General features: G+C 46.7%; 47 protein-coding genes, 6 tRNA genes and 1 pseudogene (2 of these 54 running past the window's edge). 20 read left to right on the top strand and 34 right to left on the bottom strand.

What is annotated here, in order from left to right:
* A protein-coding gene (locus A8140_RS05060) for an efflux RND transporter periplasmic adaptor subunit (protein WP_005529880.1) crosses the window boundary here: on the bottom strand, positions 1-48 show its beginning. Its footprint begins 1,059 nt before the window's first position; the window shows 48 of its 1,107 coding nt (coding positions 1-48); it begins with the start codon at positions 46-48; its stop codon lies off the left edge, out of view.
* Positions 49-331: 283 nt separating this feature from the next.
* On the opposite strand from A8140_RS05060, the gene A8140_RS05050 reads away from it, so the two are divergent.
* The 6 genes from A8140_RS05050 (at position 332) to A8140_RS05025 (ending at position 1,295) form a co-directional block, all read left to right on the top strand.
* Positions 332-416, top strand: a tRNA-Tyr gene (locus A8140_RS05050).
* A gap of 100 nt (positions 417-516) precedes the next feature.
* Positions 517-601 (top strand) — tRNA-Tyr (locus tag A8140_RS05045).
* A gap of 100 nt (positions 602-701) precedes the next feature.
* Positions 702-786 (top strand) — tRNA-Tyr (locus A8140_RS05040).
* A gap of 85 nt (positions 787-871) precedes the next feature.
* Positions 872-956, top strand: a tRNA-Tyr gene (locus A8140_RS05035).
* Between the two features lie 85 nt (positions 957-1,041).
* Positions 1,042-1,126 (top strand) — tRNA-Tyr (locus A8140_RS05030).
* Positions 1,127-1,210: 84 nt separating this feature from the next.
* Positions 1,211-1,295, top strand: a tRNA-Tyr gene (locus tag A8140_RS05025).
* Between the two features lie 412 nt (positions 1,296-1,707).
* Here A8140_RS05025 and A8140_RS05020 read toward each other — a convergent pair.
* Entirely contained in the window at positions 1,708-2,580 is an 873-nt protein-coding gene (locus tag A8140_RS05020; protein ID WP_005529882.1) for a Tim44 domain-containing protein, read from the bottom strand.
* 256 nt (positions 2,581-2,836) lie between these two features.
* On the opposite strand from A8140_RS05020, the gene A8140_RS05015 reads away from it, so the two are divergent.
* From A8140_RS05015 to A8140_RS05005, 3 genes are all read left to right on the top strand, one after another.
* Positions 2,837-3,427 (top strand): TetR/AcrR family transcriptional regulator, encoded by a 591-nt coding sequence (locus A8140_RS05015; RefSeq protein ID WP_005529884.1) that lies wholly within the window; start codon positions 2,837-2,839, stop codon positions 3,425-3,427.
* 13 nt (positions 3,428-3,440) lie between these two features.
* Positions 3,441-5,315 (top strand): MFS transporter, encoded by a 1,875-nt coding sequence (locus tag A8140_RS05010; RefSeq protein ID WP_005529887.1) that lies wholly within the window; start codon positions 3,441-3,443, stop codon positions 5,313-5,315.
* A gap of 162 nt (positions 5,316-5,477) precedes the next feature.
* Positions 5,478-6,383 carry a YeiH family protein gene (locus A8140_RS05005; RefSeq protein WP_005529889.1) on the top strand — a complete coding sequence of 302 codons (906 nt, stop codon included), beginning with the start codon at positions 5,478-5,480 and terminating at the stop codon, positions 6,381-6,383.
* Here A8140_RS05005 and A8140_RS05000 read toward each other — a convergent pair.
* Together A8140_RS05000 and A8140_RS04995 are read right to left on the bottom strand one after the other, a co-directional pair.
* Entirely contained in the window at positions 6,369-6,569 is a 201-nt protein-coding gene (locus A8140_RS05000) for a hypothetical protein (protein WP_005529891.1), read from the bottom strand. The genes A8140_RS05005 and A8140_RS05000 overlap by 15 nt on opposite strands.
* A gap of 96 nt (positions 6,570-6,665) precedes the next feature.
* On the bottom strand, positions 6,666-7,547 hold the full coding sequence (locus A8140_RS04995) for a LysR substrate-binding domain-containing protein (RefSeq protein ID WP_005529893.1): 882 nt from the start codon (positions 7,545-7,547) through the stop codon (positions 6,666-6,668).
* 156 nt (positions 7,548-7,703) lie between these two features.
* On the opposite strand from A8140_RS04995, the gene nagE reads away from it, so the two are divergent.
* Positions 7,704-9,158, top strand: a complete 1,455-nt coding sequence (gene nagE / locus A8140_RS04990) for an N-acetylglucosamine-specific PTS transporter subunit IIBC (RefSeq protein ID WP_005529896.1) — start codon at positions 7,704-7,706, stop codon at positions 9,156-9,158.
* 50 nt (positions 9,159-9,208) lie between these two features.
* Here the strand turns inward: nagE and menE are convergent, their stop codons facing one another.
* From menE to A8140_RS04960, 6 genes are all read right to left on the bottom strand, one after another.
* Positions 9,209-10,651, bottom strand: a complete 1,443-nt coding sequence (gene menE, locus A8140_RS04985) for an o-succinylbenzoate--CoA ligase (RefSeq protein WP_005529898.1) — start codon at positions 10,649-10,651, stop codon at positions 9,209-9,211.
* Positions 10,636-11,625 carry an o-succinylbenzoate synthase gene (gene menC, locus A8140_RS04980; protein WP_005529900.1) on the bottom strand — a complete coding sequence of 330 codons (990 nt, stop codon included), beginning with the start codon at positions 11,623-11,625 and terminating at the stop codon, positions 10,636-10,638. Before menC ends, menE begins: the two co-directional genes overlap by 16 nt.
* A 130-nt stretch (positions 11,626-11,755) precedes the next feature.
* Positions 11,756-12,622 carry a 1,4-dihydroxy-2-naphthoyl-CoA synthase gene (menB, locus tag A8140_RS04975; RefSeq protein WP_005529901.1) on the bottom strand — a complete coding sequence of 289 codons (867 nt, stop codon included), beginning with the start codon at positions 12,620-12,622 and terminating at the stop codon, positions 11,756-11,758.
* A gap of 26 nt (positions 12,623-12,648) precedes the next feature.
* Positions 12,649-13,443 (bottom strand): 2-succinyl-6-hydroxy-2,4-cyclohexadiene-1-carboxylate synthase, encoded by a 795-nt coding sequence (gene menH / locus A8140_RS04970; RefSeq protein ID WP_005529903.1) that lies wholly within the window; start codon positions 13,441-13,443, stop codon positions 12,649-12,651.
* A complete protein-coding gene (gene menD, locus A8140_RS04965; protein WP_005529904.1) occupies positions 13,430-15,148 on the bottom strand; it encodes a 2-succinyl-5-enolpyruvyl-6-hydroxy-3-cyclohexene-1-carboxylic-acid synthase in 1,719 nt (572 codons plus the stop codon). Before menD ends, menH begins: the two co-directional genes overlap by 14 nt.
* Positions 15,145-16,452 (bottom strand): isochorismate synthase, encoded by a 1,308-nt coding sequence (locus A8140_RS04960; protein ID WP_005529905.1) that lies wholly within the window; start codon positions 16,450-16,452, stop codon positions 15,145-15,147. The genes menD and A8140_RS04960 overlap by 4 nt, the downstream gene beginning before the upstream one ends.
* A 216-nt stretch (positions 16,453-16,668) precedes the next feature.
* Here A8140_RS04960 and A8140_RS04955 point away from each other — a divergent pair, with 216 nt between their 5' ends.
* The 3 genes from A8140_RS04955 to A8140_RS04945 all read left to right on the top strand — a co-directional run bounded on the left by A8140_RS04955 (position 16,669) and on the right by A8140_RS04945 (position 19,889).
* Positions 16,669-17,883, top strand: coding sequence for a pyridoxal phosphate-dependent aminotransferase (locus A8140_RS04955; RefSeq protein WP_005529906.1), 1,215 nt, complete (start codon positions 16,669-16,671; stop codon positions 17,881-17,883).
* Positions 17,884-17,966: 83 nt separating this feature from the next.
* Complete coding sequence (gene yfbR / locus A8140_RS04950; protein ID WP_005425568.1) at positions 17,967-18,551, top strand: 5'-deoxynucleotidase; 585 nt, start codon at positions 17,967-17,969, stop codon at positions 18,549-18,551.
* A 3-nt stretch (positions 18,552-18,554) separates the two neighbouring features.
* On the top strand, positions 18,555-19,889 hold the full coding sequence (locus A8140_RS04945; RefSeq protein ID WP_032999978.1) for an anti-phage deoxyguanosine triphosphatase: 1,335 nt from the start codon (positions 18,555-18,557) through the stop codon (positions 19,887-19,889).
* 20 nt (positions 19,890-19,909) lie between these two features.
* Here the strand turns inward: A8140_RS04945 and A8140_RS04940 are convergent, their stop codons facing one another.
* The gene (locus A8140_RS04940) at positions 19,910-20,527 is read right to left on the bottom strand and encodes a tRNA-uridine aminocarboxypropyltransferase (protein ID WP_005529908.1); all 618 of its coding nucleotides are present in this window, start codon (positions 20,525-20,527) and stop codon (positions 19,910-19,912) included.
* A gap of 3 nt (positions 20,528-20,530) precedes the next feature.
* Here A8140_RS04940 and rrtA point away from each other — a divergent pair, with 3 nt between their 5' ends.
* Complete coding sequence (gene rrtA / locus A8140_RS04935) at positions 20,531-21,082, top strand: rhombosortase (protein ID WP_005529909.1); 552 nt, start codon at positions 20,531-20,533, stop codon at positions 21,080-21,082.
* Between the two features lie 150 nt (positions 21,083-21,232).
* Here rrtA and A8140_RS04930 read toward each other — a convergent pair whose 3' ends face one another.
* The 7 genes from A8140_RS04930 to tig all read right to left on the bottom strand — a co-directional run bounded on the left by A8140_RS04930 (position 21,233) and on the right by tig (position 30,078).
* Positions 21,233-21,520, bottom strand: coding sequence for a ComEA family DNA-binding protein (locus A8140_RS04930; protein ID WP_005425566.1), 288 nt, complete (start codon positions 21,518-21,520; stop codon positions 21,233-21,235).
* A 145-nt stretch (positions 21,521-21,665) separates the two neighbouring features.
* The gene (ppiD, locus tag A8140_RS04925; RefSeq protein WP_005529910.1) at positions 21,666-23,525 is read right to left on the bottom strand and encodes a peptidylprolyl isomerase; all 1,860 of its coding nucleotides are present in this window, start codon (positions 23,523-23,525) and stop codon (positions 21,666-21,668) included.
* Between the two features lie 214 nt (positions 23,526-23,739).
* A complete protein-coding gene (locus tag A8140_RS04920) occupies positions 23,740-24,012 on the bottom strand; it encodes an HU family DNA-binding protein (RefSeq protein ID WP_005430934.1) in 273 nt (90 codons plus the stop codon).
* Positions 24,013-24,203: 191 nt separating this feature from the next.
* Complete coding sequence (lon, locus tag A8140_RS04915; RefSeq protein ID WP_005529911.1) at positions 24,204-26,555, bottom strand: endopeptidase La; 2,352 nt, start codon at positions 26,553-26,555, stop codon at positions 24,204-24,206.
* Between the two features lie 130 nt (positions 26,556-26,685).
* Positions 26,686-27,966: an ATP-dependent protease ATP-binding subunit ClpX gene (gene clpX / locus A8140_RS04910; RefSeq protein WP_005529912.1), complete on the bottom strand. Its 1,281-nt coding sequence runs from the start codon at positions 27,964-27,966 to the stop codon at positions 26,686-26,688.
* A 71-nt stretch (positions 27,967-28,037) separates the two neighbouring features.
* Positions 28,038-28,664, bottom strand: coding sequence for an ATP-dependent Clp endopeptidase proteolytic subunit ClpP (gene clpP, locus A8140_RS04905; protein ID WP_005430931.1), 627 nt, complete (start codon positions 28,662-28,664; stop codon positions 28,038-28,040).
* 106 nt (positions 28,665-28,770) lie between these two features.
* Positions 28,771-30,078 carry a trigger factor gene (tig, locus tag A8140_RS04900; RefSeq protein WP_005529913.1) on the bottom strand — a complete coding sequence of 436 codons (1,308 nt, stop codon included), beginning with the start codon at positions 30,076-30,078 and terminating at the stop codon, positions 28,771-28,773.
* A 524-nt stretch (positions 30,079-30,602) separates the two neighbouring features.
* Here tig and A8140_RS04895 point away from each other — a divergent pair.
* The 3 genes from A8140_RS04895 to A8140_RS25505 all read left to right on the top strand — a co-directional run bounded on the left by A8140_RS04895 (position 30,603) and on the right by A8140_RS25505 (position 34,004).
* Complete coding sequence (locus A8140_RS04895) at positions 30,603-32,408, top strand: sensor histidine kinase (protein WP_005529915.1); 1,806 nt, start codon at positions 30,603-30,605, stop codon at positions 32,406-32,408.
* A 4-nt stretch (positions 32,409-32,412) separates the two neighbouring features.
* Complete coding sequence (locus A8140_RS04890; protein WP_005529916.1) at positions 32,413-33,744, top strand: sigma-54-dependent transcriptional regulator; 1,332 nt, start codon at positions 32,413-32,415, stop codon at positions 33,742-33,744.
* Between the two features lie 77 nt (positions 33,745-33,821).
* Positions 33,822-34,004, top strand: coding sequence for a hypothetical protein (locus A8140_RS25505; protein ID WP_005529917.1), 183 nt, complete (start codon positions 33,822-33,824; stop codon positions 34,002-34,004).
* Between the two features lie 36 nt (positions 34,005-34,040).
* Here A8140_RS25505 and A8140_RS04880 read toward each other — a convergent pair whose 3' ends face one another.
* From A8140_RS04880 to A8140_RS04840, 9 genes are all read right to left on the bottom strand, one after another.
* A complete protein-coding gene (locus A8140_RS04880) occupies positions 34,041-35,402 on the bottom strand; it encodes a TRAP transporter large permease (protein WP_005529918.1) in 1,362 nt (453 codons plus the stop codon).
* A 3-nt stretch (positions 35,403-35,405) separates the two neighbouring features.
* Positions 35,406-36,077 (bottom strand): TRAP transporter small permease, encoded by a 672-nt coding sequence (locus tag A8140_RS04875; RefSeq protein ID WP_005529919.1) that lies wholly within the window; start codon positions 36,075-36,077, stop codon positions 35,406-35,408.
* A gap of 118 nt (positions 36,078-36,195) precedes the next feature.
* Positions 36,196-37,191, bottom strand: coding sequence for a TRAP transporter substrate-binding protein (locus tag A8140_RS04870; protein WP_005529920.1), 996 nt, complete (start codon positions 37,189-37,191; stop codon positions 36,196-36,198).
* Between the two features lie 215 nt (positions 37,192-37,406).
* Positions 37,407-38,876 (bottom strand): protein adenylyltransferase SelO, encoded by a 1,470-nt coding sequence (locus A8140_RS04865; protein WP_005529921.1) that lies wholly within the window; start codon positions 38,874-38,876, stop codon positions 37,407-37,409.
* 183 nt (positions 38,877-39,059) lie between these two features.
* Entirely contained in the window at positions 39,060-39,875 is an 816-nt protein-coding gene (locus tag A8140_RS04860; protein ID WP_005529922.1) for a hypothetical protein, read from the bottom strand.
* Positions 39,876-40,043: 168 nt separating this feature from the next.
* A complete protein-coding gene (locus A8140_RS04855; protein WP_005529924.1) occupies positions 40,044-40,169 on the bottom strand; it encodes a GlyGly-CTERM sorting domain-containing protein in 126 nt (41 codons plus the stop codon).
* A 248-nt stretch (positions 40,170-40,417) separates the two neighbouring features.
* Positions 40,418-41,785 (bottom strand): TrkH family potassium uptake protein, encoded by a 1,368-nt coding sequence (locus A8140_RS04850; RefSeq protein ID WP_005529926.1) that lies wholly within the window; start codon positions 41,783-41,785, stop codon positions 40,418-40,420.
* Positions 41,782-42,444, bottom strand: a complete 663-nt coding sequence (locus A8140_RS04845; protein ID WP_005529928.1) for a potassium channel family protein — start codon at positions 42,442-42,444, stop codon at positions 41,782-41,784. The genes A8140_RS04850 and A8140_RS04845 overlap by 4 nt, the downstream gene beginning before the upstream one ends.
* A 389-nt stretch (positions 42,445-42,833) precedes the next feature.
* Positions 42,834-44,069: a DEAD/DEAH box helicase gene (locus A8140_RS04840; protein ID WP_005529930.1), complete on the bottom strand. Its 1,236-nt coding sequence runs from the start codon at positions 44,067-44,069 to the stop codon at positions 42,834-42,836.
* A 141-nt stretch (positions 44,070-44,210) separates the two neighbouring features.
* On the opposite strand from A8140_RS04840, the pseudogene A8140_RS04835 reads away from it, so the two are divergent.
* Positions 44,211-44,473, top strand: a pseudogene (locus A8140_RS04835) (transporter associated domain-containing protein); the annotation flags it as partial.
* A 93-nt stretch (positions 44,474-44,566) separates the two neighbouring features.
* Here the strand turns inward: A8140_RS04835 and A8140_RS04830 are convergent.
* Positions 44,567-46,528 (bottom strand): TonB-dependent receptor domain-containing protein, encoded by a 1,962-nt coding sequence (locus tag A8140_RS04830; RefSeq protein WP_005529932.1) that lies wholly within the window; start codon positions 46,526-46,528, stop codon positions 44,567-44,569.
* 119 nt (positions 46,529-46,647) lie between these two features.
* Here A8140_RS04830 and A8140_RS04825 point away from each other — a divergent pair, with 119 nt between their 5' ends.
* Positions 46,648-47,388 carry a 4'-phosphopantetheinyl transferase family protein gene (locus A8140_RS04825; protein ID WP_005529935.1) on the top strand — a complete coding sequence of 247 codons (741 nt, stop codon included), beginning with the start codon at positions 46,648-46,650 and terminating at the stop codon, positions 47,386-47,388.
* A gap of 17 nt (positions 47,389-47,405) precedes the next feature.
* Here the strand turns inward: A8140_RS04825 and A8140_RS04820 are convergent, their stop codons facing one another.
* The 6 genes from A8140_RS04820 to A8140_RS04795 form a co-directional block, all read right to left on the bottom strand.
* A complete protein-coding gene (locus tag A8140_RS04820) occupies positions 47,406-48,347 on the bottom strand; it encodes a hypothetical protein (protein WP_005529937.1) in 942 nt (313 codons plus the stop codon).
* Positions 48,340-52,287, bottom strand: a complete 3,948-nt coding sequence (locus A8140_RS04815; protein ID WP_005529939.1) for an enterobactin synthase subunit F — start codon at positions 52,285-52,287, stop codon at positions 48,340-48,342. Before A8140_RS04815 ends, A8140_RS04820 begins: the two co-directional genes overlap by 8 nt.
* A 33-nt stretch (positions 52,288-52,320) precedes the next feature.
* Positions 52,321-53,211 carry an isochorismatase gene (locus A8140_RS04810; protein WP_005529942.1) on the bottom strand — a complete coding sequence of 297 codons (891 nt, stop codon included), beginning with the start codon at positions 53,209-53,211 and terminating at the stop codon, positions 52,321-52,323.
* 64 nt (positions 53,212-53,275) lie between these two features.
* Positions 53,276-54,895 carry a (2,3-dihydroxybenzoyl)adenylate synthase gene (locus A8140_RS04805; protein ID WP_005529944.1) on the bottom strand — a complete coding sequence of 540 codons (1,620 nt, stop codon included), beginning with the start codon at positions 54,893-54,895 and terminating at the stop codon, positions 53,276-53,278.
* Positions 54,892-56,112 carry an isochorismate synthase gene (locus tag A8140_RS04800; protein WP_050557396.1) on the bottom strand — a complete coding sequence of 407 codons (1,221 nt, stop codon included), beginning with the start codon at positions 56,110-56,112 and terminating at the stop codon, positions 54,892-54,894. Before A8140_RS04800 ends, A8140_RS04805 begins: the two co-directional genes overlap by 4 nt.
* A gap of 291 nt (positions 56,113-56,403) precedes the next feature.
* Complete coding sequence (locus A8140_RS04795) at positions 56,404-57,501, bottom strand: hypothetical protein (RefSeq protein ID WP_005529948.1); 1,098 nt, start codon at positions 57,499-57,501, stop codon at positions 56,404-56,406.
* Positions 57,502-57,602: 101 nt separating this feature from the next.
* Here A8140_RS04795 and A8140_RS04790 point away from each other — a divergent pair, with 101 nt between their 5' ends.
* Positions 57,603-57,671, top strand: partial view of a 2,3-dihydro-2,3-dihydroxybenzoate dehydrogenase gene (locus A8140_RS04790; RefSeq protein WP_005529950.1) — the start only. The gene runs 723 nt beyond the window's last position; only the first 69 of its 792 coding nucleotides appear in the window; its start codon is at positions 57,603-57,605; its stop codon lies beyond the right edge, outside the window.

Below are 57,671 nucleotides of genomic sequence, written 5' to 3'. Positions count from 1 at the left end.
CATTAAAATAGAAAGCGTTAAAATGGATAAAGTGGCTCTCATACTCATAATTTTGGCTACTAATTAGATAAACTTATGTCATTAAACTGAATACAGTTTATCAGTTGATACGACGCCTAACGTCAAGTAGTGTAAATTCAAGTAAAAAGTCAGTTTCTCTTTTGTATAAACGACATACAAAACGCTGACTTTCTGCCATCTTTGCCCAAAAAGGCAGCATTCAACGTAAAAACGTAAGAAAAACGCTTTACAGCCGGAGCGAGTTTGCTATGATGCGCTCCGCACTTGAGAGATGTGTTGGGAAAACAAACCTTAAGTATAAAAATACCCTGGAGGGGTTCCCGAGTGGCCAAAGGGAGCAGACTGTAAATCTGCCGGCACTGCCTTCGATGGTTCGAATCCGTCCCCCTCCACCATATTCTTTCTTATGTTTTTCCTTTGAACATAAGAACAACTTGGAAGCTAGGTTGGGAAACTGACTTTTAAGTATACTCTTTGTAGTATGAAAATTACTCTGGAGGGGTTCCCGAGTGGCCAAAGGGAGCAGACTGTAAATCTGCCGGCACTGCCTTCGATGGTTCGAATCCGTCCCCCTCCACCATATTCTTTCTTGTGTTTATCCTTTGAACATGAGAACAACTTGAAAGCTAGGTTGGGAAACTAACTTTTAAGTATACTCTTTGTAGTATGAAAATTACCCCGGAGGGGTTCCCGAGTGGCCAAAGGGAGCAGACTGTAAATCTGCCGGCACTGCCTTCGATGGTTCGAATCCGTCCCCCTCCACCATATTCTTTCTTATGTTTTTCCTTTGAACATAAGAACAACTTGGAAGCTAGGTTGGGAAACTAACATCTAAGTATAAAAATACCCTGGAGGGGTTCCCGAGTGGCCAAAGGGAGCAGACTGTAAATCTGCCGGCACTGCCTTCGATGGTTCGAATCCGTCCCCCTCCACCATATTCTTTCTTATGTTTTTCCTTTGAACATAAGAACAACTTGGAAGCTAGATTGGGAAACTAACATCTAAGTATAAAAATACCCTGGAGGGGTTCCCGAGTGGCCAAAGGGAGCAGACTGTAAATCTGCCGGCACTGCCTTCGATGGTTCGAATCCGTCCCCCTCCACCATATTCTTTCTTGTGTTTTTCCTTTGAACATAAGAACAACTTGGAAACTAGGTTGGGAAACTAATTTTCAAGTATAAAACACCCTGGAGGGGTTCCCGAGTGGCCAAAGGGAGCAGACTGTAAATCTGCCGGCACTGCCTTCGATGGTTCGAATCCGTCCCCCTCCACCATATTGAAGAAGCCAGCTCATTGAGCTGGCTTTTTTCGTTCTATACCTATCATTTTTCAATGACTTCTTACCTCACTATCTGGCTAAATCTAGCCTAATTCAAGGCGCGACTTACAATGCCTTTTCATTAAGTAGTAAAGCTCCTAAGCTCTTTGAACTGCCTCGACTTGAGAGAGAATCAAAGTGTTAGTTGGTTGGTTTAGGTCAATGAAATCAAGCAACTGTTCACCCCATTCGCTCTATCTTCACTATTCCCTACTGTGTGACTCCTCGTTTCCCTTTTAAGAACCCTATTCGCTCGACTTTAACCACTCGAAATTATATCGATAGGTTTCGATTCTCTGATCTACAGACATAAAAAATCCCGCTCAAAAACGGGATTTTACTAAGACTAAATTGAACGCTGTTGGTGATTAACCTTGAATACCAACAATCAACCAAGGTGCGTTTGGTACCGTTAGATCACGTTCTAAGTGCCAGATATCTTCGATGTCTTCTTCGATACCTTCTTCTGCATCACGGTAACGACCGCTAAATTGCAGGCTAAGCTGTGCTTTGTTCGCATCGTAGTCAGCACGAACAATTTCCGCATCTACGTACATCACATCAGTATGTTGCTCGCCATCTAACTTCGCACGTTCTGCTTTCAAATCTTCGAATAGGCTTGGTGAAACGTACTCTTCAATCGTATGAAGTTGGTTGTGGTTCCACGCGCCTTGCAGGATTCGGTAGTGCTCACGAGAGCCATTAATGAATGCAGCTTGGTCAAAACCCGGTGGGTAGTTATGCGGGGTGTCAGTTTGTGCACCGAAACCGCCAAAACCACCTGCGTTTGTGTTTGGTTGTTGCTCAAAGTTCTGCATGTTTGGTTGCTCGAACTTAGAAGCGTTGCCACCAAATGCTGGCTGCTGACGATGCTGATTCATACTACCCTGCTTAGCACCAAGCATGCCGCGCATCAGTTTGAAGATAACAAACGCAATCAAACCAATGATCAGGATATCCATAAACTGGATACCTTCGAACGCACCACCAAAGAATGCTGCCAATAGACCACCAGCAAGAAGACCACCAAGTAAGCCGCCCATCAAGCCTTTCTTGCTTGAAGATTTAGCACCTTGTTCTTTACCAATGGTGTTTGTGTTTTGTTGCTGCTGTTTAGGAGCAGGAGCCGTTTTATAGCTCTTACCGAATGACTTACCACCACCAAACTTCTTCGCTTCCGCGATAGGCGTTACAGCAACGGTAAAGATCAGTAGGGCGACAATCGAAAATAAACGTTTCATCGTTATCCTTAAAATTGACGATAAGTACTTAATCATGCTGCCAGATAACAAGATGAACAAGCATCCAATATCAGTAGCACGCTAAATATGAGATATGACCATCATACTCCGTCAGATACAACAATGAAACATTCCATAATAGAAGACATGTATCAGAATATTGCCAACCCATAGGTTTATGACTTGTTTGCGTTATTGACGCTCAATCAGTAGCTGACTATCATATTGAACGATGTTCAATAAGTAGTTTTAAATTATGGCGCGCAGAAACGATCACACCAGAGAAGAGCTAGTCAACTTGACGCTTTCCACAGTCAAAGACTTTTTAGACGAGAATTCTTACCACGAGCTTAGTCTTCGTAAGATTGCGAACATGATTGGTTACGTACCAAGCACGCTCGTTAATATCTTTGGTAACTACAACCTGCTGCTTTTACATGCCGTGGCCCAAACTCTGGATGAGTTGCAACAAGAAGCCGTAGCCGCGACAAAAAATAGTAAGGATACTCATCAGGCACTTTTTGAACTGGCCTACTGTTACCACGACTTCGCACAAAAACATCCTCATCGCTGGCAACTGGTCTTTGAGCACAACATGAATGGTGCGGAGCTTCCAGAGTGGCATGCAAAACGCATCGACGGCATGACTGGCATGTTGGAATCTCTGCTTGCGCAAATTGCGCCGCACCGTACTGAATCTGAAGTACTTCAAGCGAGTCGCGTCTTGTGGTCGGGTGTACATGGAATCACGCTTCTTAGCGTTGATGATAAGTTTTTCTCTAGTGAACCAGTTGATGGTAAAGAGCTTATTGATAACCTGATTTCAAACTATCTGATCAGCTGGTAATAAAGGATTATTCATGTCATCAGACAGCCAGTCATCTTTGCTTAGGCAGCGAAAGTTCCTCCCCTATTTTGTCACCCAGTTTTTCGGAGCTTTCAACGACAACATATTCAAAAACGTACTGCTGCTGTTTGTGGCCTTTGCTGGCTCTAGTGCACTACCGATCTCTAGCAACCTGTTTATTAACTTAGCGGCAGGCTTATTTATACTGCCTTTCTTCTTATTTTCCGCATCCGCAGGGGTGCTAGCTGATAAATACGAGAAGTCTTGGTTTATTCGAAAGGTTAAGCTGTTTGAAATCGGCATCATGCTACTGGGCGCGATTGGTTTCATCACTGAAAGCTACGGCATGCTGCTCTTGCTGCTTTTCTTGATGGGCACGCAATCCGCATTCTTTGGGCCGGTCAAATACGCACTGCTTCCTCAGCAGCTCAACGAGAAAGAACTAGTCCCAGGTAACGCCTTAGTCGAAGCGGGTACGTTTATCGCGATTTTGGTCGGTACGCTGGGCGCAGGTCTTATCGCATCCGCAGACAATGCCAAATATCTCGCGGCATTCTGCGTTGTCATTTTTGCAGTGCTAGGCTACCTCTCCAGCCGCTTTATCCCTTTTGCTTCAGCAGGCGCACCAGATATTCAATTCAAGTGGCAACCTTACAAGCAAACCAAACTGACGCTTTCCATCGCGAAGTCTGATCGAATTGTCTTTCAATGCATCATGGCAATCAGCTGGTTCTGGTTCTTAGGTGCGGCTTATCTGACTCAGTTCCCTAACTTCACTAAGGTCTACTTGAACGGCACCGAAAGCGCGGTTTCTTTTCTTTTAGCACTTTTCTCAGTGGGTATTGCTGTCGGCTCTATGGCGTGTAACTGGCTGTCGAATCACCGCATCGAAGTGGGTATCGTACCGTTCGGTGCTTTGGGGATCACCATTTTCGGTTTCTTGATGGCAACATCGATTCCAACGGACTTACCTCGATTCCACACTTTCGCAGAGTTCGTTAGCTATGACGCTTTCTGGCCTCTATTCTTCTACCTACTGATGATCGGTATTTCGGGTGGTTTGTTTATCGTCCCACTTTATGCCCTGATGCAACACCGAGCGAAAGAGACAGAACGAGCACAAGTGATTGCTGGCTTGAACATCTTTAACTCTCTGTTCATGGTCGGCAGCGCTGTATTGGGCATTGTTTGCCTGAGCGTGCTTGAGATGAGCATTCCTCAACTGTTCGCGCTTCTGGCAATCCTGAATTTTTTGGTCGCTGCATACATCTTCCTGCAGATCCCTATCTTTGTCGTGCGCTTTGCGATGTGGGTAGTTACTCACACCATATACCGAGTAAAGCATAAGAACTTACATCACCTTCCAGGACACGGCGGGGCGTTGATCGCCTGTAACCATGTCAGCTACATGGACTCACTGCTATTAAGTGCAGTTTGCCCTCGCCTGATTCGATTTGTGATGGAAGAAGACTACGCAAATCTTCCTCCTCTACGAGGTTTCCTTCGTCGAGCTGGAGTGATCCCTATTTCTGCAAGTAACCGAACGTCTATCCGCCGTGCATTCAATGATGTCGAGAAAGCACTGAGTGAAGGTCATATTGTGTGTATCTTCCCTGAAGGGCGGCTAACCTCTGATGGTGAGATGAACGAGTTCATGCGCGGTATCGATATTATACTTCGTCGCAGTCCAGTCCCCGTCATTCCAATGGCGCTAAAAGGCTTGTGGGGCAGCTATTTCAGCCGTGCAAAAGGCCGCGCGTGCAAAGGGCTACCAACGCGTTTCTGGTCTAAGTTAGAAATCGAAGCAGGCACGCCTGTTGATCCTAAGCAAGCCAGTGCACAAGCTATGTTTGAAAAGGTGCAAGCGCTTCGCGGCGACTGGCGCTAGATTCACCACAAGATAATTTTGGAATGTTGAACATGTGTTTAGTTTTACTGAACATATGTTCAATTCATTAAGACTTTCTGACCCAAAGCGTTACTGTATACTTCACGCTTTAACTCATAACAACGAACGACACCCTTGAATACAAAGAATATCCCCTTTGGATTGGCACTGCTGTTTTGTTTGACCCCTTTTGTGTCCTCTCCTATTGCGCTTGTGATCGGTTTTCTACTGGCGAGTTTTAGCCTAGTACCGACTGAACTTCCTATTGCCTCTTTTACTAAGAAGCTGCTTTCCTATTCGATCATTGGTTTAGGCTTCGGTATTCACTTTGAGCAGGCTCTCGCCGTCACCTCTGATGGCATAGGTCTTATTATCGCAACCATTCTCGGTACACTGGTGATTGGCATGATGATTGCCAAAATGATTAAGCTAGAGCGTACCACAGCCTACTTAATCGCTTCTGGTACCGCAATTTGTGGCGGTAGCGCAATTGCTGCTGTCGCGCCTGCGATCAAAGCCAAAGATGAACAAATTGGTTTAGCTCTAGCGACCGTTTTTGTACTCAACTCTCTGGCGCTGTTCATTTTCCCTGTTATTGGTCACGCGATCGGCTTGGATCAGCATACGTTCGGAACCTGGGCTGCGATTGCGATTCACGATACGTCTTCCGTTGTGGGCGCAGCATCTGCATACGGTGAAGAAGCACTAACCACGGCAACAACATTGAAGCTTGCTCGCGCACTGTGGATCATTCCTGTCGCGCTGATCAGTGCCGTGATCTTTTCTCGTGGAAACGGAGAGGAAGGTAAAAGTAAGTTAGTCATTCCTTACTTCATTTTCTGGTACTGCGCTGCGATTGCATTCAGCGACTTCTTCCCACAATTTGAAGTGGTGTACCAAGGCATTTTTGCCATTGCTAAGCAAGCCCTTGTGGTGTGTCTGTTCTTGATTGGTTGTAGTATTTCAGTATCGAAACTGAAGTCAGCAGGCGCAAAACCGCTAATGTTTGGTGTAACGCTATGGGTTCTGATTTCAACAACCTCGCTTGGCTGGCTACTTTTCAGCTAAACCTTGATTGATTTTATCTGGCTGAGTTGATTCCGCTTTTTGTGCGCTTTGACTTTTGTGTACCAACACTGAAGCAATCGCAACCAGAAAAGCGGTTAACTCAGCCAACGAGCGCGTTAAGCCCTCAGTGCTGACAGCGACGCCGATTTGCAATAACACCGCTGCCGCTAACGCTAATTTTATCATCCTGAACCTTATGCTTTATTCCTTAATCTTTGAGCATGATTATGATTCAGAGTTATAAGGATACGAAATTCCCTTTTCGACTAATTCATTGCGAAATCAACTAAGTTGGCTTTCTATCCAAGATATAAAGGTTTTCACTTTAGGTCGATGCTCGTAGCCTGAAGGGCAAACTAAGTCATACCCCAGCTGGGTATCCATCATCGGATAAGGGCTGACCAGTTCACCTTTATCTAAAAAGTCTTTGATGAATCGATAACGCCCCATCGCGACCCCGACGTGATTCCTTGCTGCTAGCACTGCCATATCACGATGACTCACACTGTAAAAGTGCTGGAAAATATCGATATCCAGCTCCATATAAGTCACCCATCGCTGCCATACATCCGAACCGAGAGCATGAATAAAGTTAATCCGTCGGAGTGACTTCATACCATCTTCCAGAATATTCAGTTCCTTCATGTACTGAGGCGTACAGACCGGAATGTACTTTTCGCCAAATAGTCGCTGGCGATACACATCAACCAAATGATCCGTATCGTAAAAAATGGCCACATCAATCTGATTGGTCACCAAATCGAGTTGGTTTTCTTGGGCGAAAAGGTTGAGGTTAAACCCCGGGAAATGACGTTGGAAATCCGCAATACGAGGCATCAGCCACCCATTCAAAAACCCAGGTGACGCAGCAATGTTTAATTCCCCCACCAAGTCCGTCGACTTAATCTCTTCAATCTCATTAAAAATGGTACTGAGTGACGTAGATAACGTTTTTTGAAATCGATGCCCTTCTGATGTCAGTTCGAGTTTGCGAGTGCCTCGAACAAACAGAGAGAAACCAAGCTCCTGTTCTAACACTTTGATGCGATGGCTCACGGCGCCTTGAGTTAAGTGCAGCTCTTTTGCTGCCTGCGTAAAGCTAAGATGCTTCGCTGCGATGCTAAAGGTATGAAGGTTTCGAAGCAGTAACTGTTGGTTTGCCATGATCGACCATGCATTAAAAATATTAATTTATGATAGTAGTGAATTCGTTTGTTTGCGTCGATAATTAAGCTTCAAATAGCCCTTAGAAACTAAATAAAAACGTCACTTTCAAACATAGATCATGTTTTAGGTGGCATTAAAATTATAGGGGCAAATATGAATATACTCGGCTACATGCAAAAAGTCGGTAAGGCATTAATGGTACCCGTAGCGACCTTACCCGCTGCGGCAATCTTAATGGGGATTGGCTACTGGATAGATCCGGTCGGCTGGGGATCTGAAAGTGTCTTAGCGGCATTCCTCATTAAATCAGGCGGAGCCATCATCGACAACATGGCGGTACTGTTCGCCGTTGGTGTCGCTTTCGGATTGAGCAAAGATAAAAACGGCTCAGCAGCACTGTCTGGCTTCATTTGCTTTATGGTACTGACGACGCTACTCGCACCGGGTGCCGTCACACAGCTAATGGATATTAGTGCTGACGAAGTGCCTGATGCGTTCAACAAAATCAACAACCAGTTTATCGGTATTTTGGTGGGTATTATCTCCGCTGAAATCTACAACCGTTACTCAGGTGTCGAACTACCAAAAGCGCTGGCGTTCTTTAGTGGCAAACGCCTAGTACCTATTCTCACCTCTATCGCAGGTATGGTGTTGGCTTTTGTTCTGCTTTACGTATGGCCTGTGATTTACGATGCATTAATTATTTTCGGAACCAAACTTGAATCCATGGGTGCGGTTGGCGCCGGTTTATTTGGCTTCTTTAACCGTCTAATGCTAACAATCGGCATGCACCACGCGCTTTATCCCGTCTTCTGGTTTGATGTGGTTGGTATCAACGACATTCCAAACTTCTTAGGCGGCGCACAGTCTATTGCTAACGGGACAGCTGTAGTTGGCCAAACAGGTATGTACCAAGCAGGTTTCTTCCCAATCATGATGTTTGGTCTGCCAGGCGCTGCTCTTGCGATTTATCACTGTGCTGATAAGCAAAACAAAAACAAAGTGTTCTCTATCATGCTAGCTGCGGCAATGGCGTCCTTCTTCACTGGTATTACAGAGCCTCTAGAGTTCAGCTTTATGTTCCTAGCGCCAGTACTGTACCTAATTCACGCGGTTCTGACTGGTATCTCAATGTACATTGCAGCAAGCATGCAGTGGATGGCGGGCTTTGGTTTCTCAGCAGGTTTTGTTGACTTCGTACTGTCAAGCCAAAACCCACTGGCGACCAAATGGTACATGCTGATCCCACAAGGTTTAGTCTTCTTTGCGATTTACTACAGCGTGTTCCGCTTCGCGATCATCAAGTTCAACCTGCGTACACCGGGTCGTGGTGAAGACATGGAAAAGGAAGTCACCGAGAATATTGGCGAACTTGCAAAAGATTACATCGCCGCAATTGGCGGTGCAGACAACATCCTAGAAGTGGACAACTGTATTACTCGACTTCGTTTGACTGTAAAAGATTCATCCCTAGCTGACGAAGCTAAGCTCAAACAATTGGGTGCTGCTGGTGTAGTCATGATTGGTAAAGGCGGCTTACAAGTGATCATCGGTCTAGGAAAAGTAGACAAGGTAGCTGAGCAGATGAAACTCGCGCTCGCTAACTAAAGAATTGTGGTGACTCACCATCACCACATCCCCCTGAAGTGCAATAACGCTTAGTCACCGTTTTGCACTTCATTTTTTAACCAGTCTTTCACCGCTTTGCGCGAAATTTTGATTCCCTCATTCAACAGAGTTTGAGGCATTGCGTAATACGCCACTGGCCATTTGAATTTTTCTAGCTTAGTTTGCAGATGTTGTTCGTATTGAGCTTTGTCCAGTAACAACTCTGTTTGAATCACAGCCACTGGTCGGTGTCCAAACTCAACATCCTCTACTGGCACAACAATGCTTTGTGAAATACTCTCGATTTGGTTCAGTACCGCTTCAATTTCTTCACAGTGAATATTCTCACCGCCAGAGATAAATTGGTTATCTGCTCGACCAATGACCTTAAGTTCATCGCCTTGCCACTCTCCGAGATCCTTACTGTCGAACCAACCATCTTCATTCAAGAGTGAAGTCACAGACCCTTGCTTGAAATAGCCTGCTGCTAGCGTTTGCCCACCGATATAAATACGCTGTTCCACCAGCTTAATATCGCGATTTTGCAATAGGTGGCCCGCGTTACTGACGCTATCGATTTGCTTTACCGTTACGGTAGAGGCCGCTTCTGTCATGCCATAGCCTAGCCAAGTTTCAATGCCCTGCTGTGTTGCTCGCAGTGCCAACTCATGGGCAACATGACTGCCGCCGAGTAAGACGTGCGTGAGAGAAAATTTGACTTCATCATCCAGTAAACGCTTAAGCTGGGTCGCGACTAAAGAAGCGTGAGAGACACCAACAATATCATCAGCAAGATTTCCGTTTCCCACTTTGAGTGTTGCACCAGCAAATAGCCAGCGATAGACAATCGCCAAGCCTGAAACGTGGTAAAGCGGCAAGGAAAGCAGCCAAATATCTTGATGGTTGAATTGGAATTCACTTAACAGACCTCGAGCAGAAGCCAGGTGCTGACGATGAGTATGCACCACGGCTTTAGGAGTGCCCGTCGAGCCAGAGGTAAACACAATAGACGCTAAAGCATCGTGTGCGTAGACTTCGTTTGAAGTGTCAACGTCACTTTGGTCACTTTGCGATTCTCTATCCAGAGTCGAAAGCTGGATGATACCTAGTTGCGATAACTGCTGTTCTGAGTAGCCACTGGCAACACCGTCAGCAAACCACACGAAACGTTGTTGAGTTGGCTTATATAGCGTTGTTAACTTACCTGAGAGAGCCTCAAAAGGCTGCGGCATGGTCAACGCAGCACTTGCGCCTATCTGCTGAGCGGCAAGATAAAACCACAAGGTTTCAACCCGGTTCTTACCGACTAATGTCACCACATCTCCACTCGCCACACCCTGTTGTTGGAGGTAGCGAGAATACAAGTCAACACGAGCAGTCAATTGCTGCCAGTTAACTTGCTCTTTGATTGTCTCAAGCGCAACAGAAAAAGGGCTCACTTGAGCCCAATATTTCCATGGTGCAATCGCAATAGTATCTATGCTGAATGCCACACTAACTCCTGCTCAGATAGCGGAAGAACTGGAAGTTCACACTTCGGCCAACCCTGCTCTAGCTGCGCTTTAAACAAACCAATGGTATCCAAACCTGGGATCTCATTAGGTAGTTGCCATTGCGCTAATCGAGCAAGCTGGTTCAGGCCAAGGCTTGATTCAATGCTTGAACTGATTACGGCTTTAATACCTAACGTCTTCGCCTTTTCAATCAGCTTAATACAGAAATCAACTGAGCCGATCAGCGTTGGCTTGATGATGATGTTTTTTACGCCAGTGAGATCTTCTAAGCTGAAATCTTCACGGCGAACCGCATCTTGCAGTGTTTCATCCCACGCGATTGCAATACCTGTATTGATTGCAAAAGACAGGCTATCACCCGGAGAGCGGCATGGCTCTTCCAAGAAGGTAATACGCTGGCGTAGTGATGGTGCAATGTACTTAGCAAACTGCTGCGCTTTTTCTGGCGTCCAAGCACGGTTAGCATCAAGACGAAGCGTCAGCTGTGGAATCGACTCAAGGAACAAGTTCACCAACATGCCGTCACGAATAGGTTCATACAAACCCACTTTTACTTTCGCGACTTTTTCGCCTTCCATTTCGTTCAGCTCAGGGATTAAGTCATCTGGGTCACCGTTACACAGTGGGGCAACTTGGTACTTACCTTGTGCAGGTAAACCGCCTTCAAGCTCCAACTGGGCCATAGACAGACCAAATGCAACCGATGGGTACATGTGGTTGTAATCTAAAGGCAAGTTTGCCACCCAGCGCTCTACTTGCGCTTGCAGCTGAATGCCCGCTTCCTCAGTGCCTTCTAAGCTGAAGCCAACCAAAGGGGCAACTTCACCGCGACCAACCTTGTCACCGTCCGTTAATTCAAGGATATAACCTTTACGTTCCGTCAACTTGTTATCACGTAGTATTACGCCACTGTCCATTGGTAGACAGTAACGGTAAATCTTCGCTTTACGCATAATTCGAATCCTATGTAATGCCGTATATTCTGAGCTTTTTTAACGAGAGAACTCGCTAGTCTCCCAGAGGGCGAGACGCTCAGGACGAAAAACGAAACAGAGGAGCACAAAGGCTCCTCTTCTATACGGATTATGGGTTACGAGGGAACTTGTCGAAGTCTGGGCGACGTTTCTCGTTGAATGCGTTACGACCTTCTTGGCCTTCATCTGTCATGTAGAACATCATAGTCGCGTTACCCGCAAGTTCTTGCAGACCCGCTTGACCATCACAGTCCGCGTTCAATGCAGCTTTCAAGCAACGCAGTGCCATTGGGCTGTGTTGCAGAACTTCACGACACCAACGAACAGTTTCTTTCTCTAGATCCGCTAATGGTACAACTGTGTTTACTAGGCCCATGTCGACTGCTTCTTGAGCGTTGTAGAAACGACATAGGAACCAGATTTCGCGAGCTTTCTTTTGGCCCACGATACGAGCCATGTAAGATGCGCCCCAACCGCCGTCAAATGAACCCACTTTAGGGCCTGTTTGACCAAATTGAGCGTTGTCAGCTGCAATCGTTAGGTCGCACATCATGTGCAGTACGTGACCACCGCCCACAGCCCAACCTGCTACTGATGCGATCACTGGTTTTGGACAAGTGCGAATATCACGTTGGAAGTCCAATACGTTTAGGTGGTGCGTACCTCGGTCGTCTTTATAGCCGCCGTAGTCGCCGCGGATCTTCTGGTCACCGCCAGAACAGAATGCGTCTTCACCGAGACCTGTCAGAATGATCACACCAACACCAGAGTCGTAGCGTGCATCTGCCAACGCATCAATCATCTCTTTTACCGTTTGAGGACGGAACGCGTTACGTACTTGAGGGCGTGCAATGGTGATTTTCGCGATACCATCTTCAGATTTGTGGTAGTGGATATCCTCGTATTTGTCGCCGCAATCTTTCCATTGAACTGGAGCGTAAAGTTCTTCTTCAGAAATGCCTACTGTTTTAGCCATGGTGATTCCCATTGTTCTCGTTGCTCTCACTCAAAGTGAGAATGAATTATTTGATCAACTTGCATCGCAAATCGTTGTGGTTGCTCTTGATGGACGTTATGTCCAGCCCCCTCAATTTGTCGATACGCCAACCCGCTTTTCTCAGCCAGTTGACTAAATTTTTTGTCTTTTTCGCCACAGAGGTAATAAAGCGGAACTGATTGTTGCTGCAATGCTGGCAACAGATAAGATTGCTTCGCCAATGATGTCGCAATCAACATATTCGCCACCGCTGAACCAAGATTAGCACTTCGTTTCGCCACCAATGTTTGTCTTTGCTCATGGTTTAGTGAAGAAAAGACCAACTGTTGGTACCAATCGTTCAAAACACAGGCAAGAGGCTCAGTTTTGAAACGCTTAGCCCAGCGTGAATCGTTATCGAATCGTGCCTGTCTGTCTGACTCGCTTTGAAGCCCAAAGTTTCCTCCTTCAACAATGGCACCACAAATATTGGGATCTGGAAAACATTGGTGAGCAAGGCCATGCATAGTAATGCGTCCACCCATTGAGTAACCAATCAGGATAAGCGGTTGTTGCGAAGGAAATAGTAAAGATAGTGCGGAATTGAGTAATTTGCAGCAATCATTCAGATCGCTGCAAAAAATAGATTGGCTGTGTCCATGACCGGGTAAGTCAATCGTTACTCGGTCATACTGAGGTAAAGCGCTCAAGCACTGTTGCCAATCCTCGCCACTGCCAAGCAAACCATGTAAAAACACCAGAGTAGGCAAAATGCCACCTTGGTGCTTTTCCGTTGCTGGGAAGCGCTCAGAATAGAGCATGCAAATTCTTATCGAAGGATTTTAAATGCTCGACAACTTGGTTCGATGGCGTTTGCACTTCGACCACCAATGCGCCCTGCCCTGAAGCAAAATGTTCGGAAACCAAGGATTGGTATTCCGCTAACGAGCTTGGCTTCCGATACTGCAAACCGAACTGTTTCACAGCGTGCTCAAACTCGTAACCATGAGGCATTTGGTAGAACGACTCACGATGTTCCTGCGGCACTGGCAACAAATCAAAAATCGCACCGCCATCATTATTGGCGATCACCAAGACCGAAGGGAGCTCACTGTGCGTAAACAGTGCCAACGAGTTCAAGCCATATAACGCAGAAGTGTCGCCAATAAACATCAACATCGGATTATTCCGCGCGCGTTGTACACCACTTGCAGTGGCAAACAGGCCATCAATGCCAGACGCTCCACGGTTAGTGAAAACCTCTGTGTTATCAAGCTTACCGAACATGTCGATTAAACGAACAAACAAACTATTGCCGACAAACAGATCCACACCTTGAGCGCGCTCGGCAACATCAATCGCCAATGAAATTTCACTTAACTCACTCTTAGGATCCGAAATAAACAACCCTTTAGCATGCTGCGTGACCTGCTTGATGTCCGCTGCCAACTCATCTGCCCAGCCAGCGTGTTCTGATGAGAAACCCGACGTGCGTTCTACCCAAGCGCTAGGTTGCTCAGCCCAGTGCCATTGAGGTAAATGGCTCTGGTTGTCACGGTCTAACCGAGGAGAGACAAACCAATATTGTGTATCACCACCCTGCTGGTTGCGTGATACATGCTTCTCTAGCCAATGGTTAAAACGTTTAGAAATGATTCGGCTGCCAAACTGAACAATCAAATCACAGTCATCAAGCTGACTCGCCATTCTTGGATTTTGCAGCCATAAATCGAAATGTGCCCAATCTGAGCTCACACCACTTTGTGGGTCAGCCAGTACTGGCCATCCCATCTGCTCAGCAAATGTTCGTGCCGCTTGCGCTTGAATCAAAGGCAAGCTGCCAATGACCACCAAGCCTTTGTTGTCACCACAGCTTGGTATTGCACTGCTGGTTTTTGGATTGAAACGTTGGCAGTACGTGACTTTGCTGTCTCTCCAACCGGCAACGGTATCAAGGTAACCCTGATAGGTGCTCTTGTCTGTGTCAGAGTACAAAGGCTCTGGAAACGCACAGTTTATGTGTACCGCACTGCCTCTTAGGCGTTGCGTAAACATCATCTCATCAACAGAAGTAAGCAACCAATTCAACGGGGTTGATAGCGTAGGACTCGGCAGGTTAAGACTGTCAGAAACATGTTCTGAAAAAATACCCAATTGATTAATAGCTTGGTTTGCACCGCAACCCACCAGTTCAACCGGACGGTCTGCAGTTAGCACCACCAGCTTTTCACCCGTCAGTTTTGCTTCTGCAATCGCAGGCAACAAGTTCGCCACCGCTGTACCCGATGTAACAATCAGCGCCACTGGTTCTTTACTTGCTTTAGCAAGTCCCAGAGCCATAAAGCCCAAGCCACGCTCATCAAAATGGGTGTGAATGGTAAAATTTGGGTTATCTGCCGCCTCGACCGTTAAAGGTGTGGAGCGAGAACCGGGTGCAATACAAACGTGATTCACACCAAAGCGGTTCAATTCTGTCAGGATGGTTTCAGACCAAATGCGATTTAAAACAGCTTGATCGGCACTCATGATGCAACCCCAAGCGGCGGGTGGTCTGAAATAAGAGAAAGTAACGTCGACATTTTTTTATCTAACTCGGCCCATTCGTGTTCTGCAATGGAGCCTGGAACAATACCCGCGCCAGCAAACAGTTGTACTTGGTCACTCAAAACCAACGCACTTCTTATTGCGACGCAAAACTCTGCACGCTCATGGCTAATGTATCCCATCGAGCCTGCATACCAGCCGCGTGCAAACGGCTCGTTATCCAATATAAATTGCATCGACGCTTTGCGCGGTAAACCGGCCACGGCGGCGGTTGGCTGTAGAGCTGAAAGCAATTGAACACCGTTGATGCCCGCTTTCAGATCCGCATTAATACTACGCTTAAGATGTTGGACCTTTCTCAGACGAACCAATCGAGGCTCTTTTTCTACCTCAACACGCTCCGAATGCGGTGTTAGTCGATCAATGATGTCATCCACCACATATTGGTTTTCGTTGAGGCTCTTAGAATCTTGCGACAACCAGTTCGCCAGCTCCATGTCTTGCGTCGGATTGTCACCGCGGCCGATCGTGCCAGCCAACGCTTCCGTGTGCAGCTCATGCGCCACTCGCGAGTAAAGTCGCTCTGGCGTCGAGCCCATAAAGCTGTGCTTACTGTCTAAACTCAATAAAAAGTGAAAGCTGTGATGGTTATTTAGGTAGCTCGCTTTAAGAAGCTGCGCAGCAGAAAGTATTGAATCTAGCGTAACTGTCGATTTGCGAGCCAGAACCACTTTCTTAAACTCATCGTTGTCGATGCCTGTGAGCACCTTTTCGACCAACGCGTTCCATTCAGGCTGTGTTGGCGCATGGTCAATTGAGCGAATATGAGATGAAATTGGCGCAAGATTGGGCACGTCACATATCAACTTGTTCAAGCCTGCTAATGTACGTGTTTTATCTTCTGAGATATTCACCGCGAGCGACCATTGCTGATCAAATCGAATTAGCTCGATTTGCGGTAGAAAAAAGAAAGACTGCATGCAGCGACGATTCTTTTCGTGCTGACCATCGAAAGAACGACCACCCCATACGCGCTGGCCTTCGCCAAGGATCGTATAAGCCGGGCCGGGCTCAACAAAAGAATGGAGCTGACCTAGGGCAACAACTTCTTCACGAGTATCACGGGACTGCCAGTAAAACTTGGGAAAAAGTGGTTGTGCTTCAAGCCAGTCGATAAACGCGAAATTGGGTTTCTCGCTGAGTGGCTCGACTAAACGTGTTTGATTGCCTTCCGTTTGCTGAACTCGCTCGATAATTCTCTTTACGGCTTGATGGAACTGTGACAAATCAACCTCGAAATTTGTGAGGATTAAGGAAACTGACGGCTACTCTAAGTTTAGACCCAAAGCAAATCAAGATCGTACAGTATTTTTTATTTGACTCTGAAAGGAAGTATAAACAAAACTCGACCACAAGACGGATAATTTTCGGATTTATATTCTAATAAAAAGCAAATTATTGTATTTTAATAAAGAAATAAATGATTTTTTAGGAATTATACAATGCAAAATATCGAGATGTCGTCGAAACTCGATAATGTCTGCTACGACATTAGGGGGCCTGTACTCAAACATGCTAAACGCATGGAGGAAGAGGGGCATAAAATCCTAAAGCTAAATATTGGCAACCCCGCCCCATTTGGCTTTGACGCCCCTGATGAGATTCTAGTAGATGTCATCCGCAATCTACCGACTTCTCAAGGTTATTGTGATTCCAAAGGTATCTACTCTGCGCGTAAAGCTGTCGTGCAGCATTACCAGCGCAAGGGCATTCGTTCGCTCGATGTTGAAGATGTCTACGTAGGTAACGGCGTTTCAGAGCTAATCGTGATGGCAATGCAAGCGCTTCTGAATAACGGTGACGAAATGCTGATCCCAGCACCAGATTACCCCTTGTGGACTGCATCTGTTGCGTTGTCTGGCGGTAAGCCTGTTCATTACCTATGTGACGAAGGCGCAGACTGGTATCCAGACCTAGAAGACATCAAAAAGAAAATCACGCCAAAAACACGCGGTATTGTTCTGATCAACCCGAACAACCCAACGGGTGCTGTGTACAGCCGCGATTTCCTGTTGGAAGTGATTGAGATTGCACGTCAGCACAAACTGATGATCTTCGCCGATGAAATCTACGACAAAGTGCTTTACGACGGTGCAACACACACATCAGTTGCCACACTAACCGACGACGTATTGGTGATGACCTTCAACGGCCTGTCGAAAGCTTACCGTGTTTGTGGCTTCCGTGGTGGCTGGATGTTCCTAACTGGCCCTAAACACCTAGCACAGGGCTACATCAACGGTCTTGAGCTGCTGTCTTCCATGCGCCTGTGTGCCAACGTGCCAATGCAACACGCAATCCAAACCGCATTGGGTGGCTACCAAAGCATTAACGAGCTAATCCTGCCAGGTGGCCGTCTGCTTGAGCAACGTAATCGTGCTTACGAACTGATCAACCAGATCCCTGGGGTTTCGTGTGTGAAGCCAAAAGGCGCGATGTACTTATTCCCGAAAATCGATACCAAGATGTACAACATCAAAAATGACCAACAAATGGTGTTGGACTTCTTGAAACAAGAGAAGGTCCTGTTGGTTCAAGGGTCTGGCTTTAACTGGCCGAAGCCCGATCACTTCCGTATCGTAACTCTACCCCACGTAGAAGATCTCGAAACCGCGATTGGTCGCTTTGAACGATTCTTGACGACCTACAGCCAGTAGTAATTAGTGCTGATCTCTCATATGCTTAGAGGAGCTCCTAGTGAGCTCCTTTTTTTGTATCAGAATCAAAATTGGAGACAGCAATGAAAGAAAGCCATTTTTTCGCCCACTTGGCACGAATGAAGCTCATCCAACGCTGGCCCTTAATGCGCTCGGTATCGCCGGAAAACGTTTCTGAACACAGCTTGCAAGTCGCGTTTGTTGCTCATGCCCTCGCCCTAATCAAAAACAAAAAGTTTGGCGGTAACTTAAACCCTGAACGCATCGCTATTCTCGCTATGTACCACGATTCCAGTGAAGTCTTAACGGGTGACCTTCCAACCCCAGTAAAGTATTACAACCCAGAAATTTCTAAAGAATATAAAAAGATAGAAGCGGCAGCTGAACAAAAGCTGTTATCTATGCTTCCAGAAGAATTCCAAGATGATTTTGCGCCCTATTTGTTATCGCACTCTGCGCACGAAGAAGATGCATTGATCGTCAAGCAAGCAGACTCTATCTGCGCTTACTTAAAATGTCTCGAAGAGCTTAGCGCTGGCAACCACGAGTTTGCTCTAGCGAAGAAGCGTCTCGACATCACTCTGCAAGAACGCAAAACACCGGAAATGGAATACTTCCTTCATACCTTTGCCCCAAGTTTTGAATTATCGCTGGATGAAATCAGCTAATTGATGGAGAGAAAAGTGTCGTTTGAATTAGATACCTTATGGCAAGAGCGCCATGATGATGAGCACAAGATCCGTCGTGACGATCATCGTAGCCCCTACCAACGAGACCGAGCTCGTATTCTGCACTCGGCTGCCTTCCGTCGATTGCAGGCAAAAACTCAAGTCCATGGCAACAGCTTGGAAGACTTTCACCGTACCCGATTGACTCACTCTCTTGAAGCAGCACAGTTGGGTACGGGCATTGTGGCTCAACTTAAGAAGAAACAGCCTGAGTTTCGAGACCTTCTACCGTCTGACAGCTTGATTGACTCTCTCTGTTTGGCGCACGATATTGGCCACCCACCCTATGGCCATGGTGGTGAAGTAGCACTGAACTATATGATGCGTGAGCATGGTGGCTTTGAAGGTAATGCCCAAACCTTCCGCATCGTCACCAAGTTAGAACCCTATACCGAGCACTTTGGCATGAACCTATCACGCCGAGCCTTACTCGGTCTGATCAAGTACCCAGCCTTGCTTAGTCAAACTCGCGCGGTTTGCCTGCCGAAGCCAGTCGAGCACCAGCGCAAATTGAAAGCAAAAGACTGGAGCCCAGCAAAAGGCATTTACGACTGTGATAAAGATTTGTTCGATTGGGTCATTGCACCATTAACCGACAGCGACAAAGCCTTGTTAAGCCAAATGCGCTGTCGTCCAGAATCGGATTTTGAGCACTGTAAAACACGATTCAAATCGCTCGACTGTTCAATTATGGAGCTTGCAGACGACATCGCTTATGGCGTGCATGACTTGGAAGATGCCATCGTGCTAGGAATGGTCACTCGTCAGCAATGGCAAGAAGGCGCAGCCAGTCAATTGGCCGATTGCGGCGATGCGTGGTTTGAAGAGCACATTGGCTCAATTGGGCAAATGCTGTTTAGTGGTAAACATCATGAGCGTAAAGATGCGATTGGCGGCATGGTGAATGCGCTGCTGACCAGTATTTCAATTAAGGTCGTAGATGAACCTTTCAGCAACCCATTGTTGGCTTGGAACGCGTGTCTAGAACCACAGATGGCAAAAGCGCTTGAAGTACTCAAACATTTCGTTAGTAAGTATGTGATTCAAGTGCATCAGGTTCAGATTGTTGAGTACAAAGGACAACAGATCATTATGGATTTGTTTGAAGCGTTAAGTGCGGATCCTGAACGCTTACTTCCGACACATACTCAAGCATTGTGGCAAGATGCGGCTAACGAGAGCGCGAAAATGCGTGTGATAGCGGATTACATCTCGGCGATGACCGATGGCCACGCACAAAAGCTGCATCGACAGTTGTTCTCTTCAATAGTTCTTTAGAGAAGTACTCTATCGGTTCGCTACTCGTTTTTCAGATAGTTCTTTTCAAATACGCCCGGAGGCATCTGGGCGATTTGAAATTCAATCATCTTCTCAAACGCCGTTAACAAAGGCGTGAAATCTTTCCCAGACTCCATCAGGTTCAGTGCATGAAAGCCGGCTTCCACGGTAGATAAGCTGTTGTTCGATGGTGCCTTACGAATGGTGTAATGACCTTGCAGATCCTCTGGCAGTTTCACTGTTGGAATGGAGTGCAAGTTGGTCGAAAGTTGCCACATTTTGTAAGCTTTCTTCCAAGTGCCATCGAGTAAAATCAAACGTGTTTTCTTATCTGCCGCCTCTCCAAGCGTCGCCAAGTCTGAAAGGCACAACGATTGTTCTGAAGGGTAAAGAATGAAATGTTGATAAGTGTCATCCTCAAGCAACGCATTCAAGACCTCGCTATCTGAAAAGTCTTCTCCGATCAAACAAGTACAATGATTTAGACTCAAATTGAGAATTCGTGCCGTACCAAGAGGACGATGTTCTTCACTCGTATGCTGAAGGATGATAAGTTCAACCTCGTTTGCTAGCGGCACAATCCATTGGCAAATACAAGCTTTGCGCGATTTTCCACACTGAGAACAATAACGAGACATAGAGTGAACCTTTATACATTGCTGAGCATCATCAGCGTTATCTGTTTAATACTGCAATTCGAACCAATGGCAAGCCTAACCGAATGGCACGCCTACAATATACGCCACGGCGAATGGTGGCGAATCGTAACAGGAAATCTCACGCATACCAACTTTGCTCACCTCGGGATGAATCTCGCTGGTTTATGGGTGATCGGATTTATCTTCCGCCCTACCGTGCGTAATTTCATCATCGTATTTCTCGTTTTGTGTACCTTCATTGGTGCGATGAATTTATTAACCAGTATGTCGGTCTACGTCGGGCTGTCTGGTGTGCTGCACGGCTTATTCGGCTTCTGGGCGCTGGCTGAGGTTTTCGACGGTAGAAGAAGCAGTTTAGTGCTGGTAGGTGGTTTGATTGCTAAAGTCGCTTGGGAGCAGTTCTACGGCCCTTCAACAAGCACAGCGGAGATGATTGGGGCTCGCGTGGCGGTGGATGCTCACCTGTTTGGTGCAATAGGTGGTTTGAGTATGGCTTGGTTAGAGAAACTGACCCATCGTCGTATCTTTGGCTAGAGATTAGAGAATTGAAAGCCAGTTCACCACTACTCTGTAAATAGCCCCAAAGAAGAGCAAAAAAATCCCGAACCAGCAAAGAGGCTTGGTTCGGGAAAGCAGTAATAGGAAACAAAAACTTTGCTTTTATTTTAATGGCAAGAACGTCGATTACAGCAGGATGCGGTCTTCGTTCTTCTTAACAGTCGCCTCACCGATGCCTTTCACCTTGGTAAGATCCGCAGCTGTTTTAAATGGACCGTGCTCGTTGCGATACTCAACAATATCTTGCGCTTTCTTCTCACCAATACCATTAAGTAGCGTTGCAATCTCTTCTGCAGTGGCAGAGTTAACGTTAACCGTAATCTCAATACCTTCATACTTATCTGCTTTAGTCTTTGTTTCCGCCCAGCTCATCGGCGCGAGTATCAATAAGCACAGCGTTAACATCCATTTCATTTGAGCAATCTCCCTTTAGTAGTTGTATAAGAACGAAAACTACTTTAGGCAAAGCGCTGTTTGTATAGAAGTTTCTTCAGATAAAAATAAAACGGGCCGCTAATGCGACCCGTTTTAGTTAACATGCAAATTACATCAGTAATGCTTAGTTGCTCACAACAAAGTACTCAATGTCCGTGTTTGCGCGCAGTACTGCAATTACCGAAGTAAGATCTTGTTGAGACGAAGCACGTTGCATTTGCATCGCAACTTGCTCTTCTAGCGCGCTGTCTAGCTCCGCGTGTACCGCATCAAGCTCTACAACTACAACGTTACCTTCTAGATCTTTAGATTGACCGTATACAGGCTTGTCACCTTCAGGTTTCGCCATAGCGAATACTGTTGCAGCGAGTGGAGAACGACGATCAACAGATTCTTGCTCACCAAACGCTAGGCTGTTTTCTGCAAGGATGTCTTTGTTACCATCTTTAAGAGCCGCCACAACTTTAGTACCTAGTTCAATTGCACCTTGCTCACCTTTAACGCGAGACAGTTCAGCAACCACTTGGTCTTTCACGTCAGCAAGAGGAAGAACCGTCTCGTCACGAGCGTCTTCAACACGAACAACGATGATGTGCTCTGGCGCCACTTCGATAGCTTCAGAGTTCAGACCATCTTCTTTCACTTCTGGGCTCAAGATTGCTTGCATTACCGCTTGGTTCTTAAGAACCTCAGGCGCATCAACTTGAGAGATGAAGTCCGTTGTCTTCACTTTCTGACCAACCGCTTTAGAAGCGTCGTCTAGAGAATCTGGGTATTCAAACGCCACTTTCTCAAGTTCGTTTTGCAGTTCGTAGAATTGATCAACCGCTTTCTGGTCAACCATTTCTTGTTTGATTTCAGCTGCTACTTCAGAGAACGGCTTAGCAACCGCACCTTTTAGCTCTTCTAGCTTGATGATGTGGTAGCCGAAGTCAGACTTCACTAGACCTGTCATATCACCAGGGTTCTTAAGTGCGAATGCTGCCTCTTCGAATGCAGGATCCATCACGTCTCGCTCAATCCAACCCAGGTCACCGCCGTTTTCCGCGCTACCAAAGTCGTCTGATTTTTCTTCTGCTAGTTTAGCGAAGTCAGCGCCACCGTTTAGCTCGTCAAGAATCGCTTGTGCTTTCGCTTCGTCATCACCCTCAACAAGGATGTGCGCTACGCGACGCTGCTCTTCTGTAGAGTATTTGTCTAGATGCTCATCGTAGTATTTCTTAACGTCTTCGTCAGAAATTTGGATTTGCTTCTTAAGCTCGTCAGCTGAAAGCTCAATGTAAGCAACCTTAACTTGTTCAGGACGAGTGAACATTTCTGGGTTTGCTTTGTAGTAGTCTTGAATTTCTTCGTCAGTCAGATCTACCTTCTTAGCAAACTCATTCAAATCGATAGTGATTGTGCGAACGTCACGAGTCTGAGTGAACAGTTTACCTTCAGATTGAACTTCGCCAGGTAGAGTGAACTCACTGGTTTGTAGTGCGTTCAACAGTTGCTCACGAACCAATTCACGACGCATGTACTCAGCAAAAGAATCTGGAGAGAAACCTGCACGACGTAGAGATGCTTGGTAGATCTCTTGGTCGAATTTACCGTTCGATTGGAACTGAGGCATATCTAGAATCATGCTACGTACTTGAGCATCGCTAATGCGCAGACCAAGTGCTTCTGCTTGTTGGTCAAGCAGCACGTCATTGATCATACGATCTAGAACAGATTTGCGGAAAGATTCAACGTATGCAGGGTCAGCCAGCATTTGAGAGAAGTAATCACCCAATTGAGCTTGCATGCGGTTACGCTCATTTTGGTAAGCCATCTCGAACTCACCACGAGCAATCTCGGTGTTACCTACTTTCGCAGCTGCGTTGTTGTTACCGCCAACGATGTAGCTACCTACACCAGCAAATACGAAAGAAAGGATGATAAGTCCAAGGATAATTTTGACCGCGATGCTGTTCACGCCTTCGCGTAGTCGATCCATCATAATTTAACTGCTCTCCACAATTGAAGCCGACTGCTTCTAATAGAAAATGTAATGTCGCGATAATATCAGAAAAAGAAATGCGCATCAGTAGGATGCGCATAATTTAAGAAAGTTCGGCTCTTAGTTTGTAAATTTTTGTTCAAATCTGACTGTTTGGACAAAAATTATGCAACGGCCGTTCGCTGAACCAGCTCTGCGTCATCGACGCAAAGAATTAGTTACAAGCGTCTTTTAGAGCTTTACCAGCTTTGAAAGAAGGTACTTTAGCTTCTGCGATTTGGATTTCTTCACCAGTTTTTGGGTTACGGCCAGTGCGCGCTGCACGAGTACGAACACTGAATGTACCGAAGCCAACAAGAGCAACTTGATCACCAGACTGAAGCGTACCGCTTACTGCTTCGATGAATGCGTCTAGAGCGCGACCAGCTGATGCTTTAGAGATGTCTGCGTTTTCTGCGATTTGTTCTACTAGTTGAGTTTTATTCACTGTGATTTCCCCTTTGTGTCATCTGTGATTATTTTTGTGATGACTTTCGTTCCATAATTAAGAAAATATGCTTCGCCCCTTATCCTTCAAGGGCTGCAAGCTTTCGAACTTAACTTAGCCTCCAAAAAAAACGCTGACAAGCCTTTTTAGGCCTATCAGCGTAAAGTTTTACTTATTTTTGCTGCACATCACTATTTTTGAGACTGAAACTCAACGCCCGTCGGGTCTCGCTCTAGTGCAACTTTCAGAACTTCGTCGATCCACTGTACTGGGATAACCTTCAGATCCGCGATAACATTTTCTGGAATCTCTTCCAAATCACGCTCGTTGTCTTTCGGAATCAGTACCGTTTTGATGCCACCACGGTGTGCCGCAAGTAACTTCTCTTTTAGGCCACCGATAGGTAGAACTTCACCACGTAGAGTGATTTCACCTGTCATACCTACTTCAGCTTTTACCGGGTTACCCGTCAAGCTAGAAACTAGCGCAGTACACATTGCGATACCCGCGCTTGGGCCGTCTTTAGGTGTTGCGCCTTCTGGTACGTGCACGTGGATGTCACGCTTCTCGTAGAAGTCAGAGTTGATACCCAGCTTTTCAGCTCGTGAACGTACAACCGTCATTGCCGCTTGGATCGACTCTTTCATTACGTCGCCAAGAGAGCCAGTTTGCGTCAGCTTACCTTTACCAGGCATCGCTTCCGTTTCGATCGTTAGTAGATCGCCGCCAACTTGTGTCCAAGCTAGACCAGTTACTTGGCCAATACGGTTGCTGTCATCTGCTTTACCAAAGTCATGACGTTGAACACCTAGGTACTCTTTCAGGTTGTCCATTGTCACCGTCACTGACTTCAAGCTTGTATCAAGCAGGATGTTCTTCACTGCTTTACGGCAGATCTTAGAAATCTCACGCTCTAGGCTACGAACACCCGCTTCACGCGTGTAGTAGCGAATAATGCCGATGATTGCCGAATCTTCGATGGTAATTTCGTTTGGTTTCAGACCGTTACGCTTCACTTGCTTATCAACAAGGTGACGTTTGGCAATGTTTAGCTTCTCATCTTCTGTGTAACCAGAAAGACGAATCACTTCCATACGGTCAAGTAGCGGACCCGGAATATCCATCGAGTTAGACGTCGCGACGAACATTACATCAGACAGATCGTAATCTACTTCTAGGTAGTGATCGTTAAATGCATTGTTTTGTTCTGGGTCTAGAACTTCTAGCAATGCTGACGATGGGTCACCACGCATATCTGAAGACATCTTGTCGATTTCATCCAGAAGGAACAGCGGGTTTTTCACGCCAACTTTAGACATCTTCTGAATAAGCTTACCTGGCAATGAGCCAATGTAAGTACGACGGTGACCGCGGATTTCAGCTTCATCACGCACGCCACCCAGAGCCATACGAGTGTATTTACGGCCTGTTGCAGCTGCGATAGAGCGGCCTAGCGATGTTTTACCCACACCAGGAGGACCTACAAGACAAAGGATAGGGCCTTTCAGCTTGTTGATACGGTTTTGTACCGCTAAGTACTCAAGAATACGTTCTTTAACACGCTCTAGACCGTAGTGGTCTTCGTTTAGAATCTCTTCTGCTTTCGCAAGGTTCTTCTTCACTTTAGAACGCTTGTTCCAAGGAACGCTTACCATCCAGTCGATGTAGCTACGTACCACTGTCGCTTCTGCGGACATTGGCGACATCATCTTAAGCTTTTGCAGCTCTTGTTCTGTCTTTTCACGTGCGTCCTGAGGCATTTTCGATTCTTCAATCTTTTGCTTCAGTGTTTCGAACTCGTCAGGTGCGTCTTCCATCTCGCCAAGTTCTTTCTGAATCGCTTTCATTTGCTCATTCAGGTAGTACTCACGCTGAGATTTTTCCATCTGCTTCTTAACACGACCGCGGATGCGTTTCTCTACTTGAAGAAGGTCGATTTCTGATTCCATCTGGCCCATTAGGAACTCAAGGCGCTCAGTCACATCAACGATTTCAAGTACTTGCTGTTTGTCCACCAGCTTAAGAGGCATATGCGCTGCAATCGTATCTGCTAGGCGCGCCGCTTCATCAATACCGCTTAGTGAAGTCAGTACTTCTGGCGGGATCTTTTTGTTCAGTTTGATGAAGCCTTCAAATTGGTTAATCGCACTGCGAACAATCACTTCTTGCTCACGCTCATCAAGCTCTGGCGTTACCACAAACTCAGCCTCAGCAAGGAAGAATTCGCTTTCTTTGAAGTGGTTAATCTTAGCGCGTTGCTGACCTTCAACCAGCACTTTAACGGTGCCGTCAGGTAGCTTAAGAAGCTGGAGAATGGTTGCTACCGTACCTACTTCAAATAGGTCGTCAACCGTCGGCTCGTCAGTGTCAGCTTGCTTTTGTGCCACAAGCAGAACTTGTTTGTTTGTTTCCATCGCCGTCTCTAGACAGCTAATCGATTTCTCGCGACCAACAAACAATGGAATGACCATGTGTGGGTAGACCACTACGTCACGTAGAGGTAATACCGGGATCTCGATACGCTCGGAACGTTCCAAGTTCATATAATTCTCTCTTCCGCTTTCACGTTTAACGTATTACTTAAGGCAGTATATGGGGTCTAATTATTTGGATTCAATAAGAGAAATAAAAAAAGGAGGTAATTACTTACCTCCTTTTTATTCATGGCTGAATTTATTCTGCTCCAGCGGCCTGATTGTCGGCGTTGCTGTAAATGAGCAATGGTTCTGATTCACCTTTAATCACTGATTCATCAATCACAACTTTACTTACGTCCGTCGCTGATGGCAGTTCATACATGGTTTCTAGCAGAACACTTTCTAAGATTGAGCGTAGACCACGAGCACCCGTTTTACGCTCCATCGCTTTCTTAGCGATAGCACGTAGCGCGTCTTCACGGAACTCTAGCTCTGCGTCTTCTAGTTCGAACAAAGCTGCGTATTGCTTAGTCAGTGCGTTCTTCGGTTCACATAGGATCTGAATTAACGCTTCTTCATCAAGCTCAGTCAGTGTTGTTGTTACTGGTAGACGACCGATAAACTCAGGAATCAGACCGTATTTCACTAGATCTTCAGGTTCTACCTGAGTAAATAGTTCACCGACCGTTTTGGTTTCGTTCTTAGAGCGCACTTCTGCGCCAAAACCAATACCTGTGCCTGTCGCTACACGCTGTTCAATCACTTTATCTAGACCAGCAAATGCACCACCACAGATGAACAGGATCTTAGACGTGTCCACTTGTAGGAATTCTTGCTGCGGATGCTTACGACCACCTTGTGGCGGAACCGATGCAACCGTACCTTCGATAAGTTTTAGTAGCGCCTGCTGAACACCTTCACCAGATACGTCGCGCGTAATTGATGGGTTTTCAGCTTTACGAGAAATTTTGTCAATTTCGTCAATGTATACAATGCCGCGTTCAGCCTTCGCTACATCGTAATCACATTTTTGCAGAAGCTTCTGGATGATGTTTTCAACGTCTTCACCAACGTAACCTGCTTCGGTTAGTGTGGTAGCGTCAGCCATTGTAAATGGCACATCCAGGAATCGAGCTAGCGTCTCAGCAAGCAGTGTTTTACCACTACCAGTAGGACCAATTAGAAGGATGTTACTTTTACCAAGCTCCACACCTTCGCTCGTTGTATCACCATTGCGTAAACGCTTGTAGTGGTTATATACCGCAACTGCGAGCACTTTTTTCGCGTAATCTTGTCCGATCACATAGTCATCAAGGTGTTCACGGATCTGTTTTGGCGTTGGCAACGCTTCAGATTCTTTCTTAGGGAGAACATCCTTGATTTCTTCGCGAATGATATCGTTACATAAGTCGACACACTCGTCGCAAATGTAAACTGACGGACCTGCGATTAGCTTGCGAACTTCGTGCTGACTTTTGCCACAGAAAGAGCAGTACAGCAATTTGCCGCTGCCACTTTCTTTGCTTTTATCTGTCATTCGCTAACCTCTTAGCCTTTACTCTTTATGAATGAGTGTATATCAAATTTAGCCAAAATGCGCTGGCTAAATTACTCGCCGCGGTGGCTCAACACTGCATCCACAATACCGTATTCTACTGCCTGATCTGCCGACATGAAGTTGTCGCGATCGGTATCGCGCTCAATCACTTCAAGAGGCTGGCCAGTATGTTCTGCTAATAGGTTGTTTAGCTTCTGCTTGATGGTCAGGATTTCCTGAGCATGAATTTGAATATCAGAAGCTTGACCTTGGAAGCCACCCAGTGGTTGGTGGATCATCACACGTGAATTAGGCAGAACGTAACGCTTACCTGGCGCACCACCTGCAAGCAGGAACGCACCCATAGAGCAAGCTTGACCCATACATACTGTGCTTACATTTGGCTTGATGAACTGCATGGTGTCATAGATAGACATACCTGCTGTTACGCTGCCGCCTGGTGAGTTGATGTATAGGAAAATATCTTTATCTGGATTTTCAGATTCTAGGAAAAGTAGTTGAGCCACGACAAGGTTTGCCATGTGGTCTTCCACTTGACCAGTTAAAAAGATCACGCGCTCTTTAAGCAGGCGTGAGTAAATGTCGTAAGAGCGTTCGCCGCGGGAAGTTTGTTCAACCACCATTGGCACTAGCGCGTCAATAATTGGCGACATTGCGTTTTTTTCTTGGTAGCTCATATTCTTATGTCCCTAAAATAAATGGCCCGGATGATGACGTATCATACGGACCATTGTTAGCAGAATAATCGACGTTAAGTCAACCTTCTACGCAAGATATTGCTTATTAAGCAGCAGGTTGTTGTTGGTTAAGTAGCTCGTTGAAGCTTACTTCTTTCTCAGTAACCTGTGCTTTTGCGATGATCGCGTCGATAGCTTGCTCTTCTAGAGCAACGTTACGCATGTTGTTCATCATTTGCTCGTTTTGCTCGTAGTAAGCAATAACTTCTGATGGATCTTCGTAAGCAGTTGCCATCTCTTCGATAAGTGCTTTCACTTTCTCGTCGTCAGCTTTTAGCTCTTCAGACTTGATTACTTCACCTAGAAGAAGACCTACAACTACGCGACGTTTAGCTTGCTCTTCGAACAGTTCACGTGGAAGCTGTGCAGCTGCTTCTGGGTTACCACCGAAGCGTTGTGCAGCTTGTTGACGCAGAACTTGGATTTCTTGGTCGATAAGTGCAGCTGGTACGTCGATTTCGTTTTGCTCAACTAGACCGTCGATAGCTTGCTCTTTGATGCGGTTCTTAACAGCTTGCTTAAGTTCACGCTCCATGTTCTTACGAACTTCAGCTTTAAGTGCTTCAACGCCACCTTCAGCAACACCGAACTTAGAAACGAATTCGTCGTTTAGTTCTGGTAGTTCACGAGCTTCAACTTTGTTCACTTTGATTGCGAACTTAGCCGCTTTACCTTTTAGGTTTTCAGCGTGGTAATCTTCTGGGAAGTTTACGTCGATTTCGAATTCCATACCTTTAGTTTTACCTTCGATACCGTCTTCGAAACCTGGGATCATGCGGCCTGCGCCCATTTCTAGTGGGAAGTTCTCAGCTTTACCGCCTTCGAACTCTTCACCGTCGATAGAACCAACGAAGTCGATGCTTACGCGCTTACCAGCTTCTGCAGCTTCTTCAACTTCAGCCCAAGTAGCTTGTTGCTTACGTAGAGTTTCGATCATCTCTTCTACGTCTGAATCGTTAACTTCAGTTGTTGGTTTTTCAACAGTGATGCTGTCTAGACCTTTTAGCTCAACTTCTGGGTAAACTTCGAAAGTTGCAGTGAATACTAGATCTGCGCCTTCGTTGTTTTCAACTGGAGCGAACGTTGGTGCGCCAGCTGGGTTGATTTTCTCTTTTACGATCGCTTCGATGAAGTGGCGTTGCATAACTTCACCAAGAACGTCTTGGCGTACTGCTTTGCCGTACATCTTAGCAACCATTTTTAGAGGCACTTTACCTTTACGGAAACCATCGAAACGACGGTTTTTAGCGATGTTGCGTAGTTCAGCTGTTACAGCGTCTTCGATGTTTGCAGCTGGAACAGTAATGTTTAGACGGCGCTCTAGGCCCTCTAGCGTTTCAACAGTAACTTGCATTATATATAAACCTCTAAAGTGGCTCGGTCTTCCCGAGCTTATGAGCGAGACTCTTTGAGTTCACGCCTCATCCTTGTGTAGTGTCCTGTCCGAACACCTAAGTTAAAACCGAGTATCGATGCTGGAAACCAACACCGGACTAATCAGTGATATCCTCAGCAAACGCAAAAGGTATCTCCTATTAGCCTCAGGACAGAATTTTTAGACGCGACATTCTAGCGATCTGTCGCAATCCTGTCGAGCCAATAGCCACTATGTGGACATTGTCTGCGCTAAATTCTCGAATACGGACTCAATTTTTACGAAAAATGCCCTTTTAGCATCGCTTCGCCTCAGCGAGCATATCTAGAATGGGGACAATAGCGACTTTTTCAAGAGAATCGACAGCTTTTTTTATTGAAAAGCCTAAAAAGAGATCTTGCTCTTGTTTTACTCCACAGAGTTGGAAACGAAATCCCCATTCATCCATGCAAACTATTAACATTCTCTTACGTGGTGAAAACAAGATGTAAGGGAGCGCAAGGATGTCGCAAAAAAGTCGTATTCTACTGATTTTTTTCGCCTTCTATCTCCTTTGTGCCTTCGTTGGTGGGCATTGGGTTTGGCAAGCCAGCTACCAATCTTTGCTCGATAAACATCAATCCCAGTTAGAGCGGTTCTCCAGCCATATTCAGAACAAGTTAGATAAGTACGCGCACATCCCTCACCTGCTCTCCAAAGACGAACCTTTGGTTGAAGCCCTACTCAATCCAGCCAACAGTGCCCAACTGGAAATCACTAATCGATATTTAGAATCGGTCAACAATGTCATTGCAGCTTCAGACACTTATTTGATCGACAAATGGGGCATGACGATCGCCGCCAGTAACTGGCGCAAAGCGCGTTCTTTTATCGGCCGAAACTTTGCTTTCCGTCCCTACTTCAAACAGGCGATTGTCGGTCAGCGGGCTGAATATTACGCCCTCGGATCTACCTCAGGAAAGCGCGGTTACTACTACTCCTACCCAATCGTCTATGCCGGGAGCGTGCTTGGTATCGTGGTGGTCAAAATGGATTTAAGTAAGATAGAAGATAACTGGCAACACCCTAAAAGCGTCTTTGTTGCGAGTGACCCAAATGGCATTGTGTTTATGAGTAGCCGGAGTGACTGGCTATTCAAAAGCTTACAGCCACTCGACGATTTAAAAGCTGCAGAGGTCTGGGCTAGCCGCCAGTATTTAGACACCACCATCAAGCCACTGGGTTTTGTTGGCGATATGGGTTTGGCGCATACAGAAGCGAAGCAAGGCTACCCATACAATCGAGGAACACTGGTGGTTTCTTCTCTCCCTCTGCAGGATCTCAAACTCACCATCCGAGTGCTATCTCCCAAGCAATCAGTAGTTTGGATCACCATGGGCTATTTACTCGTGTTAACGCTTAGCTTCACGGTTCTATTTTTGGTTGGCCAGCTCGTCTACCACCGTCAACAACGCCACCGTCAAATTGAGCGAATCCAACAAGAAGCCAATCAGAAACTTGAATACCAAGTGATGGCGCGTACCGCTGAGTTACAAGCCGAGATTACTCAACGCAGCGAAACCGAACAAACCCTTCGTCAGACTCAAGACGAATTGGTTCAAGCGGCCAAGTTAGCGGTGTTGGGGCAAATGTCAGCCAGCATCAGCCATGAACTCAACAATCCTTTGGCGGCTATTCGTAGTTTCGCTGAGAACGGAAAACTGTTCCTCCACAAAGAGAAGTTCGACCGTGTTGAAGACAACCTTACTCGCATCTCAGCCCTTACCGACCGAATGGCTAACATCAGTCAACAACTGCGGTCTTTTGCCAAGAAAACCGGTGGTAATGAGCTGGTTCACACTCAGCTACTACCCGTCATTGCTTCAGCAAAAGAGTTGATGAAGCCTGCTTTAAAATCAGCACGAGTAACCCTAACAACCAATTTGTTAGGGCAGGATGTCGACGTTCAGGTTAATACGATTCAACTCGAACAAGTGTTAGTGAACTTAATCACCAATGCGATAGAGGTACTTAGAGAGCAAGAAGACAAACAAATCGAGCTGTCCGTGGTTCAAGACCGCGAGACCAAACTCGTCTGGATTCATGTGGACGATAACGGTTCAGGATTGGGTGATTTTACCCTTTCAGAACTGTGCGAACCCTTCCTTACCACCAAACAAAATGGCTTGGGGCTAGGGCTTTCTATCTCCAAACAAATCTTAGCCAGTATGAATGGCAAATTAAGCGCACAGAATCGAGAACAAGGCGGTGCTCGATTCTCACTCTGCCTACCTATTGTTACACCGCTCGCCGCACAACCAGAAGGATGAGACCATGTGTCAGGTGTTTTTTATTGACGACGAAGCCGATCTCAGACTGGCCATCGAGCAAACTTTTGAGCTGGCGGATATCGATGCCAAGTTTTTTACGGATGCTGAATCGGCTTTAATTGCCATGCAGCAAGGCGAAGAAGCGGGCGTCGTGATCACCGACATCTGCTTACCGGGTATTTTTGGCATGGACTTGCTGACGACTTTGATGCAGCGAGATGCAAACCTCCCCGTCATCATGATCACCGGACACGGCGATATCTCCATGGCCGTACAAGCTCTCCATCAGGGCGCTTACGATTTTATCGAGAAACCTTTTGCGCCAGAGCACCTAGTGGAAACCGTTAAACGGGCCATTGAGAAGCGAAAGCTCACCAATGAAAACGAAGAACTGCGCCAGTCACTCAAAGCCAGTAAAACCCTTGGTCCGCGAATCATTGGCGAAACCGCGAGCATCCAAATACTGCGTGAAACTATCACTCACATTGCCGATACCGATGCGGATATCTTGTTGTTTGGTGAAACCGGTACAGGTAAAGAACTGATTGCTAGGTCTCTTCACGAACAAAGTAATCGCCGCAATCAAAACTTTGTTGCCGTTAACTGCGGCGCGGTGCCAGAAAACCTTATCGAGAGCGAACTTTATGGCCATGAAAAAGGTGCCTTTACCGGAGCAGAAAGTCGCCGAATTGGTAAGTTTGAATTTGCTCAGGGCGGCACACTATTTTTGGATGAAATCGAATCGATGCCGATTCAGGCACAAATCCGTTTGCTACGGGTGCTTCAAGAAAGAGTGATTGAACGTGTTGGCTCGAACGAATTGCTGCCGTTGGATATTCGCGTCATTGCGGCTACTAAGGTCGACTTAAAACAAGCGGCAGAGGAAGGCACATTTCGTCAGGATCTTTATTATCGCCTTAATGTGGTCACTCTCGATCTACCGCCAATGCGCGAGCGCAAAGAGGACATTCCTGCACTGTTCCATCACTTTTTATTGGTTGCCGCGTCTCGTTACGGCAAAACCTCCCCCAGTCTCTCCTCACAAGATTTGGCTCAGTTAATGGCCCATGACTGGCCGGGCAATGTACGTGAATTACGCAATGCGGCGGAACGATTTGTCTTACTGGGTAAATTAATCCAATTGGGAGATACCATTTCAACCTCGTCTTCTAGCCTTGCGGAGCAGGTAGCGGAATTTGAGAAAGCGGCGATTGAAAGTGCATTACTGGAGAACAGCGGCAGTATCAAACAGACCATGGAACAATTGAATGTGCCTCGAAAAACCCTGTACGACAAAATGCAACGCTATCAGATAGATAAGGACCTATATAAATAAAACGCAGTTTGCAGTTTGTCGTTATATCCAACTTGAAACATACTTTTTATAACAACGAAAAGATGGCTTAAACGGATATGACAGAAAAGGTCAAAATCCCCGTGATCACCGATACTGTGATGGTTGACGGGCATTATCAAGAAGAGAGGCGCTCTGGGGAAGACCGGCGTAAAAACAAAAAAAAATGGCTCGGTTACGAGCGTCGAGTGAAACCGGACCCAAGAAGGCCAGCCTATAAATCCATAGATGAAGAGGTGTGAATAGTCACACCTCTTCTGTTTTGTGGCTAAAAACCATTACTTAGTGATGATTTCTGGCCCCATCAATGTCGTTGGCAACCAAGTCGATACCCAAGGCACGTAAGTGACGATAATAAGGAAGAGGAACATCACCGCCACCCATGGTAATGCCGCTTTCACCACATTCATCATCGACATCTTCGCCACACCAGCGGTCACAAATAAGTTGAGCCCCACAGGCGGGGTTATCATGCCTATCTCCATGTTCACCACCATCATGATGCCAAGGTGGATCGGATCAATACCCAGTGCAATCGCGATTGGGAACACCAACGGTGCGACGATGATGAGCAAACCGGACGGCTCCATGAACTGACCGCCAATCAGCAGCAACACGTTAACCACAATTAAGAAGGTAATCGGCCCAAGCCCCGCTGATAGCATAGATTCGGTGATCATTTGCGGGATGCGTTCTTCGGTAAGTACGTGCTTAAGAATCAGGGCGTTGGCAATGATGAACAGCAACATGATGGTCAGCTTGCCTGCTTCATACAGCGTATGCTTAGTATCTTTATGAACAAACGTTTGGAAGATTTTAACCAATACAGGTTTAGTGTTCTGCTTGTCAGCAAATGGCCCCATGTCTTGGTAGACAAAGTTAGCAATGAAGAATGAATACACCGCCGCCACCGCCGCCGCTTCTGTCGGCGTAAAGATACCGCCGTAGATGCCACCAAGGATGATCACCACCAGCAATAAACCCCAACTTGCGTCTTTGGCGGCATCAAAGGTTTCTTTCCAACCAACAAAAGGTTGTTTTGGCAGGTTCTTGATTCTCGCGGCAATGTAAATCGCAATCATCAACATCACGCCCGCCAGCAACCCCGGAATAACGCCACCAAGGAACATACGCCCAACCGACACATCCGTCGCAGCGGCATACACCACCATCACGATAGAAGGTGGGATCAAAATGCCCAGCGTTCCCGCATTACAGATAACACCCGCTGCAAACTCTTTCGAGTAGCCGTTCTTGATCATACCAGCGATAACAATGCTACCAATCGCCACTACGGTTGCAGGAGACGAGCCCGATAGCGCCGCAAACATCATACATGCCACGACCGACGCCATCGCTAAACCGCCGCGGAACCAACCAACAATAGCAATCGCAAAGCGGATAATACGCTTCGCCACGCCACCGGTAGACATAAAGCTTGAGGCCAAGATAAAGAAGGGAATCGCTAACAAAGTGTAGTGGCCAGCAAACGCGTTAAACAGTGTTTGGGCAACGGAAGCCAAAGACGCATCCGAGTGCATTAATAAGAAAAGAATACTGGAAAGGCCCAGAGAGACAGCAATTGGCACACCGATCAACATGAAGCCAATCACCATCAGGAATAAAAACAGAATATCCACGATTTATTGCTCCTTGCGATCTGATGATGAAGAACCATTTGGAATCGCGTCTGCGGCTTCATTGAGTTCTTCTTTTAGCGCTTCTAACTCTTCCTCGGCTTCATGACCTGCAATCAAGCGGTCCAGTTTGCCTGTTGCGATCTGCCAAGTGATTTGCACAAAACGGAAAGTGAGTAGCGCCATACCAAGGGGCAAAGCAAAGTAAGGAATAAAGCGAGGCAGCTTCTCATAGCGCTCACCTTCATTGAGCCAATCGGCTAAAAACTGAAACATCTCTGGCATGGGGATATCGTCGGTTTCATACCATGCACGCTCAGTGACAAACGGATACCAGTAGTTCCAAGAACCGACCAAAAGCAGAATAGAAAACGCTAAGCAACCAGCAGCTGCAAGCAGTGCGAGGACTTTTCGTTTCGGCTCCGACACCATGTTGATGATGACATCGACACCAATGTGAAAGTGCTTCTTCACACCATATGATGCGCCAACCAGAACCATCCATGCGAACATGAATACCGTCAGTTCCAGTGCCCAAAGAATATTGTCGTTAAAGACATAGCGAAAAATGACATTGGCAAACGTCAGCAATGTCATCGCGCCAAGAAAGAACGCAATCAACGTCTCTTCAATGGCATCGGTGATCCGCCCAGCCTTGGCAAAAAAAGTCTGTTCCATAATTACATCACGTCATTATTGGGAGAAAAGGACCCTCTTCCCCATGAATGAGTACACGAGGGCCAATCGTAGTGCTTTGTATTTTTACTTATTTACCCAACGAGCTTGGGCTTGTTGATTATTGGTTAGATGCAAGTGCCGCATTAATAAGATCTGAACCAATGTCTTTCTCAAACTTCTTCCACACAGGTTGCAATGCAGTTACCCACTCTTGACGCTGCTCCGGCGTTAGAGTGCGCACCACACCACCCGCTTCAATGATGTTGTTCTTGTTAGCGAGGTTCACTTTGGTTGACTCAGCGTTACGTTGAGCCGTCACTTCTTGAATGATGGTGTTTAGCTGTTCACGCTGATCGTCTGGCAGTTTTTTCCAGAAATCGTTCGATGTCACAACCAAGTAGTCCAGAATACCGTGGTTGGTTTCGGTAATGCCATCTTGTACTTCGAAGAACTTCTTACCGTAAATGTTCGACCACGTATTTTCCTGACCATCGATAACCTTGGTTTGAAGGCCGCCGTACACTTCTTTGAACGACATCTTTTGTGGATTCGCACCAAGTTGCTCGAACTGAGCCACCAATACGTCTGAAGCTTGTACACGGAACTTCAAGCCTTCCGCATCGCCCGGCACCGTCAATGGCTTGTTGGCAGACATTTGCTTCATACCGTTATGCCAGAAAGCTAAGCCTTGTAGACCACGTCGTTTCATTGCGTTTTTCAGCTTTTCACCTGATTCCGAGTTTTGGAAACGGTCAACAGCCGCCACATCCTCGAATAGGAAAGGAAGGTCAAAGATGCGGTACTTCTTGGTGAATTTCTCAAACTTTGAAAGAGAAGGGGCAGCGAGTTGAACATCACCATTAAGTAGCGCTTCAAGCACCTTGTTATCATCGTACAGTGTCGAGTTAGGGAAAACCTGCATACAGACTTTGCCATTCATCTCTTCGTTCACGCGCTTTTCCAGTAACGAAGCAGCAATGCCTTTTGGATGCTTATCTGTATTGGTTACGTGACTGAACTTGATCACGGTTTCACCAGGGTCACAGTTTGCGGCAGCGTTAAAGCTAGTAATAGCCAGAGCAGAAACAGACAGTAGAGTTAGAGGCTTAAACATTATTATTCTCCTTGTTGAATCACATCCCATCCTTTCCATGAACACCTAAGTGGGTAGAAGGTGATGGGTACGGATGTTCAACAAGGAGCAAGTTACAGACCAAGTCGATTACTTATTACTATTCAGCAACTTAAATAAAAATAAAAAATTATTGGTGAGGATAAGGGGTTAAATCCACCCACGAGAACAAGCTCAATGGGTGGGAAATGACACATTTACGATGAACAGCTGATTTCCATTTTCTTACCCCACTCGGGCGGCAACTTGGCATAATCATCAAACTCGGGCTGTTCATCATAAGGACGCTTTAATAGCTCAGCCAGTCGGTTTACTTCACTAAAGTCCCCCTCCTCTGCCTTATCGATGGCAATTTGAGCTAAGTAGTTACGTAGGATATATTTCGGATTCGTTCGACGCATCTTTTCACAGCGAGTTTGTGCTGATACACGCTCACCGCACTCGTCTACTTCTAACTCACAACGAGCGAGATATAAGTCTACCCATGCACTTGCAGCTTCTCGATCAATAAACAAATCAATCACAGCTTGAGGCGATTTAACGTCGAGGTTAGACAACTCACGAAAGAAGCGAGTATAGTCAGCTTTGTTTTGGTTCAACAGTTCAAACATGGCTTCGAATAAGCGGCCGTCTTCGTCCACCTTAGTGTGAAGACCGAGTTTGGCACGCATCAACTCACTGAATTTTTGACTCAGACGCACTTCAAACTTCCCTAGTGCAGCCTCAAGATCTTCTCTTTGTACAAGAGGCGACAAGGAGTGCGCCAAAGCAGAGAGATTCCACAGTGCGATACGCGGTTGCTGTTCAAAGGCGTAACGACCTTGGTAATCCGAGTGGTTGCAGATGTAATTAGGATCGTAGTCATCGAGGAAGCCAAACGGCCCGTAATCAAAGGTTTGTCCTAGAATCGACATGTTGTCGGTATTCATTACACCATGGGCAAAACCATAAGCTTGCCAGTACGCAATCATCTCTGCGGTTTTCTCCACAACAAACTCGAACATGGCTGCGTATGGCTTTTCCACTTGGGAGCACTCAGGGAAATGCCATTCAATCACTTTGTCAGCGAGCAGCTTTTGCTCAGCAAGTTGATTGGTGTAGAAGAAGTGCTCGAAGTGACCAAAACGAATGTGGGTTTCTGCAACACGAATCAGTAGTGCGCCATATTCCGTCTTCTCGCGATAGACGGGCGTATCGCTGTCCATCATACCCAGCGCTCTGGTGGTGGGAATACCTAGCCCCGCCATGGCTTCACTGCACAGATATTCACGGATCGTAGAACGCAATACTGCTCGGCCATCGCCCATTCGAGAATAAGGGGTAAGGCCGGCCCCTTTGAGGTGAATGTCGAACCAAGTGCCATCTTGGTGCTGCATTTCAGCGAGCAGCAAACCACGGCCGTCACCCAAGTCCGGGTTGTACACACCAAATTGATGACCCGCGTACTTCATTGCCAGAGGAGCAAATGGCGCAAATTCTTTTTGTCCTGCAAACACATTCAGCAACTCTTCGTTCTCGGCTGCAGGTAAACCAAATTGCTGTGCAAACTCGCCATTCCACACCACCCAGCGAGTGTTATCTAAAAGCTGCGGCGTAACATAGGTAAAAAATGCCGACGGCAGTTCACTGAATCGATGGGTAAAATTCACACCTTCCCAAACGGACATAGCAGTTCCTTAATAAACGACTTCCTAACCAACAGTATAAGCTGTGTGTAAGGTCACCTTCAGCCCCGAATTATTCATGGGTATTTACGATTAACGAAGAGGTTTGGGTTATTAGGAGAGAAAAAGAAGTTGGAAGCATGCCCCACGAACCATCGGCAATCATGGGGCAAGTATGAGTTTCAATTAACCACGAAACTCATAAGCATCGCTTTGAGAGTCAGGCACACCTTTGAATTTAGCGCGCTCAATGTTCAGAATCGTTCGGTAGCTTAAAGACAAAAGTGCTATTTGGTAAGCGCCAAAAATACCGAAGATCACACCAGACACAACAAATGCCAATATGTGATTAAACTCGGCAAAAATGAACTGGTTAACAGCGCCAACTAATAGAGGGATAAGCCCCATCAAGACAAATATCTGCTTGTTATAAGGCTTGCTCTGTCTCCATGCGTCACCAAGGCTTCTAGGTTCACGATCTAGCGCCGTCGCTGGCAAAACTAACGACCAACGCGAAAGGATCCAATGACCTGGGATACTGGCAAGTAAGGTAATGATAGTGAAAGTTAACTCACTCGCTTCTCCACCTTCTGCCGCATACAAAAAGGTGACGATGAATATAGGAAGCGCCAATGTAAACATCATCGACAAACCAAACAAAATCCACCAGCCAATAAAGCGCAGCTCGCGCATCGATAATCGCATCACATCTAGAGCAGAATGCATGTACTCATGTGCAAGGTAGATACGATGGATACGTACTACCGCCATTGCCGCGACCAGTGGATACAGCAGAAAAGTTGTCACAAAGAAGCCGGCACCAACGCTGGAAAAGTCAGGTTCTTGCGATCCTTGAACCAAGGCTCCTTGATATTGAGTAATAAATATCGTGTGAACCACGATCAAAGGAATACACGCTATTACAATCGCGAGTAAGTTTGCCCTGACCATGCCCACAGCCTCTTGGCAAATAGCAGCAACAGAAAACGAATTATCAGACATAAAAATATCCTTACTTTTATAAGTATCTAGCCATAGACTACGCCTCAAAAATAGACAGCGCGTAAAAATAAAAGTGAAACTCATCTCATACTAAAAAGATTGATGAGTTTATCGTTGGAACAAGAAATAAGAACAAAGCCACTCGAAGGAGTGGCTTTGAGATATCGATTAAGCGCGACGACGCCAGCCCAACAGTGCTAACAGCATTAACACCCAGTAAGAAGCACTGCCTCCGCCGCCTGAGCTACCGAAGTCATTGTGGAGGTCAGAGTCATTCGATAACACATCAATCATGATGCTCTTACCTTACTCCAAACTACGGCTCCATGAGTTCAATGCGCAGATAACGCATTTCATACGCAAATAAAACAACAAGTTACACATAATAGGACTATCGAATACTACAGATTTCAATCAATATTGAAATACTATCGCCACAAATAAATAGAAATTATTCTCATTTATTTGATGAATTTATAAAAAACGCGAGAGGCGGTTAAACCACACTCTCGCGTAATCGTTTATTGATGATTAATCTATTATTAACCAGTCAAGACATTGTCTTCTGGGTACTTGATCAAAGTTGGTTCAGGACGCGCTAGCATATACGCCAACGTCAGAGGTCCGATACGTCCGATTATCATCACCACAATCATGATGTACTTACCCGGCTCCGACAATTCAGCTGTTAAACCAGCGGTAAGGCCAACCGTTGCGAATGCAGAGATGGTCTCGAACATCACCTTATCGAAGGCCGCTTTCTCCGTGATCATCAATAAGAACATTGCGGTCGTTAAGATAGCACCACTGACCACAATGATAGCCAGCGATTTCGTCACCGTTTGCCAGTTTACTGTGCGTTTGAAGATCACTACATGTTTCTTCTGGCGTAAGAAGGTCCATGTCGCCATAAATGCCACAGCAAAGGTCGATACCTTAATACCGCCACCCGTTGAGGTAGAACCCGCACCAATCAGCATCAACACGATCATTACCAACAAGGCAGGCTGGGTAAACTGAGCTAAATCGATACTGTTAAAACCCGCTGTTCGCGCACTTGCAGATTGGAAGAACGCCGCTAGCCACTGCCCTGCCACAGGTAAAGATTCCATTGTGTTTGAATTATGCCTTTCCAATAACCAGAACATCACAGTACCGAGAGCAAGCAGTACTGGCGTAGCAATGAGCATGATTTTGGTATGCAGATGCAAGAAGTGGAAGCCTCTACGCCAATGCAGCCATAAATCACCAATGACTGTAAAGCCCAAGCCCCCAAAGATAAACAACCCCGCCAACGTGAAGATCACCACAGGATCATTCACAAAGCTCATCATGCTGTCGGAGAAAAGCGCGAAACCGGCATTATTAAAGGCTGAGATGGAATGAAACAGCGCATAGAACATGCCCGTTTGCCAGCCCATTTCTGGTACCCAGCGGAACGAGAGGAAAATGAAACCAATCGTCTCTGCAATCAGCGCGAAGATAACGATTTTCTTCACCAGCTTACGCAGATTCACTTGGCGATCTTGGCCCAAGGCATCTTTGGCTAGCGCTTGCTGTCGAAGGCTCAAACGAACCCCAAACATGTAAAGTAGGACAGCAGAGAGGGTCATTTGCCCTAACCCACCAACTTGCATTAAAAACATCAGCAGAATTTTACCTGCTAGTGTGAAGTGCTCACCCGTATCCACCACACCCAGGCCGGTCACACTGATGGCCGAAGTTGCGGTAAATAGTGCATCGGTCAGTGACAAGCCGGTAACAGAGAACACAGGTAGCGTGAGCAGTACAGCAGAAGGCAATAACACACTGAGAAAGCTCAGCAATATAATGCGCGGTTCGCCACCTTTCGCTTTATCTCGTTTACCATCTGGGACGTAAAAAACGCCTCTCTGATGAAATTGCTTCATAGTGATTGCAACTTGCTCGCAAGTTTATCTTGAGGACCGACGACAATAATGAGGTCGCCGATTTCTAATGTGGAATTCAGATCAGGCGCTTTGGTAATCTCAGGGCCGCGTTTAAAGCCAAGCACCTGTACGCCCTCGACTTTACACAAAGCCAAGTCGCCCAGGGTTTTACCCATCCATCGCGATCCAATGACAAACTCAGTCATCGCTAGGCCGCTACCAAGTGGGTGGAACTCAAGAACGCGTTTATCAAGCATCTTGCGCGCAACACGTATCCCCATGTCGCGCTCAGGAAGAATCACATGATCAGCTCCAATTTTTTGCAAAACGCGAGCCTGAAAACGGTCTTTCGCTTTGACCCACAGAGATTTAACTCCCACCTCCTTGGCGATAAGCGTTACGAGAATACTGGCATTAACGTCAGCACCGATGGCGATCATGACCATATCATAATCTTCAAGTCTTAATTCAGAAACGGTATCTTCGAGAGTACAATTAGCAACAATTGCTTGGCTGACGAAACCTGCCGCTTCTCTCACTCGGTCTTCATTGATGTCTACTGCCAAAACCTGTGAACCGGAATCCTGCAGTTCTTTACAAACAGCCAAGCCAAAACGACCCAGACCAATTACCGCAAATTGCTTATCACCCGTTTTCATTCGTGCCTCATATGTCCGTTGAAAAGCAGTCGAAAAAGTCTGCGTCTATTCTTTACCATCTGCAAACAAGACAACAGAAAATTGACAAAATCCTAACTCAGACTTTCACACTCAATATCCGTAAAGCGTAGACACAATGATTGAGTTTTCCTAATTTTTCGCAAGCAAATCAGAAGAATACCCACCAAGTTCACACTTAGTGCTGGGTCATATTCATCGCCCATTCAAAACCGCTGCTTTTAGCCAGCAAACACCAATTCGTCTGCCATGGAAAGCATGCACCAACGAAAAATGAAAAGTAATAGACTGAAATCAAAAACAAAAAAGCCACATCGAAATGTGGCTTTATCTCTATGAAGACAGGTTTGATACAAAAACAAACGTGCAGATTATTTAGAATCGCGCTTGTGGCCGTTATCACGACGAGGACGCTGATCTTGCGGTTTTCGCTTGTTCTTTGGCACGTAGTTTAGAATTGAAATTGGCACAGGCTTTCTTGGTGCAAAGCCTTCAATTTCTACACGCTCTAATAAGTGGCCAAGACGACTTTCAATCATGCACAGGTTTTTGAAATCGTCTTTCGATACCAATGAAATCGCTTCACCCTGCGCGCCAGCACGGCCAGTACGACCAATGCGGTGCACGTATTCGTCTGCCGGGTATGGCAAATCGTAGTTGATCACCACTGGCAAGTTGTCGATATCGATACCACGTGCCGCAACTCCTGTTGCAACCAGATATTGAATTTCACCCGCTTTGAACTGTTCAATCAGCTCTTGGCGAACGCGTTGGTTACGACCACTGTGGAACGCTTCGGCCACGATGCCGCGCTTCTCTAACTGAGTCACTAGCTTCGCTGCGCCGTGTTTGGTTTCAATGAATACCAATACTTGTGACCAGTCGTTCTCGTTTAGCATATGGCTCAACAGTGACGACTTCATGTCTTTATCAACCGTAGTGATCCACTGCTTGATGTTTGATTTTGATGCGCTGTGTTTCGCAATCGAGATTTCTTCAGGATCGACAATCGCGTTCTTCGCCAAATCACGCACTGGGTTTGATAGCGTTGCAGAGAAGAGCAAGCTTTGAATGTCTTCTGGCATGCAATCGACGACCTTATCGATCGAATCGATGAAGCCCATATCTAACATTTTATCGGCTTCGTCCAGCACCAGCATTTCCACTTCATCAAAGTGAATGGCGCGTTGGCCGTAAAGGTCAATCAAACGTCCTGGCGTACTTACGACAATATCAACGCCGTCAATCAGCGCTTGTTTTTGCGGTGCGTAATCTACACCGCCGAACATCGCCATTGAACGCAACGGTAAGTTCTTACCGTAAGCTTCGATGCTTTGGTGTACTTGAAGTGCAAGCTCGCGCGTTGGTGTTAGGATGATCGCACGTGCACGCTTTTTACGTTGCGTTTCACCTTGGCTCAATTTTTCTAAGATTGGCAATACAAAGCTGGCAGTTTTACCCGTACCGGTTTGTGCTGCGGCAATCAGGTTACGACCACGCAGAACAATAGGAATGGCTTTTTGTTGGATAGAAGTCGGTTTTTCATAACCCAGCGCCTTCACAGCATCTGTGATAGGAGAGCTTAAACCAAGCTTAGAAAATGGCATAGAAACGTCTCAACGAAGAAATGGGCGCGTAGTGTATCAGAATCCGTCTTAAGTAACAGAGTCATTCACACCAGCAAGTTGATTGGCTTAAAAATCACGTTCTCTGGGTATGGCGGCGTAGCATATTTCGGCGAAAAATAGAAAGATGGCAGTTTACTGATAAATGACCTAATTCGGCTTAACGAACAGAAATACAAGCTCGGACTCAATGGCATTGAGGGTGAAGAGAGTGAGTTTTTTCAAACCTTAAATGGCTCTTAACGTGGTTAATCGGGCGAATACCGACTCAAGGTAAAACTGTTGACTATCAGTGTTGGCGATCCGAGATACTGCATGTGAAGAGCAATCGTATCGTTCAGGTTAAAGTCACAGAAACCATCAAAGAAGTTGAAGCTGAATGTTAAACATTCATGAGATAGACATGAAAAAATAGCCTCTGCGTAGAGGCTATTTTAGTTTTCAATAAAACCAGTCGTTCAACAAGGCCAATAGTCTAATTAGAACAAGTACGTTGCGCTTACGTACGCACTGCGGCCTTTCTCAGAATAACCGTAGTAATCATCTTCATCATCCAACTCGACGTCAAAGATGTTGTTCAAACCCGCTTTTAGGTTAAATTGTTGGAAATCGTAAGCCACACCCAAGCCAACAAGCGTATAGCCATCGACCGTTTTGTTTTCACGACTTTGGTTAGTAATGACTTGTTTACCAATGTAGTTCACGCGGGCAAAGGTGGTGAATGAATCGAAGACTTCCCAATTTACATCTAGGTTTGCTAAGTGCTCAGGCGTTTTAGTTAGCTTATCACCACTGCTCTTGTCTCTCGCGTCCGTGTAGGTGTAGTTACCTTTTAGGTTGATGCTATCGGTAATGTCATACCAACCCTCTAGTTCAAAACCTTTGGTCTCCGCTTTGCCGATGTTCTGATACGTGAAAATAGGCGTTTGACCCACCGAACCTACTGGCCTAGTTAGGTCTCGCTCAATCTTGTTCTTCAAGTCGGTATGGTAGTACATCAGACCAACACCCATCGCTGTTGTCTCATACGCTAGCCCAGCTTCGTAGCTTTCTGATTCTTCCGGTTTTAGATCTTCATTACCGGTTAACCAACAACGGTTACCACAGCTGATCACGCGAACTTGGTCGCTGCTTTCCATCATACCCGGAGCACGGAAGCCACCACCAAAGCCACCTTTCAGAACAAACTCATCCGTAAAGCTGTAAACCGCGTAAGCACGTGGGCTAAAGTGGCTGCCATACACTTCATGAAAATCTTGACGACCACCTAAAGTCACAGCCAATTTATTGAGGTCAAACTCGCCTTGAACAAAGACCGCTCCTTGATAGTTGTCGATATCACCCGACGGAACATCACGGCTATTTTTCAGCTCCGATGTGCGGTACTCACCGCCGAACACCCATTCGTGCGAATCGTGCCACAAACCAGAAAGTTTAAAATCAAGTGTGTTGTTTTGTAGTTCAACGTCCGCTGCACCATTGGTATACGCCGTACTCGCGTCATCCAGTTGCATGTTTTCGCCGTACAGACGCACTTGCGAATCTACCGTATCCCAAGCGCCTTCGTGAGTCAGGCCGTAATTCCAACGCGTGGAATCTTGAGTGTTCGTCTGTGAACCTGAGCGAGGGTGAACCCAATCTGCTTCGCGCTCATCGTTGGTGTAAATCACATCCGCGATCAAACGTTGCTCTTCTGTCAGTTGCCAAGCAAGCTCACCAAAGACGTTTGTTGTGTCTTTTTCTTCTAACGCATCGAAGTCTGGATTCGTGTCGGTACGCCATGGGTCACGAGCCGAACTTTCCACAATAATACTGCCTTCAACATTCTCTGAGAGACTGCCGCTTGCGTACGCGTGCCCTTTCAAGCCGTCACCACCATCGCCTTCAAGGATGCTCTCATACTGCAAACCCAGCGAGCCCGATAGTTCTTCTGTTGGCGCCTTCAAAATGACGTTAACCACACCACCCATGGCTTCAGAACCATACAAAGAGGATACTGGGCCGCGAACCACTTCAATGCGTTGGATCGCGGTAAGAGGAATGCTCGATAGGTCAAAGTCGTTACCACGGATCAACGCATCTTGAGAATTGATGCGACGCCCATTGATTAGCACCAAAGTGTGTTTAGAATCTAAACCACGAATACGAATGTTATTACGACCGTAAGCGGTGCTGCTCAGAACGCTAACACCTGTCGTACTGCGAATCGCTTCCGAGATATCCTTTACTGGCATCTTCGAAATATCATCGGCGGTGATCACCGAAACGGAAGCTGGCGCGGTTAACTCAGAGTGCTGAGTAAGCGACGCGGTTACCACCATGCGCTCCATTTCCACCACTTCGTCTTTATCGTTCGCAAGCGCAGAGCCACTGAACGCAGTCAAAAGCGCTCCCGTTAAAACAGAAGGCATAAACATGGGCTTTTTCACTGAAGTTTTCACTGCATTTCCTTATATCTATTTTATCAATCATTTAGGCTCGAAAACTCTAAAGAATGAATGTATAAATAGCAATCATTAACATTCGCATTCAAGCCAAAGGTTTGAGCTAGGTTTTATTTTTGAACGGCAACTTATTGAAAGTGACACAATTGAAAAAAGAAGCGCCAGATAGTCCCCTCGCCCCTTTTCGTCTTCACCTAGAAGGTGCCAGTCCAAAGGTTTACATCGTGCAAGCCACACCGGAGATGTACTCTCAAGTGGGCCTTGCCGAAGAAGAAAAACACATTCAAAAGGCAGTAGAGAAGCGCCAACGCGAGTTCAGAGCTGGGCGCCACGCGGCGCGGTCTGCCATGCAAAATTTGGATTTATCCAAACCGAATATGACGGAGATGCCGATCCTGACAGGTCACTTTAGAGAGCCCCTTTTTCCAAGTGATATCAGTGGCAGCATCAGCCATACTGATGGCATTTGCCTTGCCGCGTGTGCCCAAAAAAACGAAGTCGCCAGCCTAGGAATCGATATTGAAAGCAATACCGCGCTTGCCGAGCACCTTTTCTCTTCCATCTACACTCGCGATGAACAAGCACTACTCAACCGTACTCACGATCTTCCTGATACGCTGATATTCAGTATCAAGGAAAGCATTTTTAAGTGCTGCTTTCCCTTCGTTCAGGTGTACTTCGATTTTCTCGATGCACAGATTACGTTAGAGCCCAAGAACAAACATTCAGGGCAATTTAGCTTTGAGCTGATTGGCCGCAACCAAGACGCATTGAAAGCAAAATTGCCAAATCTCTCATTTCATGGACACTACTGTTTTGACCAGCAATACGTGCTCTCGCTGTGCTACTTTTCCTAATGAATTTGTCATGTTTGTTATTCGGTGACCTTTTTGATCACCATCTGCTGTCGCTCATTGACTAGCGGCAACCGTTGTTCTAGCCGTGATTTCCACATCAACGGTACGTTCACACCATGTGCGTCCAATTGACGACTTTGCGGCCCTAGATACCAATAAGCGTCCACCAATTTATCCAGCGAGATAAACGCGTAAGGGTTGACTGGTGGTTTCTTCGGGATCAAATCGAGGAACGACTTTTGGCTTAACTTAGGCTGCGTTGTCGCATAGATGCCATGTTCTGTATGACTGAACTCACTCGTCAGAATGTGCGGCCACACAGAAACGTAACGCTGAGCAAACTTCTGCTGAGCCAAATCACCAAACGTCTTATGCTTAGCCATAAAACCTAACGTCGGAGAACGCTTGAGAATGTGTCGCGCACCAACAAGCACCACAACGCCTCGCTCACTCTTCACCACTTGCTTCTCGACACCATCGACTAACGCTTGATCACGTTGGGCATTAATCTTTGCCAACTCTCCCGCATGCGCGATGTCTCGCCATTTGAAAGAAGGCTCTGTCAGCACAACGTTGATAGGCACCTTGCGCTGTTCATTCGCCGCTCTTAAACGTTGGAAGAACTGGCCATAACACGGGTGTAACCAAGCTGGAAATGCAACCGAATCCAGCCACACTGCAGCCAGTTCTGCATCGGTAATCGTCTCGCCCATTAGGTAATTGTTGAGTAAAGCTTGATGCTTGGCGTTACCAAACTCGATAAATAAATGGGAAAACATCCCATCGAGTTCCGCATCCAACAATACGTCGGTCATCTTTTCGAACAACTCGCCATACCAATGCGCTTCGCCAATCGCCAAAATGGCGCCAGCTTCCAATTTGGCTTTGAAGAAAGTCAGAGGGGAAATCATCCCCTCCAACTGAGCGTTCGATCTAGATTGTGTTGACGAATCAAACATCGAACCTCTCTCTTAGCTCTTTCACCATGTGGGTACCAATCAAACGCAGCATCTCTGGACGCATCATGTCACGGTGCAAACAGGCCACATCAACCACTTTGAGGTCGCCCTCCATGTACTTGAACCAGCCATTACGATCGAGGAACGACTCTTCTGGTGGCTTCTCAGCGTTGAAGAACAACACATCACCTTGGTAGTGGTAATCCACCGCATCACGTACACGCTGGTTGTTGTTGATCACCACCTCAATCATGGCTGTGATGGTCTCGGTGCTCAGGTGCGCCATGGAAGAACCTGCATCTTGCAGGATGTCGATCACCTCTGGCTTAGTGATGCTGGAATGCGCGGCTTCATCAAACTCAACCCCCGCCATACGGATCAGTGCACCAAGCGCTTGCTCTTCTCCCGGTGGATGAATGGTTTGCCACTGCTCTGTAGGGTAAGAATCCAGCAACGTGACTAAGCCCACCTCTTGGCCTTGCTCTTGTAAGATACCCGCCATTAGGTGAACAATCATGCCGCCAATCGACCAACCCAGAAGATGGTAAGGTCCAAAGGGTTGCTCTTCACGAATCGCAGCCACGTAGTCTTCTGCCATCTCCTTCATGCTCTTTGGTAATGGTGCAGAAGGGTCACCAAGGTTACGAGCTTGGACACCATAAAGCGGAACATTAGACGGAATGATTGGCGTCAGTGCCGCGTAACACCAACTTAGACCACCAGCGGGGTGTACACAGAAGATAGCGGCTTTGCCTTCACGCTTACGCAGCGGTAACAAAATGCTCAGTGCATCATCACTTTCGCTGCCGTTGAGCTTGGCCGCGATACCGGAAACCGTTGGCGATTCAAATACCGCCGCCAATGACAACTCAATCCCCATGATTTCTTTCACGTGGGCAATCAACTGCGCAGCCAATAGGGAGTGCCCGCCAAGCTCGAAGAAGTTGTCATCCACACCGACCGCAGGCAGATCCAATAACTGACAGAACAACTTACACAAACGCTCTTCAACTAAGTTACTTGGCCCCTTGGTACCGACTTGACCAGACAGATCCGGCTTCGGTAGTGCGCTGCGATCCAATTTGCCGTTAGGCGTTAATGGAAAGGCTTCAAGCTCAACAAAGTAGCTCGGCACCATATACTCTGGCAGTGGTTCCGCGAGGTACGTTTGCAATGCATTGCTATCGATACCCTGCTCAGTATTCTCAGCGGTGACGTAAGCAACCAAGCGTTTGTCGCCGTCATTGTATTCCTGAGCCAACACTGCCACTTGAGCAACACTTGGATGGTTGGCCAAGGCATTCTCAATTTCTTCCAGCTCAATACGGAAACCGCGGATCTTGACCTGAAAGTCACTACGGCCACAGTACTCAATCGCACCATCTTCACGCCAACGAGCCAAATCGCCCGATAGATACATTCGGCTGCTTTGTGGACCAAATGGATTTTCGATAAAGCGTTCTGCCGTCAGTTCTGGCTGACCATGGTAGCCTTGTGCCAATTGACGCCCAGCAATATACAAGTGCCCTACCACACCCGGCGGTACTGGGTTTAATGCATCATCAAGAATGTAGATTTGCGTGTTCCACACTGGACGCCCGATTGGAATCGACGTGCCTTCAGTATTGGCTTCACTTGGCCAATAAGTCACATCCACAGCCGCTTCTGTTGGGCCATAAAGGTTATGCAGAGGCGCGTTGAATGCTTGGTAATAGTGATTAACTAACTCGATAGGCAACGCTTCACCGCTACAGAACACTTGGCGTAAGCTTTGACATAAATCGGGGTCCGCCTGCTGAACAAAGATTTGCAGCATAGATGGCACAAAGTGCAGCGTGGTGATCTTCTCGCGATGAATAAGATCTTGCAGATAAATCGGATCTTTGTGTCCGTCCGGTTTCGCGATCACTAAACATGAGCCAACCATCATTGGCCAAAAGAACTCCCACACCGACACATCAAAGCCCGCTGGCGTTTTTTGCAACACGCGATCTTTCGCAGTAATCGGATATTGGTCATGCATCCATAGCAATCGGTTAATGATCGCATCATGGGTGACCACCACACCTTTTGGTTTGCCCGTCGAACCAGAGGTGTAAATCATGTAGGCCGGAGAGTGCGGCTCTGGCTTCACTTGCGGAGGCAGTGGCTCGACTCTTTTGTAAATGGTTGGCAAGGTGTCATCATCGACCAGTTTCAATTCCACACCTTGCGGCAACTTGTCTTGCAGTGCCGACGTAGAGAACACAAACTTAGGCGCAGAGGACTCTAGCATGTAGTGAATACGGCCCTCTGGATAATCTGGGTCCACCGGTACATAAACCGCACCTGCGGCCAGAATCGCCTGCTGTACAACGATCAACTCTTCACTTCTTGGCACACATACCGCGATGCGATCACCCAGAGTAACGCCTTCTGCCGTCAGCCAGTTGGTCAACGAGTAGACCTTTTTCGCTAACTCTTCGTAGCTGAGCTTTTGGCCTTCAAAGATTATTGCTGGTGAATGGGGGGTAAGAATACGCTGCCTTGCCAACAGAGCGGCTAACGTCGTCTCGGGTACCTCGTGGTCAGTGTCGTTCCAAGTTTCGATGACTTTCTCTCGCTCACCAGCAAGAAGAATATTGATATCGCTGACTTGGCAAAGAGCTGGATCTTGAGCTTGCGCGCTTGCAAAAAAGTCGCTCATAAAGTGGAACAAACGCTGTTGATGCTCGTGAATATCTTTCTCGGAATACAACTCCGGATTGGCATCCATATCGATATGAAGCTGACCACCAAGCTCGTAACAATAAAACGAGATATCATCCACTGGACCAGCGGACAAGTTATGCGCTTTGGAATTAAGCTCGCCAAATTTATGCTCGTATTCAAACGGCATGATATTAACCAAGGGACCAAATAGGTTACGGTTGTCTTTTACCAAGTTAAGCTCACGGTGAAGCTCTTCATAACGGTAGCTTTGGTGACGACGAACCGAGGAAAACTCTTGGTTGACCTGTTTGACCAGCGTCTTAATATCCAAGCCTTGTTCAAAGCTGACGCGCACGGGCAAAATGTTCACGCGCATCGCTGGGGTTTGAATCGCAACAGAACCTAAACGCCCCATCAAAGGTACACCTAGAACAACTTCATTAGAACGCGTCATGCGGTGTACATAAGCGGCAATGGATGCAATGAGCACGCTGTACCAGTGGGTACGACACTGTTTCGCCAGTGATTCCATGCGTTGGAAATCGTCGACTTCCATCGCGCCTTTTAAACGTAAAAAACGGTCTGATGTAACGGTCGGTTTGCCTGCAAGGTTGACGGTATCTGAATGGTCTGCGTAACGTTGAAGATAGAAAGCACGATCTTTTTGGTATTTCTCCGACGCTTTGTAGTCGTCGTCCTCTTTTAGCAAGGCTTGCTGGTCGACAAACTCGATCTTGTCGAATGGTTTCCCCTGAGCAAGTTGGCCATAAATATGTGCCACGCGTCCCGCCACCAAGGACATGCTGTAGCCATCAATCGCGATGTGATGCAGCGATAGGAACCACACGAACTGGCCTTCTGAAAGCTTGAGCAATGTCATAACGAATAATGGGCCTTGCTCTAAATCGACAGGTTGTTTCAGCTCTGACTTCATCCAATCGACGGCTGCATCCAGCGGTGCATCCTGTTGTAAGAAATCGATTCGCTCTACCTGCCAGTTTTGGCGGTCAATCACCATGCGTGGACCTTCGGTGGTGGTGACAAACTTAGCGTGTAAGGAATCTACCTCATCAATCGCCGTTTTAACCGCTTCAACAAAACAAGGCTCATCCACCTTGCCATCAATCACTAGGTATTCACCTGTCTTGTAAATTGGATTTTCTGGATCGCGCAACTGGGCAAACCAAATCCCGGCTTGGGCATCCGTCAGCGGCAACAGTTGCTCCGCTGTATAAGGTAAATCGTACATGTTCATTCCTTTGTTTTTCTTATTCTTTGGCTGCTAAGTCCGTTTCTTCTCGATCAGTTGCCACCAATCTTGCAAGCTGGGGTTGGCAGCCAGTTCCATAAAACTCACATCAAGTCCCGCTTGTTGCCAATCACTCACCAGCGACATCATGCGCACGGAGTCCAAACCGAAATCCAACAGGCTATCTTCTGGTGTCATTTCATCGACTGGCACTTCTAGCAAAGCAGCCAATTGCTGAGTTAAGTGGGGCTGAGATTGAGGAATAGAGAAATCACCACCGACCAGTTCATCGGCACGGTTTATCTGAGACAGGAGCTGCTGTTTATCCAGAACATAACCACAGCGGCCAGCAACGTAGTTGAGCGCCATGTCATGATCATCAGAAGAAAAATCTGCCACCGCATCAGACACCATAAAGGCTTGAATATCGGTCATGAAGGCTTCTGCCGCAGTTTGCAAACAACCGATGTGAGCGTAAACACCAACGATGATCAACTGATCGCGTCCCGTTTCATCCATCATGGATTTAAGCGGCGTACGCTGGAATGCGCTGTAACGCCATTTGGTGTAAACAATATCTTGATCGGTAGGCGCTAACGCAGGAAAAATGCGAGTAATGCTTTCGTCGGCTTTTAAACCTGGTCCCCAAAAATCCGTCAGCAATGCGCGATCTTCTTGCTTTTGGTCACCAGGTTGCGCGGTATAAACCACGGGGATCCCTGCATCAATACAGGTTTGCTTGATCGCCTGAATATTACGCGTCAGGGTTTGAATCAACTCGCTGTCGACATCATAGAAATTGAGGAAGTACTGCTGCATGTCGTGAATAAGTAACACGGCACGCTGGGGGTCTACAGACCAGTTAACACGGTTTTCTGGTATCGCCTTGGGCAATGGATAACCAGATAGAGAGGGAATGGCCATTGGGCTTGTCTCCAAAATATTAAAAAAGCTCAGCGTCCCAAAAGCCTTTGCGACGCTGGGTTGGTTAAACGAGTTCTAATAGCTTGTTTTTATTTATTTTTCCGACGGGAGTTTTCGGCAGTACATCAACAAAAATAACGCGATCGGGGATCTTGAAGTCCGCTAAGCCGCGATCTCTTAAAAAGCGTTTTATTTCAATCACTCTAGGGTTCTGTTCTGGGCAAACCAAGGCTGCGCAACTGCGCTCACCTAAGTAGTCATCCGGAATGGCAATTACGGCAGCATCGTGCACCGAGTCATGGGCAAGCAGATGGTTCTCGACCTCCTCCGCAGCGATTTTCTCTCCACCACGGTTGATCTGATCTTTATCGCGCCCTACCACCTGTAAGTTGCCCGCTTCGGTCAAAACGACAATATCGCCCGTGCGGTAGTACCCTTGCTGAGTAAAAGAACGCTGATTATGCTCTGGCGCACGGTAGTAACCTTGAATGGTGTAAGGGCCACGCACGAACAAAATCCCCTCTGTTCCTTGCTCAACGGGGTTGCCCATTTCATCAAGAACCAACAGCTCATCCGCAGGCGACATCGGCCGACCTTGGGTAGAAATGATTTCAGACTCGGGGTCATCCAAACGGGTGTAGTTTACGAGCCCCTCTGCCATGCCGAACACCTGCTGCAAGGTACAGCCCAACTCTGGTCGAACTCGCTTTGCAGCTTCTTCACTAAAACGAGCACCACCCACTTGCAACACTTCAAGGGAAGTAATGTCATGTTCTGTTCGCGCAGCTTCATCCAGCCATAAGAGGGCTAATGGCGGAACCAAAGCCGCCACGGTAATTTGGTATTTCTCAATCAAAGAAAACGCCGTCTGAGGGCTAGCATCTGGTGTTAACACCACAGTGCCACCAGCCATTAAACAGCCCAGTGCACCTGGCGAGCTAAGCGGAAAGTTATGCGCCGCAGGCAACACACAAAGGTAACGAGTTCGATCTGAGAACTGGCAAACTTCATTGCTGGCACGAACGCTATAGAGATAGTCGCTATGAGTGCGCGGGATCAGTTTTGGCGTACCCGTAGTTCCACCAGAAAGTTGGAAGAACACGAAGTCTTCTCCCTGTTCTTCATGCAGTTCGGCATCGTTTAAATAAAGACTATCGAGAGTTAGGCTACCAGTAGGTATTTCACTCGCTTCACCCGCCCAAACAATGCTGGTAAGGCTCGGTAATTCAGCCGCAACTTGCTGCGCGATATCAGCCGTGTTCACACCTCGCTGCGGTGCAGTAATCAATACTTTTGCCTCAGTAAAATGACAAAAGTATCGAATCTCCGAATAACGGTGCGCTGGCAAAGCCAGTACGGGCTGCACGCCAATTTTGAGTAGAGCGAAAAAGCTAAGATAAAACTCCCCAATGTTCGGTAGATGCAACACCGCTTTGTCTCCTGGTTTGAGACTCAGCTTGGTTTGGAAACCTGCCGCCAGTTGGTCGACCTGCTGCGCCAAAGATTGATACGTCCACTCACGCTCTCCATCTACCAATGCCAATTGCTGTGGCTGTCGAACAGCGCTGGCTTGCAGCATTTGTGGGATAGTTTGATCTGTCCAATAACCGGCTTGACGATATTGTTCTGCTCGCGCTTCTGGCCATGGGGTAAAGCCGGATGCTTGCATGGATTCGTGACTCATTGCACCACCTCCATGTTTTCACGGATCTCGATGCCCAACGCATTGAGTACAGTGCGCATCTTGTTACCGGTTTCTTCCAGCTCACTTTGTGGCTCAGAGCCTGCCACAATCCCAGCGCCCGCGTATACTTTGAGGCGTTTTTTCTCCACCTCCGCACAACGAATCACGACCACCCATTCACCATTGCCACGAGCATCAACCCAACCAACAAGGCCGGTAAAGTAACCGCGGTCAAAAGGTTCAACATGGCTAATAAAGTCGTAAGCTTGCGCCGTCGGATAACCGCACACGGCTGGCGTTGGGTGCAGTGCACTTGCTAACTTCAACACACTCGTGTTTGCATCCGATACCGTGCCCTCGATGCGAGTCGAGAGGTGAAGCATGGCTTTGGTTTCTATCACCGATGGCACCATCGGCACATACAGGTTATGGCACCAAGGCTGCAGCGCTTTTTCAACCGCATCCACCACCACGGCATGCTCATGGAGATCCTTTGCACTCTCCATCATCAGCTCACCTTGCTGTTGGTTAATGCATTCGTTGTCACTGCGTCGGCGAGAACCCGCCAGAGGATTGGAACAAACGTGCGGGCCTTTGCGTGACACGAGCAGTTCAGGGCTCGAGCCCATTAAGTACGCGTCAGATTGACTGCCACCAATGCGGGTAGAAAACGTGTAGCCACCTGGGTTTTGTTTGAGTAAGGTTTTCAAGAGGCGTGCGCGGTCAATTTCCTCTTCCGTATCGACCTGCATGGTGCGTGATAACACCACTTTATCCAGATCAATGTCCTCTCGACAGCAGCTTGTGGCCGCTAACTCAACACTGCGCATGTACTCTTCAGGAGTAGGAATCGGTTGGATCGATGAAGGTGGACAATCAGCAACCCCATCCACATCAGAAACTTTATCCGGTCTGATTGGTGACGTCGTGATAAGACGGTCTGGGACGATAAAGTGCACCGGGTTGTGTTCAGAGAACGGAATCACTCCCACCGCAATGGGGTTTTGGTTTCCCGCATCCTTTGCCGATTCAAGTAATTGACTGATGTGAGTATCTAACTCGGAGAATTTCACCTGTTGGGAAAATTCTGCGGCAATGCCTTGGGTAAGTAAGGTCACCGTCGGTGAGCTAAAAAAGAACGAAGCATCATCCGTATGAGCGTTAAGAAACTCGGTGAGCATAGTGCTACTTCCCATTGAGTTACGAAGCATAATCATCTCTCAAGCTTTATTAAACATAGCGTTCCAAATGAGATCCCTTCTCATTTGACGAGTGAGACTACACATACAAAATCAATTGTTCAAACACTTTTTGATAATAATTATCACTCGCATTATAAATAATTCTATAAATTAATCCCATAGTATGAATATGGAAAAAAGCAAATAATTACTTATAGTTAGGAAGCTTAGGAGGAAAAATCACTGGACATAAAAAATGGCTGAACCCTTTTGGAATCAGCCATCAACCATTGATTCAGTCAATGAATTTACGTAATGAGACGTCAATTAACCTTGATCGGTGAAACCGTATTTTTCATCGCTCAACGTTCGTATTTCATTGAAGCGGTCTTGCATCTTTCCGCCAATTAAATCCACGCGTCTTTGCATCTCATTCACCCAATTTCGGTCTGCCATCACGTCACGAGGAAATACTGTCGTGCGTTGATTTGCTCCGAGATAAAGAAACGCATCAAACAATTCGCCCACTTGCGCATCCATCTTGTCCATAGCCGCTAACTTGTAACGGGCCTTCGGCAAGAGGTCGATAAATCTCAGCTCCGCAATTGGGCTTTGTTTCACGTCCAGTAGCGCTGGTGCTGACACATCGTGGAAAGTTTCCACCACTTCTGGCTCTGTCATTGGCCAAATTAAGTACGTGCTGCCTGGAAACGCTTGTTCCAAACGCGTCGCCAGTGGCCAAGCGCTATCCTGCGTTTTTGCCACGTAATCCTTTGGCGCATTAACCAAATGAAAAGCGCCAAAAATCAACAGAGCTTTTTCTTGCTTGGCCATTCGCTCAGCCGCAATTTGATAGAAGTGATCGGTTTTATTCTTCGCCGCCAGTTTCCACACTTTTTCATCTTGAAGGCCTTGCCAATCAAAAGGTGCTTCCGCTAAATGCACCTGAATCTTTTTCCCTTCAGGCAAGGTCGCATTGCGCGTTCTGATCGCCTCAAAAAAGTTTCGATACGCATCCGGCATCCAGGCCATAAAATAAATTGATCCCCTCAGCACCTCCTCCAACTGCGCTTGCGTCACCTCGCCACCAGCCAAATATTCATCCAGCACTGACTGGTATTTCGCATTGCCAAATTCAACCACAATATGAGTAACCTGGTCAGAGAACGCCTCGGTCTTCACCAGTTCGGTAGCGTAATTCAGAAACGCATCGTTCCAATGGTAATCACCGATCCCAACAAAATTGTGTTGCTCGAACGCTTTTAAAATGGCCGCATTTGCAGGCTGGGCTTGTTTCACTACTTGCTCAATTTTCTGCTTGGGTAAGTCCACCTCGGCAGAGTGTGGTAAATACTCGCACCCAACCATTCCAACGAGCCCCACAGCCAAAAGCCAAGGTTTGATTTTCCAGCCAAATTTATTCATCAATTTCACGACCTCCTTGTTAATATCGCGACAACGATAACAAAAATCATTATCATCCATCCAATTTTGATTTGATACTTGTTGCACAAAAGGAGAAAGGAATGAGTGAAAACCGCTCAGAATTCAACGGCAAACTGTGTTTAGTGACCGGCGCAGGACAAGGGATTGGC

Source organism: Vibrio campbellii CAIM 519 = NBRC 15631 = ATCC 25920, assembly GCF_002163755.1.
GTDB classification, from domain to species: domain Bacteria; phylum Pseudomonadota; class Gammaproteobacteria; order Enterobacterales; family Vibrionaceae; genus Vibrio; species Vibrio campbellii.
The sequence above is the reverse complement of the archived record's forward strand: the minus strand, read 5'-3'. Positions and strand labels throughout refer to the sequence as shown.

Bases quoted from the DNA above. Each gene is read 5' to 3' on its own strand.
- A8140_RS05020 (WP_005529882.1), bottom strand. From the start codon at position 2,580: ATGAAACGTTTATTTTCGATTGTCGCCCTACTGATCTTTACCGTTGCT.
- A8140_RS05015 (WP_005529884.1), top strand. From the start codon at position 2,837: ATGGCGCGCAGAAACGATCACACCAGAGAAGAGCTAGTCAACTTGACG.
- A8140_RS05010 (WP_005529887.1), top strand. From the start codon at position 3,441: ATGTCATCAGACAGCCAGTCATCTTTGCTTAGGCAGCGAAAGTTCCTC.
- A8140_RS05000 (WP_005529891.1), bottom strand. From the start codon at position 6,569: ATGATAAAATTAGCGTTAGCGGCAGCGGTGTTATTGCAAATCGGCGTC.
- A8140_RS04995 (WP_005529893.1), bottom strand. From the start codon at position 7,547: ATGGCAAACCAACAGTTACTGCTTCGAAACCTTCATACCTTTAGCATC.
- nagE (WP_005529896.1), top strand. From the start codon at position 7,704: ATGAATATACTCGGCTACATGCAAAAAGTCGGTAAGGCATTAATGGTA.
- menC (WP_005529900.1), bottom strand. From the start codon at position 11,625: ATGCGTAAAGCGAAGATTTACCGTTACTGTCTACCAATGGACAGTGGC.
- menB (WP_005529901.1), bottom strand. From the start codon at position 12,622: ATGGCTAAAACAGTAGGCATTTCTGAAGAAGAACTTTACGCTCCAGTT.
- menH (WP_005529903.1), bottom strand. From the start codon at position 13,443: ATGCTCTATTCTGAGCGCTTCCCAGCAACGGAAAAGCACCAAGGTGGC.
- menD (WP_005529904.1), bottom strand. From the start codon at position 15,148: ATGAGTGCCGATCAAGCTGTTTTAAATCGCATTTGGTCTGAAACCATC.
- A8140_RS04955 (WP_005529906.1), top strand. From the start codon at position 16,669: ATGCAAAATATCGAGATGTCGTCGAAACTCGATAATGTCTGCTACGAC.
- yfbR (WP_005425568.1), top strand. From the start codon at position 17,967: ATGAAAGAAAGCCATTTTTTCGCCCACTTGGCACGAATGAAGCTCATC.
- A8140_RS04945 (WP_032999978.1), top strand. From the start codon at position 18,555: ATGGAGAGAAAAGTGTCGTTTGAATTAGATACCTTATGGCAAGAGCGC.
- A8140_RS04940 (WP_005529908.1), bottom strand. From the start codon at position 20,527: ATGTCTCGTTATTGTTCTCAGTGTGGAAAATCGCGCAAAGCTTGTATT.
- A8140_RS04930 (WP_005425566.1), bottom strand. From the start codon at position 21,520: ATGAAATGGATGTTAACGCTGTGCTTATTGATACTCGCGCCGATGAGC.
- ppiD (WP_005529910.1), bottom strand. From the start codon at position 23,525: ATGATGGATCGACTACGCGAAGGCGTGAACAGCATCGCGGTCAAAATT.
- lon (WP_005529911.1), bottom strand. From the start codon at position 26,555: ATGAACTTGGAACGTTCCGAGCGTATCGAGATCCCGGTATTACCTCTA.
- clpX (WP_005529912.1), bottom strand. From the start codon at position 27,966: ATGACAGATAAAAGCAAAGAAAGTGGCAGCGGCAAATTGCTGTACTGC.
- clpP (WP_005430931.1), bottom strand. From the start codon at position 28,664: ATGAGCTACCAAGAAAAAAACGCAATGTCGCCAATTATTGACGCGCTA.
- tig (WP_005529913.1), bottom strand. From the start codon at position 30,078: ATGCAAGTTACTGTTGAAACGCTAGAGGGCCTAGAGCGCCGTCTAAAC.
- A8140_RS04895 (WP_005529915.1), top strand. From the start codon at position 30,603: ATGTCGCAAAAAAGTCGTATTCTACTGATTTTTTTCGCCTTCTATCTC.
- A8140_RS04890 (WP_005529916.1), top strand. From the start codon at position 32,413: ATGTGTCAGGTGTTTTTTATTGACGACGAAGCCGATCTCAGACTGGCC.
- A8140_RS25505 (WP_005529917.1), top strand. From the start codon at position 33,822: ATGACAGAAAAGGTCAAAATCCCCGTGATCACCGATACTGTGATGGTT.
- A8140_RS04875 (WP_005529919.1), bottom strand. From the start codon at position 36,077: ATGGAACAGACTTTTTTTGCCAAGGCTGGGCGGATCACCGATGCCATT.
- A8140_RS04870 (WP_005529920.1), bottom strand. From the start codon at position 37,191: ATGTTTAAGCCTCTAACTCTACTGTCTGTTTCTGCTCTGGCTATTACT.
- A8140_RS04865 (WP_005529921.1), bottom strand. From the start codon at position 38,876: ATGTCCGTTTGGGAAGGTGTGAATTTTACCCATCGATTCAGTGAACTG.
- A8140_RS04860 (WP_005529922.1), bottom strand. From the start codon at position 39,875: ATGTCTGATAATTCGTTTTCTGTTGCTGCTATTTGCCAAGAGGCTGTG.
- A8140_RS04855 (WP_005529924.1), bottom strand. From the start codon at position 40,169: ATGATTGATGTGTTATCGAATGACTCTGACCTCCACAATGACTTCGGT.
- A8140_RS04850 (WP_005529926.1), bottom strand. From the start codon at position 41,785: ATGAAGCAATTTCATCAGAGAGGCGTTTTTTACGTCCCAGATGGTAAA.
- A8140_RS04845 (WP_005529928.1), bottom strand. From the start codon at position 42,444: ATGAAAACGGGTGATAAGCAATTTGCGGTAATTGGTCTGGGTCGTTTT.
- A8140_RS04840 (WP_005529930.1), bottom strand. From the start codon at position 44,069: ATGCCATTTTCTAAGCTTGGTTTAAGCTCTCCTATCACAGATGCTGTG.
- A8140_RS04820 (WP_005529937.1), bottom strand. From the start codon at position 48,347: ATGTTTGATTCGTCAACACAATCTAGATCGAACGCTCAGTTGGAGGGG.
- A8140_RS04815 (WP_005529939.1), bottom strand. From the start codon at position 52,287: ATGTACGATTTACCTTATACAGCGGAGCAACTGTTGCCGCTGACGGAT.
- A8140_RS04810 (WP_005529942.1), bottom strand. From the start codon at position 53,211: ATGGCCATTCCCTCTCTATCTGGTTATCCATTGCCCAAGGCGATACCA.
- A8140_RS04805 (WP_005529944.1), bottom strand. From the start codon at position 54,895: ATGAGTCACGAATCCATGCAAGCATCCGGCTTTACCCCATGGCCAGAA.
- A8140_RS04800 (WP_050557396.1), bottom strand. From the start codon at position 56,112: ATGATTATGCTTCGTAACTCAATGGGAAGTAGCACTATGCTCACCGAG.
- A8140_RS04795 (WP_005529948.1), bottom strand. From the start codon at position 57,501: ATGAATAAATTTGGCTGGAAAATCAAACCTTGGCTTTTGGCTGTGGGG.